Here is a 48,740-nt window from a genome sequence, read left to right as displayed (position 1 = left end):
GCCCGGTCCCATTCCGAACCCGGAAGCTAAGGCCACCTGCGCCGATGGTACTGCACTCGACAGGGTGTGGGAGAGTAGGACACCGCCGGAACATCCTTCACGATAGGGGACCCAGACTCTGGGTCCCCTATCGTCGTTTGGGCACCTTTTGGTCCCATTACGTTGCCGCATCTCTGCCCCAGGCTCGGCACGTGCTTGAATGCAGGGGGCCTGAAGAGCAAATTTCTTGGAACCTAGAAAGGGATCACCGTGTCGGAGCAGAACGACGGTCGGAAGTCCTTCCGACGCGGCGAGGGATCCGATCGCCCCTCCCACGGTGGCTCGAGCGGCGGTTCCGGCGAAAAGCGCGGCTTCCGCCGCAACGACTCCGGCGACCGCCCCACCAACTCCAGCCGCGGCGACTCCGCCGGCGGCCAGCGCAGCGGTTCCAGCGATCGCGGCAACTACAACCGCGGCAGCGACGACCGCGGCGGCTTCAGACGCAACAACGATTCCGGCGACCGCGGCGGCTCCGGCCGCAGCGACGACCGCGGCGGTTTCAAGCGCAACAACGACTCGGGCGACCGCGGCGGCTTCCGGCGCGACGACAACTCCGGCGACCGGGGCGGCTTCAACCGCAGTGGCTCGGGCGATCGCGGCGGTTTCAAGCGCAACAACGATTCCGGCGACCGCGGTGGTTTCAACCGCAGTGGTTCCGGTGACCGAGGCGCCAGCCGTGGCGATGACCGCGGCGGCTTCAAACGTGACAGCGGTTCGGATGACCGTGGCGGCTTCAACCGCGGCGGCGACGATCGCGGCGGCTTCAAGCGAAGCAATGATTCCGGCGATCGCGGTGGTTTCAACCGCAGTGGCTCGGGCGACCGAGGTGGCTCGGGCCGTAGCGACGATCGCGGCGGCTTCAACCGCAGCGGCGGCTCCTCCGATCGTGGCGGTTTCAAGCGCGACGGAGCCTCCAGCGACCGCGGTGGCTTCAAGCGGAACAATGATTCCGGTGATCGTGGTGGCTACAGCCGTGGCGGTTCCTCCGACGATCGCGGCGGTTTCAAACGGAACAATGATTCCGGTGATCGTGGCGGTTACAACCGTGGCGGTTCCTCCGACGACCGTGGCGGTTTCAAGCGCAACAACGACTCGGGCGACCGTGGTGGTTTCAATCGCAGCGGTGGTTCCTCCGACCGTGGCGGCTACAACCGTGGTGGTGACGACCGCCCCGGCTTCAAGCGCGAAGGTTCCTCCGACCGCGGTGGTTTCAAGCGCGACAGCGATTCCGGTGGTCGTGGCGGCTACGGCCGTGGCGGTTCCTCCGACGACCGTGGCGGTTTCAGGCGCAACAACGACTCGGGCGACCGTGGCGGTTTCAGGCGCAACAACGATTCAGATGAGCGTGGCGGATTCAAGCGCGACGGCAATTCGTCCGATCGTGGCGGTTTCAAGCGCAGCGACTCGGGTGAGCATGGCGGTTTCAACCGCGGCGGCGGCTCTGGTGACCGCGGCGGGTTCAAGCGCGGCGGTGACCGCGAGGACCGCTTCGGTGACGACCGTCGTCGTGGCGGGGAAGGCAGCCGCGTCGGTGAGGGTGGCCGCAATCTGGACCGTCGGCCGCCCCGCCCGGAAGAGCCGGATCTGCCGGACGACGTGCAGGCCTCCGATCTCGAGATGGCGGTTCGCCGCGACCTGCTGACCCTGGACAAGGGCAATGCGGAGACCGTGGCCCGCCACCTGGTGATGGCCGCCCGCCTGATCGACGACGACCCGGCTCTCGCCCTGGCTCACGCCCGCGCGGCCCGGCAGCGCGCCGGCCGTATCGCCGTGGTCCGCGAAACCGCCGGCGTCACCGCCTACCACGCGGGTGAATGGGCCGAAGCCCTCTCCGAACTCCGCACCGCCCGCCGCATGTCCGGCGGCTCCGGCCTGCTGGCCGTCATGGCCGACTGCGAACGCGGCCTCGGCCGCCCGGAACGCGCCATCGAACTGGGCCGCAGCGACGAGGCCCGCGAGCTCACCGGCGACGAGGCCATCGAACTCCGCATCGTCGTCGCCGGCGCCCGCATGGACCTGGGCGAGTTCGACCAGGCCGTCGTCACCCTGCAAACCCCCGACCTGGACCCCGCCAAAACCGGCTCCTCCTACGCCCGCCTCTTCTACGCCTACGCCGATGCCTTAGTAGCCGCCGGCCGCACCGACGAGGGCCTCACCTGGTTCCTCAACGCCGCCTCCGCCGACCTCGACGACGAAACCGACGCCGAAGACCGCGCCCAAGAACTCACCGGCGACCTGTAACCCCAACCCCACCAAACGACCTGCTTGGCACTGACAAGCAGGTCGTTTGCTGTCTGAACACGATCAAAAGTCCAGGTTGACAGTCACTCGCCGTCCTCGGGGAACGCTGCCCAGTCAGATCTCCTCGACAAAGAGGTCGGCGGCATGGGTGATGGTTGCTGCCCGCCGCACCCAGCTCCTCAATCTCTCGAGATCGGTGCAGGCCCGGATTCGCGTGCGGGCGTCATCCGGAACTGCGATGCCACGTTCATCGAGGATGAGGAAGATGGTGTTGCCCAGCTCCTGGACGGCGCCCTGTTCGCGCAATAGGTTCGAGGTCTCCGAGCGAAAGAACGACAGGTCGATCGACATGAGTTTCCTCCAGAGCTGAGTGGCTTTCGAGTCGCGGCCGAGAGCCAGTTCGGTCAGTTCGGCGAAGATGTTGTGTTCGGCGATTTCGCCGGTGTCCCGGAGAGCGGCGGCGAACGTCCTCAGTATCTCATCGACGTCGGGTTCTGTGGCGTGGGTGATTGCGGACAATGCAGCTAGGGGGATGTCGGACGCCGCAGTGGCAACATCGGTTACACGGGGCACATTGTGGGGGCCGAGGACGAGTGGGCGGACGGCCAGGCTGGGCCAGAGGGGCATACCGACGTGGAGTGGGCCTTCTACCCAGGCGGCGGTTGTCTTGTCCTGGCAGATGACCAGTAGGACGATCGGCAGTTGGTATTTCGAGTGCAGGTAGGCGAGGTAGTAGGCCCAGGCTGCTGGTTTGTGGTTGTTCTGTCTTCGTTGGGCTTCGACGAGTAGTAGGAAGGGGCCGTGGCTGGAGCCGATGCGGAGGATGGTGTCGGCTCGGCGTTCGATGGGCGCCGGTTCGGTCAGATCTGTTGAGAGCAAAGCAACTTCGTGGGGGTCGGGGAAGGGGAGGCCCAGGGTGCGGAAGGCTCGGGCGAAGGTGCCTGGGTCGTGCTGGAAGAGGCGGTGCATTGCCTCGTGCTGAGGACTGACCATAGTGGTTAAAGTAATCAGGGATGCGAAAGTTTGTTCGGGCTGGGCGAGATTGGGCGGTCGGGGGCGGTGAGTTGGCGGACACGCTCACCGGGGTGTCGGGCAACTCGCTGGCGAGCTGGGCGGGTGAATAGGAACGGTGCTGGGGGAGTGGGGGTTTGGGGGTGGGGGTCGAATTCGGGTTGCGCGCTGGTGAATTCGTGGCCAAGCTGGGGTGACACGGGTCGTAGAATCGCAGGCGAGGGGTGGTCTCATGATCAGGCGAATGCGGTCGTTGAGTGCGATGCTGCTGGTTGCCATGGCGGCTGCGGTGGCGGGGTGTGATTCGGGGCCGCCGGCGAGTACCGGGGTCACGGTGGGGCCGGTGCAGCCGATGCCGCCGAGGGCCGCGGAGATCACCAGTGCGCCGAATCAGCGCGGCGATGAATCCTGTGACGCGACAGTGAGTTTGCGGCCGGGTGCGTTGCCGCCGCGCGGGGCGATGCCGGCCGGGAGTTCGATGGCGCGGATCGTGGCGAACGGGCGGGTGCGGGTCGGGGTGGCGCAGGACGGGTATCTGTTCGGGTTCCGGAATCCGCGCACGGGGGCGCTGGAGGGGTTCGATATCGATATCGCCAAGGAACTCGCGCGGGATCTGTTCGGCGATGAGTCGAAGATCGATCTGGTGCCGCTGAGTTCGGCGGAGCGGATTCCGGCGTTGCGCGGCGACCGGGTGGATCTGGTGGTGAATTCCTTCTCCACCACCTGCGAGCGGGACAAGGAGATCGACTTCTCCACGGTCTACTACGTGTCCGAGCAGAAGGTTCTGGTGGTCGCGAATTCCGGAATCCGGTCCGCGACGGATCTGGCGGGCAAGCGGGTGTGCAGCGTCACCGGCACCACCTCGCTCGAGCCGCTGTTCGAGTTGCCGAACCGGCCGACGGTGATCGGTATGCAGACCTGGACCGACTGTCTGGTCGCCTTGCAGCAGGGCGCCGCCGAGGCGATCAGCACGGACGCGCCGATCCTGCACGGCCTGGCGTTGCAGGACAACAACCTGGCGGTGGTCGGCCCGCCGATGGCGTTCGACTCCTACGCCATCGGAATCCCCGACGGCAAAACCGATCTGGTCCGTTTCGTCAACGCCAGCCTGGACCGGATGCGTTCCGACGGCACCTGGCAGGCGCTGTATCAGAAGCATCTGAGCCGCCTCGGTCCGTCACCGGGCCCGCCGGCCCCGAAGTACCGGGACTGAAAGCCGCTGGCTCCGCCCAGGTTTCAGGGCTCGCTCGCAACCGGCGGACATGTCGTGAATTTTGTGTCGGCAGGCTGGCGTAGGGTTCTTGCCGAGGTATTTCGGCTTACTACGCCAGACACAGAGCGAGAGTGGTGTGACGCGGTTACGAGATCGCTATGAGGCCTTACTGCTGGACCTGGACGGCACGCTGTACCGGGGTCCGGTAGTGATCGAGGGCGCTCCGGAGGCCCTGGCCGAGGCGGCGCGAGAGCAGCGCCTGGTCTACGTCACCAACAACGCCAGCCGGGCGCCGGAGACGGTGGCCGAGCACTTGGCGGAGCTGGGTTTCCCGGCCACCACCGAGGACGTGGCGACCAGCGCGCAGGCCGCCGCCCGCCTGCTGGCCGAGCGGCTGGACCAGGGCGCGACCGTGCTGGTGGTGGGTTCCGACGACCTGGCCGCCGAGGTCAACGCGGTCGGCCTGCAACCGATCCGCCGCTTCAACGGCAATGCGCCCGCCGCTGTGGTGCAAGGACATTCGCCGCAGACCGGCTGGCCGGACCTGGCCGAGGCCGCCTACGCGCTGAGCGCGCAAGCGCTGTGGATCGCCGCGAACACCGACAAGACCCTGCCGAACGAGCGCGGCCTGGCCCCGGGCAACGGCTCGATGGTGGCCGCCCTGCGCACGGCGTCCGGCCGGGAGCCGATCGTTGCGGGCAAACCGTTCGCCCCGCTCATGGAAGACGCGCTGAACCGGGCCGGCACCCGCAGCGCCCTCGTGGTCGGCGACCGTTTGGACACCGACATCGAAGGCGCCAACACCGTCGGCCTGGATTCCCTGCTGGTCCTGACCGGCGTGAGCACCCTCGACGAATTGCGCGATGCGCCCGCGGAACTGATCCCGACTTTCGTCGCCGATTCCCTGGACGCCCTGAACCATCCGCCCGTCGATTTCGAGCCCGGCGGCGACCTGGCCGAGCGCCTGCGACGCCATCCCGGCCGCGCGGTGACGGTGCGCGCGTCCCCTACCGATATCCGATAGCGTTGTCCTCACGATGACTACTCCGCTTCCCACCCGATTGGATCAGCAATGACCGCGCCCGGCTTCGAGGGGCCTCGTCCCGGCATCCCGCTGCCGGGGCAGCATCTCGCCGCGCAGGGCCGCCCGGAAGCCGCCGACCCGGCGCGGATCACGGCCGAGGTCGACAGCCTGCTGGCGGAGCTCGAGGTCCGTTCCGACGCCTACGACTCGGCCGCGACCAGCGCCGAGTCCGGTGTCGACATCACCCGCCGGGCCCGCATCCTGGAGCAGGCGCACGAGGTGCTGGTGCAGGCCCTTGCCACGGTGGACAAGATCTGAGGTGGCCAGGCGCGCGCGGGTGGACGCCGAACTGGTTCGCCGCGGGTTGGCGCGATCGCGGGAGCACGCGGTCGAGCTGATCGGCGCGGGCCGCGTCCTGATCAATGGTGCGGTGGCGACGAAACCGGCGACCCAGGTCGATCCGGCCGCTCCGCTGCTGGTGCGGGCGGAGCCCGATGAGGTGTCGTGGGCGTCGCGCGGCGCGCACAAGCTGATCGGCGCGCTGGCGGCGTTCGGCCCGAGTTCGGCGCCGGCGGGAACCGACGGGGTGCGCGAACCCAGCGTGACGGTGGCGGGTAAGCGCTGTCTCGACGCGGGTGCGTCGACCGGTGGATTCACCGACGTGCTGCTCTCCGAAGGGGCGAAAGAGGTCGCGGCGGTCGACGTCGGCTACGGCCAGCTGATCTGGCGCTTGCAGAACGACGACCGGGTCCAGGTCTTCGACCGAACCAACGTCCGCGGCGTCACCCCGGAATCCATCGGCGGCCCAGTCGAATTGGTGGTCGGTGACCTGTCGTTCATCTCCCTGGCCCTGGTGCTGCCCGCGCTGGCGGCCTGCGCCGCCCCCGGCGCGGACCTGCTGCCGATGGTCAAACCGCAGTTCGAGGTCGGCAAGGAGCGCCTCGGCGCGGGCGGTGTGGTGCGCGACCCCGCGTTGCGCGCCGAAACCGTGCGCGAGGTCGCCGCGGCCGCCGCCGCACTGGGGTTGCGTACGCTCGGCGTGGTGGCCAGCCCCCTGCCCGGTCCGTCGGGCAATGTCGAATATTTCCTGTGGCTGCGCAAGGATGGGCAGTTCAGCTATGACGCCGACGAGGTAGCCGCCTTGGTCGAGCGTGCGGTCGAGGAGGGTCCACAGTGAGCGCGGAGCCGACAGGCCGGGAGATCCTGCTGATCTCGCACCCCGGACGGGCCGAGATCATCGAAACCGCGCACCGGGTCGCGAAGATCTTCGCCGACGCGGGCATCGGTTTGCGGGTGCTGGCCGACGAGGCCGACAGCACGCGTTTCGAATGCGAGGATCCCGCCCGGGACGTGCTGGCCAGCGCGGAACCCGGCGGATACCCGGCCAAGGTGGTCGACCACTGCCCGGACGCGGCGGTCGGCTGCGAAATGGTGCTGGTGCTCGGCGGTGACGGCACCTTCCTGCGCGCCGCCGAACTCGCGCGGTCCGCGGCGGTGCCGGTGCTGGGAATCAACCTGGGCCGCATCGGATTCCTGACCGAGGCCGAGGCCGAGCACCTGGACGAGGCGCTGGCCCAGGTGGTGCGCGGCGACTACCGGATCGAACACCGCATGACCATCGATCTGGCGGTCCGGGTGAACGACGAGATCGTCGAGACCGGCTGGGCGCTCAACGAAGCCAGCATCGAGAACGCCTCCCGCATGGGCGTGCTCGAGGTGGTGCTCGAGGTCGACGGCCGCCCGGTGTCCTCGTTCGGCTGCGACGGGGTCCTCATCTCCACCCCGACCGGTTCGACCGCCTACGCCTTCTCCGCGGGCGGCCCGGTGGTGTGGCCGGAACTCGAAGCGCTGCTGGTGATTCCGAGCAACGCGCACGCCCTGTTCGCGCGTCCGCTGGTGACCAGCCCGGAGTCGCGGATCGCCGTCGAGTCGGTGGCCACGGGGCACGATGCGATAGTTTTCCTGGATGGCAGGCGCACCATGGCCTTGCCGCGCGGGGGCCGGGTGGAAGCGGTCCGCGGCGCCGAACCGGTGCGGTGGGTGCGGCTGGATTCCGCGCCCTTCGCGGACCGGATGGTGCGCAAGTTCCAATTGCCCGTGACCGGCTGGCGCGGCCGACGGCGAACGGAGAGCACGCATGCTGACCGAGATCAGGATTGATGGCTTAGGTGTCATATCCACTGCCACAGCGCAATTCCATGAGGGCCTGACCGTCCTCACCGGTGAGACCGGCGCCGGTAAGACCATGGTGGTCACCAGCCTGCACCTGCTCAGCGGGGCGCGGGCCGACGCGGGCCGGGTCCGGCTGGGCGCGGCCCGCGCGGTGGTGGAGGGCCGGTTCACCGTCGAGGATGTCAACGACGCCGCCCGCGCCGAGGTCGGCGAGGTGCTGGAAGCCGCCGCGGCGCAAGCCGACGACGACGGCAGTGTCATCGCGATCCGCACGGTCGGCAGCGACGGGCGTTCCCGCGCGCACCTGGGCGGTCGCAGCGTGCCCGCCTCGGTGCTCGCCGATTTCACCGCGCCGCTGCTCACGGTGCACGGCCAGAACGATCAGCTCCGTTTGCAGCGCCCCGAACAGCAGCTCGCCGCACTGGACCAGTTCGCCGGCGACACCATCGGCCCGCTGCTGCGCAAATACGGGGTGGCCCGGCGTTCCTGGCTGGACGCGCGGTCGGAGCTGCTGGAACGGACCGCGCGCAGCCGCGAGCTCGCGCTCGAAGCCGATCGGTTGCAGTACGCGCTCAACGAAATCGACGCCGTCGCACCCGAACCCGGTGAGGACAAGCGCATCCTCGACGAGGTGCGCCGCCTCAGCGACCTGGATTCGCTGCGCGAGGCCGCCGCCACCTCCCATGACGCGCTGGCCGGTCCGGCCGAGGCGCCGGAGGACAATTCGGGTGCGCTGGCCGCCCTCGGCCTGGCCCGGGCCCGCATCGAATCCTCCGACGACCCGAAGCTGATCGCGCTCGCGCCGCGCCTGGAAGACGCCATCGCGGTCGTCGTCGACGTGACCACCGAACTGAGCAGCTACCTCTCGGACCTGCCCTCGGATCCGGGCGCGCTCGATTCGCTGCTCACCCGCCAGGCCGAATTGAAGGGCCTGACCCGCAAATACGCCTCCGACGTCGACGGCGTGATCGCCTGGGCCGAGGACGCCCGCACCCGCCTCGGCTCGCTGGACGTCTCCGAGGAAGCTCTCGCGAAGCTGTCCGCCGAGGTCGATATCGCGGCCGAGCGGGTCCGCGAGGCCGCGCGCAAGCTGACCACCGCGCGCACGAAGTCGGCGGGCAAACTGGCCGCGGCGGTCAGCGCCGAACTCGGCGGCTTGGCGATGGGCAAGGCGCGCTTGGAAGTCGAGGTGCGCCCGATTCCGGCGAGCCCGCAGGATTCCGCGCCGCTCACCGTCGCGGGCAAGGATCTGCACGCCGGTCCCGCCGGTGTGGACGAGGTGGAATTCCGGCTGTCCGCGCATTCGGGCGCGCAGTCGCTGCCGTTGAGCAAGAGCGCTTCCGGCGGTGAGCTCTCCCGGGTGATGCTGGCGCTGGAAGTGGTGCTCGCCAGCTCCGATCATGGCGCCACCATGGTCTTCGACGAGGTCGACGCCGGTGTCGGCGGTCGCGCGGCGGTGGAGATCGGCCGCCGGCTGGCCCGGCTGGCCCGGACCCATCAGGTCATCGTGGTGACGCACCTGCCGCAGGTCGCGGCTTTCGCCGACACGCACTTGGTCGTCGACAAGTCCGACGACGGAAAAGGCAAGGTGAACAGCGGTGTTCGCGCCCTGACCAAGGATGAGCGCGTGATCGAGCTGGCCCGCATGCTGGCCGGTCTCGACGACACCGAGACCGGCCGCGCCCACGCGGAGGAGCTGCTCGAGACCGCGAAGTCCGAGCGGGCCAACGCTTAGCGCAGGGCTTTCTTCGCGCCGCCGAGGAACTGGTTGATCAGCGTCTTCAGGCCGAGCTCGAGCACCTTGGCCGGCACCGGCAGGCTCGGCTCGGATTCCATCGTGTAGTTCACCACGGTGCTGTTGTTGTCCGCGTCGGCGAAGGTGATGGTGCCGACGTGCCGCTTCACCGGCGCACCCTTGATGATCTTGTATTCCATCCGCTCGTTCGGGACCAGCGCGGTGGTCTCCTCGGTGATCCCGAGCCCGCCGACGCCGATCAGGTACTGGGCGCCCACTCCCGAGGCGGCGCCCGGCTTCTTCAGCGTGAAGTTCACGACCGGCAGGTAGGGGCCGATGCCGTCGCGCTCGGTGAAGAACTTGTAGACGACGTCGCGCGGGGCGGCGATGACCGTCTCGACCGTGCTGGTAACCATGGCGCAATCTCCTGTTCGAACTGTCTGTGACGGAAGCATATAGGTATCGACGCACTCTCTCGTGACCTCGGGCACCCCGTGCCTTCTCGACTTTCGCCGGTCCGGCTCGCCGGTTATGCTCATGCCCGATTTCAAACTGCCTGGCGGCCTGCATTTTTGGCGGAAGATCGGAATTTGTCACAGTCATCGAATCCTGACGGCGAGGCGTATAAACCCGCCGTATCGGGCCCGCGATTGCCCTCTCGGACTCTGCTCCTCTGTCTCGGCGTGAGCGCCGTGGTGGTAGCCGGCGCCGTCTGGGCCGCGCCGGGCGATTTCCGCATCCCGTTGCTGGTCGGTGCCGTGCTCGCGGCGCTGCTGGTGTGCGCCAGCGTGACGGCGGCGGTGTACTTCCGGGAGGAGGCGCTGCGCACCCGCCGGGCGGCGGCGACCTCCAATACCGACGCCGCCGCGATCATCGCCGCGGCGAACGAGGCCACCACCAAGCAGGCCTGGGAGATCAAGAACAGCGAGAACCGCCGGGCCGCCGCCATGGCGGCCTTCGCCGGCGCCGCGGGCCGCATGCAGGCGATGACCACCTCGATGCTGGCCGAGCTGCGCGAAATGGAGCACCGCCACGCCGACCCCAAGGTGCTCGCGGACCTGCTCGAACTCGACCACCGCACCGCACAGGCCGGGCGGCTGGCCGACAGCATCGCGGTCCTCAGCGGCGCCCGCACCGGCCGCCGCTGGGCGAAACCGATTGCGATGGAATCGATTCTGCGTGGCGCGATGGGCCGCGTCGCGGGCTATCAGCGGGTCCGGATGCGCGCGGTCGCCGAGATCGCGGTCGCCGGGCACGCCGCCGAGGGCCTGATGCACACCCTGGCCGAACTGCTCGACAACGCCTGCAACTTCTCTCCGCCGACCACCGAGGTGCATGTCTACGCCGCCGAGGTGCCGGCGGGCGTGGTCCTCACCATCGAGGACTCCGGCCTGGTGATGAGCGAATCGGCGCTGCGCCGCGCCGAACAGGCGGTCTCCGGGCAGGGCCGGGACAACAACCGGGGCTCGGACCTGTCCTCGCTGACCGGTACCCGACTAGGGCTGGCCGTGGTCGGGCACCTGGCCCGCAAGCACGGCCTCACCGTCTCCTACCGGCCCTCGGCCATCGGCGGCACCGCCGTGGTCGTCGTGGTCCCGCGTGATCTGACCGCCCGCCTGGAACGCACCACCGCGCCGATGACGGCGCTCACCCCGCCGACCACCGGCCGCAATCGCCTCGTCGAAGCGCTGGAACCCGTTGCCGCGCAGACCGCACCGCAGCTCACCGCACCGGGCCCGCTGCCCGTGGGCACCGAAACCACCTCCGGGGTCGTCGATTCCGGGCTACCCAAGCGCCGTCGCGGCAGCACCCTGGCCGCGGTGCACCCCGAGGGTCTGCCCGACGCCCGGATGGAACCCACTCCGCCCCCGCCCGTATCGCGGCCCTCGGCGTTCGGCGCGTTCCAGCGCGCCGTGGCGCCGCGCGACACCACCCCGGACACCCTCTCGAACAGCAACGGCGCTGACGCTCTACCCCCTGTCCCTTCCGTTGCCGTGGAGAACGAACGATGACAACCACCGTGCCGTCCCAGCTGGGATGGCTCCTGGAACAACTGCTGACCCGTACCCCCGGAACCCGCCACGCCCTGCTGCTGTCCGGCGATGGCCTCAAGATCTGCCACACCCCCGAGCTCAGCGTCGACAGCGCCGATCAGCTGGCCGCCATCTCGGCCGGCATCCAGAGCCTCGCGCACGGCGCCTCCGTCGAATTCGGTAACGGCCGCGGCGGTGTGCGCCAGTCCATGACCGAGTTCTACGGCGGCATCCTGTTCGTCGTCGAGGCCGGGATGGGCGCGCATATCGCGGTCGTGGCCAGTGAGGACGCCGACGCCGGCCTGATCGGGCACAACATGCGGGAGCTGGTCGAACAGCTCGGCCACTATCTCGCGGCCAAGCCGCGGGTCGGATCGGCACGACAATGACCCGGCCCGGCCGTCCTGGGCGCGACGACGCTCCGGATCGGCTCTACACACTGACCGGCGGCCGCAGTAAACCGGATTCCGACAGCTTCGACCTGGTCACCTTGGTGGTCACCGAATCCGATCCGACCCCGGGCATGCAGTCCGAGCATGTCGCGATCCTGCGCATGTGCACCGCGCCGACCGCGGTGGTCGAGATCGCGGCGGAGCTGCGGCTGCCGGTCGGCATCGCCACCATCCTGCTCTCGGATCTGCTGGACATGGGCAAGATCACTGTGCGGCATCCGCAGTCCGTGCCCAGTTCGCCTGGCACGCCGTGGACTTCGCTGCCGGACGCCTCCACCCTCGAGAAGGTGCTCGTTGGACTTCGCAAGCTCTGACACCCGCCCGGTGCGGGCCGACGCGCCACTGCCCGCCAGTACCAGCCAAGGCTTGAAGGTCGTCATCGTCGGCGGTTTCGGGGTCGGCAAGACCACGCTGGTGCGCTCGGTCAGCGAGATCCGCCCGCTCGACACCGAGGCGACGATGACCCAGAGCAGCGTCGGCATCGACGATCTGAGCGCGGTGCGCGGAAAGTCCACCACCACGGTCGCTTTCGACTTCGGCCGGATCTCCATCGACGACGAGCATGTGCTCTACCTGTTCGGCGCGCCGGGGCAGGAACGGTTCTGGTTCCTGTGGGACCGGTTGTTCGCCGGTGCGCTCGGCGCGATCGTGCTGGTCGACCAGCGCCGCATCGCCGACTCCTGGTACGCCATCGACCGGCTGGAATCCACCGGGACGCCGTTCATCGTGGCGTGCAACAACTTCGGGGGCGGGCACCGGCTCGAAGACGTCCGCGACGCGCTGGATCTGGATCCGCGGGTGCCGCTGCTCGACTGCGACGCCCGCTCGCGCGAGTCGAGCAAGGAGGTGCTGATCGCCTTGGTCGAGCACCTCTACGCAGCTAGGGAGGAACACGTCGGATGACGCTGCCCAACAGTGGTGATATCGCCTTCACCGGTGACAGCATCCCCTCGGGTTGCCCGGTGCAACACGACTCCGGCGCGGTTCCGCTCAGTGGCCCGCGCTTCCATACCGATCCGCAGCAGCTCTATCGCGAGATGCGCCGCGAGCACGGCCCGATCGTGGCCGTCGAGTTGCCGGGCGGGTTCCCGGCCTGGCTGGTGGTCGGCTATCGCGAACTGCATCAGGTGACCAGCGATCCGGACCTGTTCCCGCGCGATGTCGGCCTGTGGAATCAGTGGCCCAACATTCCCGAGGACTGGCCGCTGCTACCGATGGTCGGGCATCCGATGCCCTCGATCTACTTCACCGCAGGGGCCGAGCATCGCCGGCACGTGTCGATGGTGGAACCGGCGCTGGAGTCGGTGGACCCGTTCGAATTGCGCCGCACCTGTGAGGAGATCGCCGATCGCCTGATCGACGGCTTCTGCGGGCGCGGCACGGCCGAGATCGTCACCGACTACGCCGAGCCGCTGCCGGTGCTGGTCCTCGCCCGGATCATGGGCTTTCCGGATGAGGAAGGCCCGGAGCTGGCCTGGGTCATGAAGACCTTCACCGACGGCGGCGCCGACGCCCAGCAGGCGCACCTGCGTTTCGCCGAGCTGTGCGGGAAGCTGATGGCCACCAAGAAGGGCATGCCGGGTCATGATCTGACCTCGCGGATGCTGGCCCATCCCGAGCCGTTCACCGACCAGGAATACGTCATGGACGTCATGGCGGTCACCGCGGCCGGGTATCTGCCGACCGCGGACTGGATCGGCAATTCGGTGCGGCTCATGCTCACCGACGACCGGTTCGCCGCCGCGCTGGGCGGTGGCCGGCGCAGTGTCGGGCAGGCCATGAACGAGGTGCTCTGGGAGGACACCCCGACCCAGATCCTGGCCGGCCGCTGGGCCGCGCGGGACACCCGGCTCGCCGACAAGATCATCCGCGCCGGTGATCTGCTGCTGCTGGGCCTGGGCGCGGCGAACGCCGATCCGCATGTGCGCCAGCATGTGTCGAGCACCGAACCGGCGCACTCCGGCAACAGCGCGCACTTCTCCTTCAGCTACGGCGAATATCGCTGCCCGTTCCCGGCGCAGCAGATCGCCGAGATCATCGCCCGGACCGGGATCGAAGTGCTGCTGGACCGGCTGCCCGATATCGATCTCTCCGTCCCCGCCCAGACCCTGGTGCGCCGGCCCTCCGCGTTCCTGCGCGGAATGACCTCGCTACCAGTTGTTTTCACCCCAGTTCGTGCAGTCGGAGGGACGCTGTAATGCAGGAATGTCCACATAGGGAGACCATCACCATCGATCCGATGGTGGGTGATCTCGTGGGGGAGACCGCGCGGCTGCGCGCGGCCGGACGGCTGACCAAGATCGATCTGCTCGGGGTTCCGGCCTGGACGGTGACCGAGCACGCGCTGGCCCGCCAGCTGCTCACCGATACCCGCCTGGTCAAGGACATCAACGCCTGGTCGCTGTGGTCCGCCGGCGCGGTCACCGACCAGTGGCCGCTGATCGGCATGATCCTGGTGGACCGTTCGATGTTCAGCGTCGACGGCTCCGAACACCGCCGGCTCCGCCTCAAGACCACCCAGGCGCTGAGCCGCAAGCGGCTCGAGGATCTGCGGCCCACCATCGAGAGCATCACCGCCGAACTGCTCGACGACCTGGCGAAAGCCGGCGCGGCGGGCGAGGTCGTCGATCTGAAGACGGTGTTCGCCTACCCGCTGCCGATGCGGGTCATCGGCAAGCTCATGGGCGTCGATCCGGCCGACGAGGCGCTGCTGCTGGGCTGGTACAAGAAGTTCTTCTCGGTGATGACCCCGCAGGACGAGCGCCTGCGGGTGATCGCCGACATGGACGTCTACTTCACGAACATGGTGAAGCAGAAGACGGCCACCCCGTCCGACGACCTGACCTCCGCGCTGATCCAGGCCACCGACGGCGGCGAACCGCTGACCGAGGAAGAGGTGATCGGCAACCTGAAAGCGCTGGTCGCCGCGGGCCACGAAACCACCGTCAGCCTGATCGTGAACGCGGTGCGCGCCCTGTCCGCCCACCCCGAGCAGCTGAGCGCGCTGCGCACCGGTGAGCGGGAGTGGACCGAGGCGGTGGAGGAGACGCTGCGCTACGACGGCCCGGTGAACCATCTGCTGATGCGGTTCGCCACCGAGGACATCACGGTCGGCGACATGGTGATCGAGAAGGGCGACGGTGTGGTGATGTCCTACCGCGCCATCGGCCGCGACACCGACCTGCACGGCGCCGACGCCGACGAGTTCGATCTGACCCGTCCGACCGCGGGCCGGAACATGTCCTTCGGGTACGGCCCGCACATCTGCCCGGGCGCCGCACTGGCCAGGATGGAAGCCGGGATCGCGTTGCCCGCCTTGTTCGGCCGCTTCCCGGAACTGCGCCTCGCAGTGCCCGACGGTGAGCTGGTAAACCTGCCGGTTATGACCCAGAACGACCTGGCGGCGTTCCCGATCCACCTGGGTAATTAAGGCGCGACCTGGGAGTATGGTCGGCGCGCCTCCACTAAAGGTTGAGGTTTTGTGACCATCATCGGCCCATGAAGATGTTGGCTCTGTTGTCGAAGAACACCGAAACGTTACCCGGTCTGACCGGTGTGGCCCGGGTGGATCGCAACACCCGGCGTCTGCTGCGACGGGTCGGTCCGGGCGATGTCGTCGTGCTCGACGAACTCGATCTGGACCGGCTCACCGCCGATCGGCTCGTCGCGGCCGGAGTCGTCGCGGTGATCAACACCTCGCCGTCGATCTCCGGCCGCTACCCCAATCTGGGCCCGGAAACCTTGGTGGCCAACGGAATTCTGCTGCTGGACACGGTCTGCCCCGATGCCTTCACCAGAGTCAAGGACGGCAGCAAGGTCCGCATCGACGAGGGCGTCGTCTACGCGGACAGATTGACCAAGAAGGAACCGGAAGTGCTGCTCGAGGGGGTGCGGCTGACCGACGCGGTCATCGTGGAGCGGATGGTGGACGCCCGCACCGGGCTCTCCGATCATCTGGAAGCGTTCGCGGGCAACGCCATCGAGTTCATTCGCACCGAGAGCCCGCTGCTGATCGACGGTGTGGGGATTCCGCAGTTGCAGCTGTCGATGAAGGACCGCCACGTCGTGGTGGTCGCCGACGGACCCGAGCACGCGGCTGATCTCAAGGCGCTCAAGCCGTTCATCAAGGAGTACGCGCCGGTCCTGGTCGGTGTCGGCGGGGGCGCGGACACCCTGGTGAAGCAGGGTTATCAGCCGGATCTGATCGTCGGCGATCCGGAGGAAATCAGTACCGCCACCCTGAAATCCGGCGCCGAGGTGATCCTGCCCGCCGACACCGACGGCCACGCCAAAGGCCTGGAGCGCATTCAGGATCTCGGTATCGGCGCCACCACCTTCCCGTCCTCGGGCGCACCCGCCGACCTGGCGCTGCTGCTGGCCGGACACCACGACGCCGCGCTGATCGTCATCGCCGGCGCGCCCACCTCGCTCGACGACTTCTTCGACGCCGGCCGCCGCGACAGCTGCCCCGCCACCTTCCTGACCCGGCTCAAGCTGGGCACCAAGCTGATGGACGCCAAGGCCGTGGCGACGCTGTATCGCAGCCGGATGTCCGGGGTCGGCATCTCGATGGTGGTGCTGGCCGCGCTGATCGCGATCATCGTGGTGCTGCTGGCCTCGAACTCGGCCGGCGAGGTCCTCGACTGGGTAAGCCTCACCTGGGACCGCGCGCTGCTCTGGGCTCGGGATACGGTCCACGGTCTGCTCTGATCGCCACGCTCTCGACCAGCATCGGAGGATCATGATTTCGGCTCGGCAGCACTTGATCTCGATCGTCGGCATTTTCCTGGCCCTCGCCATCGGCGTGGTGCTCGGTTCGCAGACCCTGGCCGCGGACATGCTCACCGGTCTGCGCTCGGACAAGACCGAGCTGCGTCAGCAGGTCGAGAGCCTGAGTGAACAGAACCGCAGGCAGACCGACGAACTCAACGCCGCCGACCGTTTCCTCGCCGGCTCGTCCGGGCGCATCCTCGCGGGCGCCCTGGCCGACCGCACCGTCGCGGTGTTCACCACGCCGGATGCCGATCCCGCCGACGTGGAGGCGATCGCACGCGGACTGGACACCGCGGGCGCCGCGGTCACCGGCCGCATCGCCCTGACCGACGCCTTCCTCGACGCCGCCGAAGGCGACCGTCTGCGTACCTCGGTCACCAACGTCATCCCGGCCGGCGCCCAACTGCGTACCGGCGCCGTCGATCAGGCCAGCCTGGCCGGCGACTTGCTCGGTCTGGTCCTGTTGCTCGACCCCGCCAACTCACAAGCCCGCAGCACCCCCGAAGAGCTCGCCCTGGTGCTGGAAACCCTGCGCGGCGGCGGCTTCCTCGCCTACGGCGACACCCCGAACCGCCCCGCTCAGCTCGCCCTCGTCATCACCGGCAACGGCGCGCGATCATCCGAGAACAGCCAGGGCGCCAACATCGCCCGCTTCGCCGGCGCCCTGCGCGCCCGCAGCTCGGGCACCGTCCTCGCCGGCCGCGCGGGCGCCGCCGAAGGCCCAGGCCCGATCGCCGAACTGCGCTCCGACTCGGTCCTGGCCACCACCGTCACCACCGTCGACCATTTGGACCGCGAGATCGGCCGCGTCACCACGGTGCTGGGCCTGTCCGAGCAACTCAACGGCGGCTCGGGCCGCTACGGCACCGGCACCAAAGCCACGTCCCTCACCTTCGCCGCCCTGCCCCGCTAGCCGGGCCCCGGCACTGCTGGGCAGGGCGTGAATAGGGCTGCGGCGCAGCGGCGATCGCGTGATACTCTGCGGATCCCGTGCGCCGCGTGGGCGTGACGCACGATGGGTTCGAGATCGAAGTAGGGGAACATGGTTCCGGCGGGTGGGGATGGTCGCGGTGCTGGTACCCGGTGAGGTTTTCGCCGGTTATCGCATTGTGCGGCAGCTCGGTGCGGGTGGGATGGGTGCGGTGTATCTGGCTCGCCATCCGGAGCTGACTCGGCCGGTGGCGTTGAAGGTGCTGACCGGGGACGGGGACGACGAGAGCCGGAAACGATTCCTCCGGGAAGCGAAACTGGCCGCGCGACTTCAGCATCCGAATGTGGTCGCGGTCATCGACCGGGGGCGTTTCGACGAGCGGCTGTGGATTGCGATGCAGTTCGTCGACGGTAGTGACGCCGCGGCGGCGCTGCGTCGCGGGCTGACCGCGGAGCGTGCCGTGCACATCGTCACGGAAGCGGCCAAGGGCCTGGACGCGGCCCACGACGCGGGCCTGCTGCATCGCGATGTGAAACCCGCGAACATCCTGGTTGCCCGCGCGGACGGCGAGCCGGATCGGGTGCTGGTCACCGACTTCGGGATCGCGCGGGCGGTGGAGCAGTCGACCGCGCTCACCGCCGAGGGCATGGTGCTGGCCACCCTCGCCTATGCCGCTCCCGAGCAGCTCGAGGCTGGGCCGATCGATCGTCGCGCCGATATCTACGCGCTCGGCGCCACGCTGTTTCATCTGCTGACCGGCTCGGTGCCGTTTCCGCGCGACGATCCGATGACCATCCTGCACGCCCATCTCAGCGAGCCCCCACCACAGCCGACGCTGCTGAACCCGGTGCTGCCCAAGGGATTCGACGCGGTGATCGCTCGCGCCATGGCCAAGGATCCGCGCGACCGCTACCCCAGCTGCGGTGCGCTGGCCGCCGCCGCGATCGCCGCGTTGCGCGGGGAACCCGAACCGGTGCTGCCGAATCCGCGCAGGCACCGGCGAATCCTGATGGCGGGCCTGGTGATCGGCCTCGTGGTCGCGCTGGCGGCGGTGCTGGGCCTGACCTTGCGGCCGTCCTCGGCGCCGGCATCGGCGGGTACCGCCAAGTCACCGGCATCGGCGCCGCGAGCCTCCGGCGAGGCCGGTCCCTGGGGTGTCTACGGCAGCATCGCCGATCGATTCCCGAACCTGCTGCCGTCATTCCCGCACGCCCTCGGCTACCAGGGAATGTACTGCCGGGCAGCCGATTCCAAGGACGCGACCACCAGCGTTCCCCTGAACGTCACACCCGCCACGCTGGCCACCATCCGCTGTGACGGCGACGGCGATCCGCTCGAGATGGTGGCCATCACCTGCACGGTGGATCGCTCGCCCCGGCCCGAGCCGAACTTCGTCTTCGGAACCCGGCGCGGGGAGCAGCGCTGGACCAAGGGAACCGAATCCGGCACCGCGACATGGGGCGACGGGCAGACCGCGCAGGGCTACCTGTATGGATTGATGGTCACCTTCGACAGCCCGGCCCTGAACTCCTGCTACCTCTACTCTTTCGGGAGCAACGAGCTCACGGGGGCGGAGCTATTCGAGAAATGGTGGGCCGATGCGCCGCTGTAATCGCTTGCTCCGGTCGCTGTCACCGCTGCTGGCTGCCGCAGTGCTCACCGGCTGCGCCGGAATCGTGCCGGGAACGCCGGAATCGGCTGCCCCCGATTTGGGCGCGCTCGACACCGGCGAGTGGGACACGACTCGACTGTCGGCGCCCGCCAACGGAAAAGACTCCTACGGCCGCATTCTCGAATCGGCGCGTCTGGCCGAGGCGGTGATCAACCCGATCGATATCGACGCGTCGCTGGTCTACCCGGTGACCGCGCTGGTGCCAACGCCCCTGGCCTCGGTCGGCATCCTCGCCGAAGTCGCGCGCCCGATCCTCACCGAATTCGGCATGGTCGCAGGGTATTCGGTGACTGCGGGCGATACCGACGGCGAACGCTCGACGATGAACAGCAAGTCCACGCTGATTCGTGTCACGGTGCTCAGCCTGCACGATCCCGCCGCCGCGGCCGCGGCGGCGCAGCGGATCGGTGCGGCCGATTTCGCCGCCGGAACCGGCAACGAAACCGTCGAGATCCCCGGGTACGAAGCGGCGCAGGGTCATTGGCGGCCCACAGTGCCGACCGTCGGCGTCTACATCGCGCACGGTTCTTTCGTGGTCGCGCTCTACCTCCGATTGCCCGAGCCGGATTCGGACGCGCTGGCCGAGCTGGCGGCGGCCACCCTCGACGCGCAGCTGCCGAAGCTGGACACCTTCACCCCCACCCGTGCCGATCAGCTCGCCACCCTGCCCTTGGATCCGGACGGCATGGTGGCGCGGATGGTGCCGATGCGCGCCGGGCAGTGGACCTACCCGTCGATCAGCCGCCGGGAGAACTACTTCCGTGAGGTGACAGTCGCCATCGGCGTGCGCTTCAACGGCGCGGTGGTTCTCGGCCCCGGCGGCGTGGATCACCAGCTGCGCGTCGAACAGAGCGATCGCACCAAGCCCGGCGAGTACGGCATCGATCGACTCGCGGAGACCGGGTTGGAGAGTCTCTACCGCTTCACCGACGCGCGTCGCGCCCGCTGGTACTACCGGGCCCTGGTGGACAACATCTCGAAGTCGGTGGCCGAATCCGCCGACGCCGAGCGCGCGCTGATCGCCGGACCCGCGGGCGTCCCGGACGCGTTCTGCTACCGCATCGAGTTCAACGGCACCGATCCCTACCACCGCTGCTACCTGCTCGACGGCCGATTCATGGCGACAGTGATCGGCCCCGACGAGACCTTCGTCCGCCGCCGTGCCGCCGCCCAGTACGCCCTGCTGGCCGGGGCTCGGTAAGCCGATGCGCGAGCTGAGGCCCGGGAGCGAGGTGGCCGGGTATCGGATCGGCCGCCGGCTGGGCGCGGGCGGCATGGGCGCGGTCTACCTGGCCCAGCATCCGCGCCTGCCACGCCACGACGCGCTGAAGGTGCTGGCCCGCGCTCGCAGCGCCGATCCCCGCTTCCGGGAACGGTTCCGGCGCGAAGCCAAGCTGGCCTCGCGCCTGGACCACCCCAATCTGGTCGCGATCTACGGCAGCGGCGAGGACGGCGAATTGCTGTGGATCGCCATGCAATTCGTCGACGGACAGGACGCGTCGGAGTTGGTGCGCGCCGGCGGCCTGCCCGCCGAGCGGGCGATCACGATCGCCACCGGGGCGGCGCGCGGCCTGGACGCGGCGCACGCCGCCGGGCTACTGCATCGCGACGTGAAACCGGCCAACATCCTGGTCGCGCACGCGGGCGAGCATGTTCTGGTCACCGATTTCGGTATCGCCAAGGAAGAGGTGGGCGGTACCGCGACGGGAATGATGCCCGCGACCCTGGCCTACGCGGCGCCCGAGCAGATCCGCGGCGGCACGGTGGACCGCCGCGCCGACGTCTATGGTCTCGGCGCGACCCTGTATCACCTGCTGACCGGCCAGGTGCCCTTCCGCCGCGAGACCACCGCCGCCATGCTGCACGCCCAACTGTCCGCGCCGCCACCGCGCCCGAGCCGCGCCGTGCCCACCCTGCCGGTCGCCCTGGACGCCGTGATCGCCCGCGCGATGGCCAAGGACCCGGCCGAGCGCTACGCCAGCTGCGGCGAGCTGGCCGAGGCGGCCGGGGCCGCCCTCGGCGGCCGCTCCTTCCGGCGCATCCGCCGCGTCCGGACCGCTGTCGCCGCCGCGGTCGGCGCGGCCACGGTGGTGGCGACGGTCGCCGCCTTCGGCCTCCCCGGCGACGCCGGCCCTCCGTCGCCACCGGCCACCGCCGCGCAACCTCCCGTATCGCCCTGGGGCAGCGCGGATTTCATCGTGTCGGCGTTTCCCGCAATGTTGCCCCCGGCTCCGACTGCCCGCAACTACCTGGACCTGACCTGCAAAACCGTCGACGACGCGGCGGTGCCCGCGGTGGTCTGCACCGGCGAGAACCCGGATGTCTGGTGGCTGATGGTGAAGTGCCGCACCGACCGCGCCGCCTACCCGCCGATCGCCACCGACGGCGAAACGCGGACCTGGACGCGCCCCTCGGGCTCGGGTAGCGCGGTGCTACGCACGGACCCGGACCAGTACCGCGGCCTGGTCGGCAAGCTCGATATCCGCTTCGACAGCCCGGACCGCAATTTCTGCGCACTGCAAGCCTTCGGCATGACCGGCGGCGCGGAGCTCTTCGATCAGTGGTGGCCGGCGACACCGATCTGAGGCCGCTAGGGCACCGGCACCAACGCGACTTCGCTGACTTTCGCGGCCCTGCCGAGCTAGCGCGCGGCGGCGAAATCCGCCATATCCGCGGGCCGGGTGAAGGTTTCGGCGAAGGCGTCGGCAAGTCCGGTGTCGTTCTGTGCGGCCAGCATCAGCTCCTGCACGGGCGGGGGTGGGTCGAGCACGGCCATGGTCCAGCGGGCCGCCGGATGGGCCACCGCACTCAGCCACGGCTGTGCCGCCGCCGACATCCAGGCGCGGTCGAATCGAGCAGGAGAATCCAGAATCGCCGCGCTGTATCGGTCGGCACAGAAGGCAGCACTGTTGGCTCCCTGAGCGCCGCCGGGATCCATCCGGCACACGACGTCACCGCCGCCGAGGACGAGGGCGCCGGATGGCAATTCGGCGACCGGCTCCCGCATGGCTGGGAGTACGGCACCCACCAGCGTGGCGCCACCGTCCGTCAATTCGGCGTTGCGATACCGATCGGCGACTGCGGCGGGCAGGTATCGCCGCAAGAGATCGCGGGCCAGCAGCAGCCGATCGGTGGGGCCGGTATCGGTGAAGATGTCGAGCGCGCCACCGGGTAGCCCCTCGAACAGCAGTATCTCGCACCGCCTTTCCTGTCCCGGCGGACCTGTCAATCCCGGGTAGGAGATGATTTCACCGAGGCCCGGCAGAGCTGTATAGGTCCCGAAGCCATCGTCGGCAGGTTCGACTTCGTCCAGGTACAGCACCGACAATCGGCGCAACGGATCGGTCGGCATCGTCCACTTCGGGTCGATCGGAAAATGAGCGGCGAGCTCGCGCGATGCGCGGGTAACCACGGTCAGGTCGTATCCGGAGGTTCGCCGATCTAGTTGTGGCACGGATAGTTCGGCGATTTCCAGGTCGCCGTCGGCCGCCGCGAACTCGGTCAGCCACCGGGCGAACACAGTTCGCTGGTCGACGCTCTGAGCTGGTGCGCTGAAACGTCCCGCCCACCCGGACAGCACGACACGATCGACGACCAGATTGAATCGGATGCCGTCGATCCGCGGCGCGATTCCGTGCCAGAAACCCAGCCCCGCGTGCGATTCGATCGCCAATGTGGGCGCGAACTTCACCTGTGTGCTCGTCACCGCGCCGGCCAGCACCGCGGCCGCGTCCCGGTCGGTCACCAACCGGACGGGTATCCCGTTGGCCTGCAACCGCAAAGCAAGTGGGAGTCCGCACTCACCGGCACCAACTACCTGAATTCGACTCATGCGCCCAGAATCAATCGATAGGTAGGTCGCCCGCATCGGGTACCGCCGCGAAAGTTACCTAAGGGGCGGCGGTATTCGATTGCTGATGCTGGTAATCGACTGGCTGGCTACCATGCTCACGTGGCCGGGCGAGATCCATCGAGCGTCGAATCGCCGTCGGTTGCCGCCGACGACTTCGTAGGGCGCGACCGGGAGTTGGACACGATCTCGCGGTTGCTGCTGGATTCGGCGCGGCTGATCACGCTGATCGGCCCGGGCGGTATCGGCAAGACTCGTGTCGCGATCGAGGCCGTGCGCCGGTTCTACAAGGCTCGCCGGGTGCCAGTCCACTGGGTTCGGCTGGCCCGGCTCTCCAGCAGGGCCGACGCCGCGGCGATCGAGGACGAGGTCGCGCAAGCAATTGTCGACGCCGATTTCTCCGATCGATCGGTGTGGACGGCGCTGGTCGATACTCTTACCCACGCCGACGCCGCCGGCAGCAGGTCGCAGACGATCCTGGTCATGGACAATTGCGAGCACGTCCTGGAGGGCGCGGGGCAGGTGATCGCCGGACTTCTCGACGCCGTGCCGAAACTCACGGTGCTGGCTACCAGCCGGGAAGTGGTCGGCTGGGTCGACGAGCGACTGGTGCCGATCGGTTCATTGCCCCGGGAGCAGGCGCTCACCCTGTTCCGCAATCGGGTGGAGCTGACCGGACGCACCATCGCGGATGATCAACTCGCACTGGCTGATTCGATCTGCCGGCACGTGCACGATCATCCGCTCTACATCCGGCTGGCCGCCGCGCGCCTGCTGCGGCAACCGCTGCCGATGGTGCTCCGCGATCTCAGTGGCGAAGTCGACGATCGGCGGCTGCGGTGGTCGCGCGGGCCGCGCGTCGGCGGCGAACGCAGGCATCAGGGCATCCGTGATGTCATCGCCTGGTCCTACGAACTGTGCACCGACCAGGAACGTCTGCTGTTCGATCGGATGTCGGTCTTCGCCGCGGGCTATGACGTGAATCCCGACGACGAAACGTATTCCTCCGACTTCGATGCCGGCGCGGAACTGGACGCGATCGAGGGTGTTTGTGCTGATCTCGACAGCGTTTCCGGCGATTCGCGAATCAGCATCGCCAGAGCAGACGTCGAGGGCTTGCTCGAGCGTTTGGTGGACCAGTCCCTGGTTTCGGTGCATCTGACCGCCGACACAGTCCGCTATTCGCTGCTGGAAAGCTTCCGGGTATTCGCGCAGCATCGGCTACACGAGCGTGCGGCCGGCGCCGAATGTGAGCGGCTGGCCGCCCGGCATCGGCGCTACTACGCCGACAAGATCGTCCAGGCCGGCGCCGATTGGTTCAGCCCGGCCGAACAGGATCGCCTGGATTGGGCGCGGGGCGCCTGGAACAACCTGCTCTGCGCCATCGATGGCAGTCTCCTCGCACCCGCGGAATCGGTGACCGGGCTGGAAATCGCGGTGGGCATGATCGCGTTGCGTGTTCCCTTCACCAAGGGATCGCTGCGCGAATCCCGGCGCTGGGCCGAGCGCACCCTCGCGGCGACTCGCGGCCTCGATCCGCAACCGGTCGAACTCCAGATCGCGGCGCTTGCCCTGATCGGCTGGATCAGTCTGTGCCAGGGGGACCACGACAATGCCGAACGGATGCTCGACGAGTGCGTGACGGCCTGTGTTTCCGAGCCGGCGGCACGAGACAGCTGGCGCCGGCATCCCGAGCGTGACCTCGGCCTGCCCGCGGCCGCCGAGTTCACCCGCGGCAGCGAACTGATGCTGGTGCAGCGGGACGCGCGCGCGATCACGGTGCTGGGGCGTGCCCGGCAGCGGTTCACCGCCGGCGGTGATCGCAGCGGGGCCGCGATGAGCGAGCTGTTCGAAGCGCTCGCCGCCGGCTTCCTGGGTACGGCCGAGCAGGCGATGGAGCTCGCCCGGCGCCACCTCGACAACGCCACCGCCGCACAGGCACGCTGGGCGATATCGTGGGCTGAATTGGCCTGGGCGATTGCCCTGACCAAACATGACGACCCCGGCGCGGCGCTCGCGGTCGGGCGCCGCGCGCTGACCGATCAGGTGGCGATGCGTGACCAGTGGGGCGCACTCTGGGCGGTGCACATCCGCATGTGGACGCTCGCGGCCTCGCACCCGGGAGCCGGCGAGGCCACCGAGATCGCGCTCCTCGGCGGCGGCGCCGCGACCTGGCGGGAACACCTGGGTGTGAACCTGGCGAACCTCGGCCCCTTCGGAACCGAAACCGACAATGCCCTCCGGATCGCCCGGGATGTGCTCGGGCAAACCCGGTTCGACGCCATGCGGCACGAGGGGTCCCTGCTGCGGCCGGAACACAACGAGGTCGCGCGGCTGGCACTGGGCACCTTGACGATGAACAAGCTCGGCGTGGATCATCCGGTCCGGCGCAGCCGCCCATCACTGTGGCAGCAACTCTCCGGTGCCGAGCAACAGGTGGCTACCTTCGCGGCGGCAGGCTGGACCAATTCGGCGATCGCGGCGGTGCGCGGCAGCTCGTTCAAAACCATCGACGCGCAGATGGTCTCGATCTTTCAGAAGCTGATGATCACCTCGCGGGTCGACATCATCGCGTTCGTACCGACGGATCGGATAGCCGACGTCACGAACGCGGCGGCGCGGCGGCCGAAGACCGCGCAGCCGCGTGGGCGAACGTGACGTTCGGCTCATCGGGTGCGGGAAGGTACCGAGGCATCCTGAGGTCAGCCGCCGGATGACCGTTGAGCGACTTGTGGGCAAACGCGCGTGGCGTTGGATCGCCAGGGGCAAACAGTGTTACCGTGAAGACCCGTGGGTCAAACACGGATTCAGGCGCGAACTGCCACGAAACACATCTTCGTCAGCGGTGGTGTCGCCTCCTCATTGGGCAAAGGCCTTACCGCTTCCAGCCTCGGTCAGCTGCTGACGGCGCGCGGTTTGCGCGTCACCATGCAGAAACTCGACCCTTACCTGAACGTCGATCCGGGCACCATGAATCCGTTCCAGCACGGAGAGGTGTTCGTGACCGAGGACGGCGCCGAGACCGATCTCGACGTCGGCCACTACGAGCGGTTCCTGGACCGCGATCTGTCCCAGGACGCCAATGTCACCACGGGGCAAATCTATTCGACGGTCATCGCCAAGGAACGCCGCGGCGAATACCTCGGTGACACCGTGCAGGTCATCCCGCACATCACCGACGCGATCAAAGCCCGCATCCTGGCGATGCAGGGCCCCGATTTGCAGGGCCACACCCCGGACGTGGTGATCACCGAGATCGGCGGCACCGTCGGCGATATCGAATCCCAGCCGTTCCTCGAGGCGGCGCGGCAGATCCGCCACGACGTGGGCCGCGACAACGTCTTCTTCCTGCACGTCTCGCTGGTGCCCTACCTCGCCCCCTCCGGCGAGCTCAAGACCAAGCCGACCCAGCACTCGGTGGCGATGCTGCGCAGTATCGGCATCCAGCCCGACGCGCTGATCCTGCGCTGCGACCGCGACGTGCCGCAGGCGCTCAAGTCGAAGATCGCGCTGATGTGTGACGTCGATGTCGACGCCTGCATCTCCACTCCGGACGCGCCGTCGATCTACGACATTCCCAAGGTGCTGCACCGCGAGGGCCTGGATGCCTATGTGGTGCGCCGCCTGGGTCTGCCGTTCCGCGACGTGGACTGGACGGTGTGGGGCGATCTGCTGGAGCGCGTGCACAACTCGCGCGAGTCGATCGAGATCGCCTTGGTCGGCAAGTACGTCGACCTGCCGGACGCGTACCTGTCGGTGACCGAGGCGCTGCGCGCGGGCGGGTTCGCGCACCGGGCAAAGGTGCAGATCCGCTGGGTCCCCTCCGACGAGTGCGAGACCGAAGCCGGCGCCATCGCCGCGCTGCGGGACGTGGACGCGGTGCTGATCCCCGGCGGGTTCGGCATCCGCGGCATCGAGGGCAAGGTCGGCGCGATCCGCTACGCCCGGACCCGCGGCATCCCGCTGCTGGGTCTGTGCCTGGGCCTGCAGTGCGTGGTCATCGAGGCCGCGCGTTCGGTCGGCCTGGACGACGCCAACTCCGCCGAGTTCGAGCCGGACACAAAGCATCCCGTCATCTCCACCATGGCCGACCAGAAGGCCGCCGTGGCCGGCGCCGCCGATCTCGGCGGCACCATGCGCCTGGGCGCGTACCCGGCGACCCTCACCAAGGGGTCGGTGGTGGCCAAGGCCTACGGCACCGAGGAAGTCTCCGAACGGCACCGGCATCGTTTCGAGGTGAACAACGCCTACCGCGACAAGATCGCCAAGAGCGGCTTGCGATTCAGCGGCACCTCGCCCGATGGACATCTGGTGGAGTTCGTGGAATACCCTGCGGATGTACATCCGTTCTTCGTCGCCACCCAGGCGCACCCGGAGCTGAAGAGCCGTCCGACCCGTCCGCATCCGCTGTTCGCGGCGCTGATCGCGGCGGCACTGGATTACAAGGCGGCCGAACGGCTTCCGGTGGACCTCAGCGGAACCGACGAACTCCCGGATGCGGACAAGTAATTCATGACTGACAGAGGGGGAGCGGTGCCGGGCAGCCACGATTTCGAGACGGTGTCCAGTAAGACCGTGTACAGCGGGGCCATCCTCGCCTTGCGGTTGGACCAGGTGGCCATGCCCGGCGGCGGCGTCGCCGAACGCGAAGTGATCGAGCATCACGCCGCGGTCGCCGTCCTCGCCCTCGATGACGACGACAACGTGGTGCTGATCAACCAGTACCGGCATCCGATCGGCCGGCGGCTGCTGGAACTGCCGGCCGGTCTGCTCGACGTCCCCGGCGAGGATCCGCTGGCGGCGGCCAAACGGGAGCTCGCCGAGGAGACCGCGCTGGCCGCCCGCGAATGGTCGGTGCTGGTCGACGTGGCGCTCTCGCCGGGATTCACCGACGAGGCGCTGCGGGTCTACCTGGCGCGCGGGCTCTACGCGACCGAGCGTCCCGAGCCGGAATTCGAAGAGGCCGACCTCGGCGTCACCGTCATGAAGGTGGATCAGGCGGTGCGGGCCGCGCTCGCGGGCGAGATCGTCAACGCCACGGCGGTCGCCGGCGTACTCGCGCTGGCGGCGGCGCGGGCCGGAAACCTGCCGCTGCGTCCGGCCGACGCGCCGTGGCCGGGCCAACCCACCGAATTCCTGCGGCGTAAAGCAGCACAGCAACCCGAAGCCTGACAGGATCCCAGGGTGCTCGCACGCGAGATCGACGCCTACCTCGACCATCTCGCGGTCGAACGCGGCGCGGCCCGCAACACCCTGGGCGCCTATCGCCGTGATCTGGGCCGCTATCGCGACTTCCTCACCGAGCGCGGGATCGACGGTCTGGATCGGGTAGCCGAAGCCGATGTCGCCGAATTCACCATGGCCTTGCGGGCAGGTGCGGAGAATCATCCGCCGCTGGCGGCGAGTTCGGTGGCCCGCGCGCTGATCGCGGTGCGCGGGCTGCATCGATTCGCCGCCGCGGAGGGTCTGACCACCACCGATGTGGCGCATGCGGTGAAACCGCCGGCGCCGGGCCGGCGGCTGCCGAAAGCGCTGCCCTACGACAAGGTGCTGGCTCTGCTGGAGGCCGCGGGCGGTGACGCCGGCAACGACGGCGGCCCCCGCGGACTGCGCGATCGCGCCTTGCTGGAGCTGCTGTATTCCACGGGCGCACGCATTTCCGAGGTCGTCGGACTCGATGTCGACGATCTCGATACCGGCGAACGCGCCGTCGTCCTGCACGGCAAGGGCGGTAAACAGCGCATGGTCCCGATCGGCCGCCCCGCGCTCGCCGCGGTCGACGCCTACCTCGTGCGGGGCCGCCCGCTGCTCGCCGCCGGCAGCAGCTTTGCCAAGAACGCCACCGCGGGCGCACTGTTCCTGAATGCCCGCGGCGGCCGCCTCTCCCGGCAAAGCGCCTGGCAGGTTCTGCAAACCGCGGCCGAACGCGCGCGCATCGGCGCCACCGTCTCCCCGCACACCCTGCGCCATTCCTTCGCAACACATCTGCTCGACGGCGGCGCGGATGTGCGTGTCGTCCAGGAACTTCTGGGCCACGCCTCGGTCACCACCACCCAGATCTACACCCTCGTCACCGTCAGCACGTTGCGCGAGGTCTGGGCCACCGCCCACCCCCGGGCCCGCTGATTGCCTTCGCGCACGCGGGCTTCCAGGCAACGATCTCCGGGTATCGTCTGTGCGAGTACGTACGTCGGCTCGCGTGTCCGAGCGCAAGTCTCGCGCTGTCAAGCGGTAGCGTCTAAACAGAGCTGGACCGTACGAAAGCGAGGTCGGGCCTGATGGGGTCTCGCTACGCTCGGCGAGGTCGATCATTTCGAGCGACCTGCAAGCAGTCGCTACGGCACTGGGCAAACGCGTAAGGAGCAGCGGACGTGACTACAGCAGGAGCGGCGGGACCGACTTCGGACGCTGCGGCGGAAACGCTGTGGGGCAACGGGGCGGCACCCGTTCCGGAGAGTGCGGAACTCGGGCCGACGGGCAGGCCGTTGCGTTTCGTGCCGGATCCGCAACCCCTCGCCGAGCACGGTAACGCGCTGATCGTCGCGATGTGCAATCAGAAGGGTGGCGTCGGAAAGACCACCTCCACCATCAATCTCGGCGCGTCGCTGGCCGAATACGGCCGCCGCGTGCTGCTGGTCGACCTGGATCCGCAGGGCGCGCTGTCCGCGGGTCTCGGTGTCGCCCATCACGATCTCGATCAGACGGTGCACAACCTGCTGATCGGCACGCGCACCTCCATCGACGACGTGCTGATGGAAACCCGCATCGAGAACCTGGATCTGCTGCCCAGCAATATCGACCTGTCCGCGGCGGAGATCCAGCTGGTCAACGAGGTCGGCCGGGAGCAGACCCTGGGCCGCGCGCTGGAACCCATCCGCGACCGCTACGACTACATCCTCATCGACTGCCAGCCGTCGCTGGGCCTGCTCACCGTGAACGCGCTGGCCTGTTCGGACGGCGTGATCATTCCGATGGAGTGCGAGTACTTCTCGCTGAGAGGACTCGCCCTGCTCAACGACACCGTGGAGAAGGTGCGCGATCGCCTGAACCCGAGGTTGAGCCTGTACGGCATCGTGGTCACCATGTTCGACGCGCGACTACTGCACTCACGGCAGGTCATGGCACGCGTCGTCGAGGTGTTCGGCGATCTGGTCTACGACACGGCGATCTCACGCACCGTCCGGTTCCCGGACGCCAGCGTGGCCGGCGAACCCATCACCACCTGGGCGCCGAAATCCGGTGGCGCGGAAGCGTATCGGGCGATGGCGAGGGAAGTCATCCACCGGTCCGGCCGGTGAACGGCACGCTCGACCCCGCTCCAGCCTTGCCCGAGCCCGAAACGCCGGAGAAGTCCGGATTCCATCTGACGCTCAGCAATTTCGAGGGTCCCTTCGATCTGCTGCTGACGCTGATCAGTTCGCGCAAGCTCGACGTCACCGAAGTCGCGCTGCACAAGGTGACCGACGAATTCATCGCCTACACGAAGGCTTTGACGGCCGGGATCGCCGGTGAAACCGGTCTGCGCGCGGACAAGATCCTGGATCAGACCACCGAATTCCTGGTCGTCGCGGCCACGCTGCTGGACCTGAAGGCAGCCCGGTTGCTGCCGGCGGGGGAGATGACCGACGCCGAAGACCTGGAACTGCTGGAGGCCCGCGACCTGCTGTTCGCGCGGCTGCTGCAATATCGCGCGTTCAAGCAGGTAGCCGAGCTGTTCGGCGAACTGGAAGCGATTGCGCTGCGGCGCTACCCGCGCTCGGTGAGCCTGGAGGAGCGGTTCGCCGGTCTGCTGCCCGAGGTTACGCTGGGAGTAGACGCGGCCGGGTTCGCCGAGATCGCCGCCGTCGCCTTCCGGCCCCGCCCGGTGCCCAAGGTCGGGCTCGACCATCTGCACGCGCACGCCATCTCGGTCGCCGACGAAGCGGCCTGGGTGCTGGACCGCCTCAAGGAACGCGGCGTGGGCGGTTGGACGACCTTCGCCGAGCTCGTCGCCGACTGCGAGCAGCCGGTGCAGATCGTGGCCCGCTTCCTGGCGCTGCTCGAGCTCTACCGGGGCAAGACGATCGAGTTCGATCAGCCCGATCCGCTGGGTCCGCTGGGGGTGAGCTGGCTCGGTGAGGTGGATCCGGACGCGCCGGAGCCGATTGTGACCATCGAGGAGGACTACGGGTGAGCGAGCCCAGCGGCGAGAACGAGCCGAGCGGTGCCGACCAGCCGCCCAGCGGGGGCCGGCCGACGGGTGCGGCCGACGCCGCCGGCCAGCCGAACGCGAGTATCGAGCCGGCCGGTCCGCCGACCGCCGAGACCGCGGCCGCCCGCATGATGGAGGCGGCTCGATTGGCCGAGCTCGCCCGTCTCGCGGCTATGCAGGCCCGTGCGACCGACCCCGCTGTCCCCACCACCGCCGAGCTGATCCGGCGCGACGCCGAGCTGCTGGCCGACGACGGGGTCACCCTCGTGGGGCTCGAGGTCGAGCCGGGACCGGCCGATTCGTCCCTGGGCTATCAGCCGCGCGGCACCGAGCCGGTTCCTGGCGTCTCGCAGCAGTCGCCGGAAGAGACGCTCGACACCCCCCGCATCCTCGACGAGGACGAATTCCGCTCCGCGCTGGAGGCGATGCTGCTCGTCGTCGACGCGCCCGCACCGGCAGAACAGCTGGCCGCGGCCCTGAACGACGAGACCGAACGCGTCGAGGACGCCCTGCGTGCGATGTCGGCCGAGCTCAGCGCCCGGCACAGTGGCATCGACCTGCGTTTCGTCGGGGATGGCTGGCGCTTCTATACTCGCAGCGAGTACGCACCCTATGTAGAACAAGTGCTGCTCGACGGCGCGCGAACAAAATTGACCCGCGCGGCGTTGGAAACATTGGCGGTGGTTGCCTACCGCCAGCCGGTGACCCGGACCAGGGTGAGTGCGGTCCGCGGCGTGAACGTCGACGGAGTGATGCGCACGCTGCTGGCTCGTGGCTTGATCGCCGAGGCCGGGGTCGATTCGGAAACGAACGGCACGCAGTACCGCACGACCGAGTTGTTCCTGGAGCGGATCGGGCTCGCGTCACTGTCGGACCTGCCGCCCCTGGCGCCCTTGCTTCCGGGCGTCGACCTGATCGATGAGATCAACGACAGTCTGGATACCGACCCCCGGTACACCAGGCTGAAAAAAACCGCCGAGGCAGATTTGGATCTCGGCACCGAGGACTAGGAAAAACATTGAATACGCCCGCTCGCCGAGATGGCACACCGGATCGTAGAAAAAGAACAGACCAGCCGCCCGCCCGCGGCTCGGCCCGCAGCACAGGTTCGCGCGGAGCCCGCGCGGCCCAGCGTGGCGCCGCAGCGGAGCGCGGTGGCTGGAGCGAAGACCGCGGTGGCGCCCATCGCGGAGCCCCCGCCGAGCGGAGTAGCTGGAGCGAGGAGCGCGGCGGCCGTCGCGGCAGCGCCCAGGGTGGCGCCGCTCAGCGTGGCACCGGATCGCGAGCTTCCTCGCGTGGTGAGTACACCACCCCCAGCGGAACTCCGTCGCGTGGCGGCTCGTCGCAGCGCGGAACATCATGGGGTGAGCGTGGAACTCCCGCGGCCCGTGGCGGCGCACCCGGTCGGGGCGGGGCCCCGGCAGCGCGTGGTGGTGCCCCCGCCCGTGGCGGCGCCGGACAGGGCGGACCGCGCAAGGCCGCACCCGCCGCCGCGAAGAAGACCGTCAAGCCGAAGCGGCCGACGCCGTCGGGGCCGTTGCTGAGCAACGCCAAGCCGGCCAAGCATCAGTATGTCGAGCCGACCGAGGTCTACGAGTCGCACACGAAACTGGCCGCCGGTGAGGGCGAGCGGTTGCAGAAGGTCCTGGCCAAGGCTGGTGTGGCCTCGCGCCGCGCCGCCGAGGAGATGATCGAGCAGGGCCGCATCGAGGTCGACGGCATGATCGTGCGCGAGCAGGGTCTGCGGATCGACCCGCAGAAGGCGGTCATCCGGGTCGACGGCACCCGCGTCATGGTGCGCGAGGAGCTGGTGCACATCGCGCTGAACAAGCCCAAGGGCTGGCAGTCGACGATGTCGGACGATCTGGGCCGGCCCTGCGTCGGCGATATCGTCGCCGAGCGGATCGCGGCCGGTCAGCGGCTGTTCCACGTCGGGCGGCTGGACGCCGACACCGAGGGCCTGCTGCTGCTCACCAACGACGGCGATCTCGCGCACCGGCTCATGCACCCGTCCTTCGAGGTCTCCAAGACCTACTTGGCCACGGTCAACGGCGAGGTGCACAAGGGCATCGCCAAGACCTTGAAGAACGGCATCGAGCTCGACGACGGCCCGGCCAAGGTCGACAAGTTCCAGGTGCTGGAGCTGGGCGAAGGCCGTTCGCTGGTGAAGCTGGAGCTGCACGAGGGGCGCAAGCACATCGTGCGCCGCCTGCTCGCCGCGGTCGGGCACCCGGTGATCCGCCTGGTGCGCACCAATATCGGACCCGTCGCCCTGGGCGACCAGCGGCCCGGCACCCTGAAGGTGCTCGGCCGCAACGAAGTCGGCAAATTGTATGAGGCGGTGTCGTTGTGAGCAGTGTGGAGACTTCCGTGGCGATTACGGAGAAGTTGATCGGCAGCGGCCCGCTGGTCGTTGCGATGGACGGTCCCTCGGGCACCGGCAAATCCAGCGTCTCGCGGCTGCTGGCCACCCGGCTGGGCGCGCGCTATCTCGACACCGGCGCCATGTACCGGGTCGCGACCCTGCGCGTGCTGCGCACGGGCGTCGACTTGGCGGACGCGGCCGCCATCGCCGTGGCGGTGAAGGAACTGCCGCTGCACATCGGCACCGATCCCAGCCGTGAGGTGATCGAGCTCGACGGCAGCGATGTCGCCTCGGAGATTCGCGGTGACGCGGTGACCAAGGCCGTCTCGGCCGTGTCCGCGGTGCCCGAGGTGCGGGAGCTGCTGGTCGCGCTGCAGCGCGACATCACCACCGCCGCGGGCCGAATCGTGTTGGAGGGCAGGGACATCGGCACCGTCGTGCTGCCCGGCGCCGACGCCAAGATCTATCTGACCGCGTCCGCCGAAGCGCGGGCGCAGCGACGCAACCAGCAGAACATTTCCGAGGGCCGCGGCGACGACTACGAGGCCGTGCTGGCCGACGTGCAGCGTCGCGACAACCTGGATTCCACGCGCAAGATCTCCCCGTTGCGCCCGGCCGAGGACGCGGTGCTGGTCGATACCAGCGAGCTGACCAAGGCCCAGGTCATCGACGAGTTGTATCAGGTTGTCGCGCAGCAGCTTTCGACGACAGGAGAGTCCCGGTGACCGAGGACGTACTAGCCGGTGACGGCGTCTGGAGTGACGAAACCGATTGGGACGCCATCGGTTTGGAAGGCGAGGAGGACGGCGAAGAGTATGTCGCCATGCCGACCCTGGCCGTCGTCGGACGCCCGAATGTCGGCAAATCCACGCTGGTGAACCGGATCCTGGGCCGGCGCGAAGCCGTCGTCGAGGACATCCCCGGCGTCACCCGTGACCGCATCTCCTATGAGGCGACCTGGTCCGGCCGCCGGTTCTTCGTGCAGGACACCGGCGGCTGGGAACCCGACGCCAAGGGATTGCAGCAGTCGGTGGCCCGGCAGGCCGGCGTGGCCATGGAGACCGCGGACGCGATCCTGCTCGTCGTCGACGCCACCGTCGGGGCCACGGCCACCGACGAGGCGGCGGTGAAGAAGCTGCGGCGCTCCAAGATTCCGGTCATCCTGGTCGCGAACAAGGTCGACGATCAGCGCGTCGAGGCCGAGGCCGCGGCGCTGTGGTCGCTGGGTCTCGGTGAGCCGCGCATGGTTTCGGCCGCGCACGGGCGCGGCACGGGCGATCTGCTCGACGATGTGCTGGCCGTGCTGCCGGAAACTCCGCGCGAAGGCACCGGCGGTCAGGGTCCGCGGCGCGTCGCCCTGGTCGGCAAGCCGAACGTCGGCAAGTCCAGCTTGCTCAACAAGCTGGCCGGTGACGAGCGGTCGGTGGTCCACGATGTCGCGGGCACCACCGTCGACCCGGTCGACTCGCTGGTCGAATTGGGTGGCAAGGTCTGGAAGTTCGTCGACACCGCCGGTCTGCGCCGCAAGGTCTCCCATGCCAGCGGTATGGAGTTCTATGCTTCGCTGCGCACCAAGTCGGCGCTGGAGGCGTCCGAGGTCGCGATCATGCTGATCGACGCCTCGCAGCCGATGACCGAACAGGACCTGCGCGTCATCAGCATGGTCGCCGACTCCGGTCGCGCGCTCGTGCTGGCGTTCAACAAGTGGGACCTGGTCGACGAGGATCGCCGGTTGCAGCTGGAGAAGGAGATCGACCGGGAGCTGGTCCGCGTGCCGTGGGCCGGGCGGGTCAACATCTCCGCGCACACCGGCCGGGCCGTCCAGAAGCTGGTTCCCGCCATGGAAACCGCGCTGGAATCCTGGGACAAGCGTATTCCGACGGGCCGTTTGAACAACTGGCTCAAGGAAGTCATCGCGGCCACCCCGCCGCCGATGCGCGGCGGTCGCCTGCCCCGCGTCATGTTCGCCACCCAGGCTTCGACGCGCCCGCCGACCTTCGTCCTGTTCACCACCGGATTCCTGGAGGCCGGCTACCGCCGCTTCCTGGAACGCCGCCTGCGTGAAGAGTTCGGCTTCGACGGTTCTCCGGTCCGCATCTCGGTTCGCATCCGCGAAAAGCGAGACCGCAACAAGAAGTAACCACCGATGCCCGGCCCCGGGGCGCAATGGCGCGCCGCCGCCATGATGCGCCCCGGCCTCCTCTTGGTATCCGGCGCGATCGGCCGAGCGGACCTGCACGCCCACCACAGCGTGCAGGTCCTGCTCACCCGCACCACTCCGCTAGTGCTCGCCGACCGCACCGGCCACGAATCACCCTGCCGCGCAGCCGTAATCCCTGTCGGCGTTCCGCACCAGATCGTCCACGGAACCACCGACGGCATCCTGATGCTCTTCGACCCCGAATCATCAGCCGGAGCAGCCCTGAGCGCCGCACCCGCCGGCCACACGGTCGCCGATTGGATCGCCGCCGCCCACAAACTCGGCCTGACCCCGGCCAGCGCCTGGCTCTTCGGCGGCACGGATCCGGCAGCAGCAGAACAAGACTCGCTCGACGCAGCGTCGGCCAGAACGCGCGAAGTCGTGCGCAGCTGGGTCCGCAACGTGCGGCGACAGCCACAAAGCACCAGATGGCTACCCCACGCCACAGGGGCCCTGAGTGCAGTGGCGATGCCGGATACTGCCGCTGCACAACGGCATTCGGCGGGACGACCTGGAGTGGAAGCCAACGCCCCGGCGCTAGGCGAAGCCTTGCCGCCGGACCGAGCGGCAGTGCCGGACCGAGCGGCAGTGCCGGACCGAGCGGCAGTGCCGGACCGAGCGGCAGTGCCGGACCGAGCGGCAGTGCCGGACCGAGCCGCAGCACCGGACCGAGCCGCAGCACCGGACCGAGTCGTTCCGCCGGATCGGGCTGTGCCGCCGGATCGGGTTGTGCCGCCGGATCGGGCTGTGCCGCCGGAACGAGATGCGGTCTCGGAACGAGATGCGGTGCCGGATCGGGCTGCGGTGCCGGATCGGGCTGCGGTGCCGGATCGAGCCGTGCCGCCGGAACGAGCCGTGCCGCCGGGCCGAGCTGCGGTGTCGGATCGGGCTGGCGCGCCGGACGAGGCCGGCGTCCAGCGCCATCCGGCCGTGGCACAGCTGCTCGCTATGCTGCCCGACATGTTGGATGCGGGCCCGATTCGCTCCCGCGATTTAGCGCGCGCCGTGCATCTGTCGGAAAGCCGACTGGCCCATGTTTTTTCGGCTGAGCTCGGCCTCCCGGTGCGTCCCTACATTCGGTGGTTACGCCTACAACGGGCCGTGGAGCTGTTCGCCACCGGTCAGTCGTTGACGGCTGTCGCCCACGGCGCGGGTTTCTCCGACAGTGCCCACTTGAATCGCGTGTGCCGCCGCATGTTCGGTGCTCGCCCCTCGGACTATGCCGCCATCCACTGGGTTGACGATCTGCCCGGACTCGTCCCATAGCCGCGTGATCGGAGCGGGCCGTGGAATGGTGGCCACCGATCGTTCGCTGATGGTCGTCGCCTGTGGCGGGGAGATTCCTGATGGTGCCTGCCTGAATCGCGTGTGCAGCCGCATGTTCGGCGCGCAGATCGGTAGCCGGTATGGAGGCAGCAGGTTTGTTCAAGTACGCCGATGGGTGGGTGTTCGATGCTGGGTGGGCAAATCAACGAGTTCTTGGAGGAATCGTGGCTCCTATGCCGCCCACCGTCCGTGCCGCTTTTCAAGCTGAATTGGAATCGGCCAGCGCCGCAACTGATCTCGACGTGATGTGGCGTGCGCTCGAACGGGCTCACATCCTTTCGCAGGGCTGGCCGTGGCCGCATACCCGGTCGCACTGGCACATGTTGCGCGTGGCTTTGCGCTGCCGGGACCGGCGCGAAGCGCTCGGACAGGTCGTCCGCCTGGCCGGCGCGGGCGTTGCTTCGTCGCTCGGTCGCGTTCCGGTCGGCAACACCGGTCGTTCCACCGTCGGAATCATGACTCCGATGCCGATCCCGGACGACCTCGCCCAGATTCTGGCTACGGGCCGCGCCGAGACCGCCAACCGCTGACGTCATAGCCCAAACCCGCTCGGTCGCAGCCGAGCAAAGCCTGCCTGCGCAGGCGCGAGAGCCGAGCGGTGACTGCGGTAGTCGAATTGCTGACGACACGCCGAGGGAGACGGCAATATCGCTACGCGCGAGTAGAGGGAAGGGGTGGAGGGGGTGTCTCAGGTGGGTGGCTGGCGATCTGGCGGCGGTTGCCATCAGAATGGGGGCGGGTGACGGCGGTGTCGCTCGAGGAGGGTGGACGATGGTTGAGACGGCGCAGGAGCGGCGGGCGCGCCGGGTCGCGGAGTTGTATGCCGAGTATCCCGAGATTCGGGCGGCTCGGCCGGACAAGGGGGCGGCGCTGCGCGAGATGCGGTTGCCGGAGATCATCGCGGCGTTGTGTGCGGCGTATGGGGAGCGCCCGGCGTTGGGGCAGCGGGTGGTCGAGTGGGGTGCGGCGGGGCGGCGGTTGTTGCCCGAGTTCGAGACGATCACCTATGGGGAGATGGGTGCGCGGGTCGATGCGGTGACGGCGGCTTGGCACGCGGCCGGGATCCGGGCCGGGGATTTCATTGCGATGGTGGGATTTACCAGCATCGATTACACGATTCTGGACCTGGCGTGTGTGCGGCTCGGTGCGGTGGCGGTGCCATTGCAGGCGAATGCGCCGGTCGCGCAGCTGGCTTCGATCTTGGCCGAGACCGAGCCGCGGGTGGTGGCGGCGAGCGCGGATCTGCTCGCGCATGCGGTGGACTGCGTGCTCGCCGCCGCGCAGCCGGAGCTTTTCCACGTGTTCGATCTCCATCCGCGGGATGAAAAGCAGCTCAGCGCTGTCGAATCCGCCCGCTCGCGGCTGGCGGCGCGGGTCGAAGCCTTGGATTCGGTCATCGAACGGGGCCGGGAGCTCCCGGCCGCACCGGTATGCGAGGCAGACGACGACACCCTGACCTTGCTGATCTACACCTCCGGCAGCACCGGAACGCCCAAGGGCGCCATGTACACCGAGCCGCTGGTCCGCAAGATCTGGCTGGCCCAGCCGCCGGTCGCGGCGATCAACCTGAACTTCATGCCGATGAGTCACGTCGCTGGGCGGATGACCTTGCACGGCTTACTGGCCCGGGGCGGCACCGCCTATTTCTCGGCGCAGAGCGACATGTCGACACTGTTCGAGGACATCGCGCTGGTTCGCCCGACCGAGCTGTTCTTCGTTCCGCGCGTGTGCGACATGGTGTTTCAGCGGTTCCTGGGCGAGGTGGACCGGCGGCTAGTGCCGGGCGCCGACCGCGCCGCCGTCGAGGAGCAGGTGAAAACCGAACTGCGCGAACAGTTCCTCGGCGGTCGCGTGATGACCGCGATCTGCGGGAGCGCGCCGCTGGCGGCGGAGATGAAGACGTTCATCGAATCGGTGATCGATCTGGAACTGCACGACGGATACGGGTCCACCGAGGCGGGCGGCGGTCTGGTGATCGACAACCGGGTGCGCCGCCCACCGGTCCTCGACTACAAGCTGGTCGACGTGCCCGAGCTCGGATACTTCCGCACCGATCGCCCGCATCCGCGCGGCGAGCTGCTGCTCAAGACGACCGCCATGATTCCCGGCTACTTCAAGCGCCCCGACATCACCGCCGAGGTTTTCGACGAGGACGGCTTCTACCGGACCGGCGATATCGTCGCCGAACTCGGTCCGGACGAGCTGGTCTGCGTGGACCGCCGCAACAACGTCTTGAAGCTCTCGCAGGGCGAATTCGTGACGGTCGCGAAGCTGGAGGCGGTGTTCTCGACGAGCCCGCTGGTCCGCCAGATCTTCGTTTACGGCAGCAGCGAGCGTGCCTACCTGCTGGCGGTAATCGTCCCGACCGCGGATGCCCTGCGCGCGCCGGATCCGAAAGCCGCACTCGCGGAATCCCTTCAGGAGCTGGCCCGCGACGCGGAGCTGAACTCCTACGAGATTCCCCGCGACTTCCTGATCGAGACCGAACCGTTCACCACCGCCAACGGACTGCTGTCCGGCATCGGGAAACTGCTGCGGCCCAAGCTGAAAGAGCACTACGGGCACCGACTCGAGCAGCTCTACACCGATCTCGCGGCCGCCCAGACCAACGAACTGATCGCCCTGCGGCATTCGGCGGCCGATCAGCCGGTGCTGGACACCCTCGGCCGCGCCGTACGCGCGTTGCTCGGCTGTGCCGACACCGATCTACGCCCCGACGCGCACTTCACCGATCTCGGCGGCGATTCGCTGTCGGCGCTGTCGCTGTCGAATCTGCTGCACGAGATCTTCGACGTCGAGGTACCGGTGGGTGTGCTCACCAGTCCGGCGACCGATTTACGGCAGATTGCCGATTACATTGTGGCCGAGCGGAATTCCGGAGTCCGACGGGCAACGTTCAGTGTCGTGCACACTCGTGACGACGAGGTCCGGGTGGACGAACTCGTCCTCGAACGTTTCCTCGACACCAGCACCCTCACCCCGGCTCCGCGCGCCGCCGAAACCCGCACCGTGCTGCTCACCGGCGCGAACGGCTATCTCGGCCGCTTCCTGTGCCTGGACTGGCTACGGCGGCTGAAAGCGACTGGGGGAACGCTGATCTGCCTGATTCGAGGATCCGACGCGGCGGACGCAAGACGACGCCTGACCGCGGCCTTCGACTCCGGCGACCCCGACCTGCTCGACGAGTTCGAGCAACTCGCCACGCACCTCGAGGTCGTCCCGGGCGATGTCGGCGAGCCGAATCTCGGTGTGGATCAAGCGACTTGGACCCGCCTGGCCGGCACCGTCGATCTCATCGTGCACTCCGCCGCCCTGGTCAACCACGTGCTCCCGTATCGGCAACTGTTCGGCCCCAACGTCGTCGGCACCGCCGAGATCATCCGCCTGGCCCTCAGCACGCGCGTCAAATCGGTCGACTTCCTGTCCACCGTCGCGGTGGCCGCCCAGATCGATCCGGCCGACTTCGACGAGGACGCCGACATCCGCCTGATCAGCCCGGCCCGCCGTCTCGACAGCGCCTACGCGGGCGGCTACGGCACCAGCAAATGGGCCGGCGAAGTCCTCCTGCGCGAGGCCCACGACCGGTTCGGTCTCCCGGTGTCGGTCTTCCGCTCGGACATGATCCTGGCCCACAGCCACTACGCGGGCCAGCTCAACCTGCCGGACATGTTCACCCGGCTGATCTTCAGCGTCCTGGCCACCGGCCTGGCCCCGCACTCCTTCTACACGACCACCGCGGACGGCGCCCGCCGCCGCGCCCACTACGACGGCCTACCCGCCGACTTCACCGCCGCCGCGATCACCACCCTCGGCGGCCGCCCGACCGGCTTCCACACCTACGACGTCCTCAACCCGCACGACGACGACATCTCCCTGGACACCTTCGTCGACTGGCTGATCGATTCCGGCCAAGAAATCCAGCGAATCGACGACTACCAGGACTGGCTCGCCCGCTTCGAGAACGCCCTGCGCGCCCTCCCGGAGAAACAGCGCCACCAGTCCCTGCTCCCACTCCTGCACGCCTTCAAACGCCCAGGTAGACCCCTCGCCGGCGCCGCACTGCCGACCAAACGCTTCCACGCCGCCGTGCAGGCCGCGGGCACCGATATCCCGCACCTGAACGCCGCCCTGATCGCCAAATATGTGTCCGATCTACACCTGCGAGGATTGCTGCCGGAACGTTAGCTCGGCCGATGCCGGGGTACTCGCCTGCCGTAAAGGAGGTGTGACCATGCCCAAGCAATGGAGCAACAAGCGAGAACGGCAGTACGAGCACATCAAGGAGTCACAGGAGGACCGCGGCACCGGCACCAAGCGCGCCAAGGAGATCGCCGCGCGCACGGTGAACAAGAACCGTGCCCAATCCGGCGAATCCCGGACCGCCAGCCGCACCTCGACCCGCGACAAATCACCCCAGCAGCGCGGCGGCCAGCGTTCCGGCACCAACCGCCCCAAGGGCCCGACCCGTGACCAGCTCTACAACGAAGCCAAGAAGCGCAACATCAAGGGCCGTTCCTCGATGACCAAGGGAGAACTCGCCGACGCCCTCGGCAAATAGGCCGACCAGGGAGGTTCGTTGAACGCAGTGACCGAGCGACTCGCCGCCCTCGCCGCCGACAGCGCCCTGACCATCGCCGTCGCGGAATCACTGACCGCGGGAAATCTGGCCGCCGCTCTCGGCGCCGCGCCGGGTTCCGCCGACTGGTTCCGCGGCGGCATCGTCGCGTACTCCCGCACCGTCAAACACGACCTGCTGAAGGTTCCGCCGGGTCCGGTGGTCTGTGAACCGGCCGCCAAGGCCATGGCCGACGGCGCCCGCACCCTGCTCGATGCCACCCTCGCGGTGGCCGTCACCGGCGCCGGCGGCCCGGATCCGCAGGACGGCGAGCCCGCGGGCTCGGTCTGGTTCGCCGTCGCCACCCCGGACGAAACAACAGCCGTCCACCAGCATTTCGACGGCACACCCGAGGAAGTCCTCGACCAGACCATCAGCGTTGCCCTCGATCTTCTGCTAGCCGCGGCCACGGCCCGATAGCCGGCGGGTGGACACAGCGGCGAGCGCTCGTACGCTGGATCGGGTGATGTCTACAGCACAGATGGTGGCGTTGGGTGGCGTGACGCTGGTGGCGGCCATGTCGCCGGGGCCGGATTTCGTCATTGTGACGCGGAGTGCGGCGTTGTCGGGACGGCGGGCCGGGATGGCCTGTGCCGCCGGGATCGCGGCGGGCGTTTTCGTGTGGTCGGTGGTGAGCGCGGTCGGGGTGGCTGGGCTGCTGGCGGCCTCGGCAGTGGCGTTCACGGTCGTGAAACTGGTCGGCGCGGCGTATTTGATGCTGCTGGGGATTCGGGCGCTGCTGGCGGCCCGGCGCGGGGAGTACGAGGTCGACGCGGCGGCGGGCGCTGCGGGCCCGAGCGCGTGGGCGGCGTTCCGGCAGGGCCTGCTGACCAATCTGCTGAATCCGAAAGTGGCGGTGTTCTTTCTGGCGTTGCTGCCGCAGTTCATGCCGACCGCGCCGTCGGCGCTGGACACCCTCACGCTCGGCGCCATCGCGGCCGTCGTGGGGCTGGTGTGGTTCGTCATGCTGGCGAATGTCGTGAACGCGGTCCGGGGCGTGCTGGCGCGGCCCGCGGTGCGCCGGGCCATCGATACCGTCATGGGCGCGATGCTGGTCGCGTTCGGCATCCGGGTGGCCGCGCAGGCCTCCTGACATCGCCGTTCCTGAAACACCGGCTGTTCACCGGTCCGGCGGTTCGGCCGTCGCGGCCGGTAACGTCGAGGCCCGTTCGAGGCATTCCCGCGGTACACGTCGTCTGCTGAAGGAGTTCCGTGCGCACATCCGGGCGTTTGATCGATCTCGACCGCCGCAGTTTCCTGATCGGGCTCGGGTTGCTGCCCGCGCTCGCCGCCTGCGAGCGGACCGAAACGCCGAAACGTCTCGCCGACCCCGATATGGCGGGCTCGAATCCGCATGTCGAACCACAGGACGACCTCTATCGATACGTCAACGGCCGCTGGCTCGACGAGTACCAGCTGCCGCCGGACAAGGTCTCCTACGGCACCTTCGCCGAGGTGTCCGACCGCACCGAGGGTCAGTTGCGTGCGCTGATCGACGATATCCGGAACCCGAAGGCGGGCAGCGAGAGTCAGCAGGTGCGCGACCTCTACGACGCCGTCCTGGATACCCGCGCCATCGACGAGCAGGGCATGACGCCGCTGGCCGATCTCTTCGCGCGCATCGACGCCGCCGGCACGAAAGCCGAACTGGCCCAGGTGATGGGCGCGCTGCCGATGGACGGGTTGATCGGGCTGGCCGTCGTGCCCGACCCGAAGGACTCCGCCGCCTACACGCCGACGATCGCCCAATCCGGGATCGGGCTCGACGAGGAGTACTACCGCAAACCCGAAGCCGCCGAAAAGCTCGCCGCCTACCGCACGTTCCTCGAACGGATCTCCGCCGGAGCGGGTTTCGCCGACCCGGTCGCGCTGGCACACCGGGTGCTGGACCTGGAAACCCGGATCGCCGCGCTGTTCTGGGACAACGTGCGCGAGCGCGACCCGAATGCCACCTACAACCCGACCAGCTGGGACGAATTGACCCGGACCGCAACGGGTTTCGAGTGGGACCGGTGGCTGGCAGGCCTGACCGACCGGCCCAGGGAGCTCTTCGCGCGCGTGGTGGTGCGCGAACCGTCGTTCGTGACCGGCGCCGCGCAGCTCTGGCAGGAGGTCGATATCGCCACGTGGCGTGACTATTTGAAGCTCGGTCTGGTCCGCACCTTCGCGCAATACCTGCCGACCCCGATCGCGGACGCCCGCTTCGACTTCTGGGGCAAGGCGATGGATGGCTTGCGGCAGCAACCGGAGCGCTGGAAGACCGCGCTCGAAGCAGTCAACGAATACCTCGGTGATCAGCTCGGAAAAGCCTACGTGGCCGGCTACTTCCCAGCCGAGGCCAAACAGCGGGTGCAGGACATGGTGGCCGACCTGCTGGCGGCCTACCGCATCGATTTCGAGAAATCGACCTGGATGTCACCGGCCACCCGGGCCGCTGCCGTGGTGAAACTGAACAAGATCACCACCAAGCTCGGCTACCCCGACAAGTGGCCGGACTACTCGGGTTTGACCATCACTCGCGGCAAGCTCATCGAATCCCTGCGCGCCGCAATCACTTTCCGCGCCAAGCGGATGTTCGACCGGCTCGGCAAGCCGGTCGACAAAGCCGAATGGGAGATGCCGCCGCAAACGGTCAACGCCTACTACAACCCGAGCGCCAACGAAATCGTCTTCCCCGCGGCTATTCTGCAGCCGCCGTTCTTCGACAAGGACGCCACACCCGCGGTGAACTACGGCGCCGGCGGTGCGGTGATCGGCCACGAGATCGGGCACGGCTTCGACGATCAGGGCTCGCGCTACGACGGCGACGGGAACCTGCACGACTGGTGGACGCCGGAGGACCGCGCCGCCTTCGACGCCAAGACCCAACAGCTCATCGCGCAATACGACGCGCTGGTGCCGGCGGGCCTGCCCCCGACTCAGCACGTCAACGGCGCGCTCACGGTCGGCGAGAACCTCGCCGACCTGCACGGCCTGCAAATCGCCGTGGCCGCCATCCGTTTGGCTGCCGGGCGGGACGGCTCCGACCCGGCCTTGCGCACCATCTTCGAATCCTGGGGCCGCACCTGGCGCACCAAAACCACGACCCAGGCCCTGGAGGCACAGCTGGCCAGCGACCCGCACGCACCCGCCGAGTTCCGCTGCAATCAAACCGTGCGCAACCTCGCCGACTTCTACGAGACCTTCGGGGTCAAGGAAGGCGACAAGATGTGGTTGCCGACAGGCGAGCGGGTCACCCTGTAGATCGGTCAGCCGATGGTGGCGGTCAGGGGCAGTGCGGTCACCGAGGTGCCGAGGTGGATAGTGAATTCTCCCGGTTCGGTGGCCCAGCCCGTGTCGGTCCAATGCTCGAAGGCGCGTTGCGGCAGTTCGACGGAGACCGTGCGGGACTCGCCGGGTCCGACTGTGACACCGGCGAATCCGGCGAGCCAGCGCACCGGGCGGTCGACGGCGCTCTGCTCCCGGGACAGGTAGGCCTGCACGACCTGCTTGCCCGCGCGGTCACCGGTGTTGGTGAGGGTGACGGTCGCGGTGCGCCCGGAGACGGTGAGATCGCTCAGAGTCCAGCTGGTGTAGCCGAGTCCGTGCCCGAACGGATAGGCAGGTGCCACAGCGTCTTTCAGCCAGGCTCGATATCCGATGTGAATGCCCTCGGAGTAGGGGAGCGCACCCACGCTGTCCGGCGTGGTGTTCCGGACCGGCACATCGCCGAGGGTTTTCGGCCAGGTGGTGGGTAGACGGCCACCGGGTTCGGTTGCGCCGGTGAGCACATCGGCCAGCGCGGCGCCGAACTCCTGACCGGGGAACCAGGACAGCAGCACCGCGGCCACCTCGTCCCGCCACGGCAGTTCCACCGGCGCACCGGAATTCACCACCACGATGGTGCGCGGATTCACGGCGGCGACGGCGGCGACCAGCTCGTCCTGGCGGCCCGGCAGCCGCAGATCCGTGCGGTCGAAACCTTCGGATTCGATCTGCTCGGCGGTGCCGACCACGATCACCGCGACATCGGAGGTTCGTGCCAGTTCGACCGCGGCGTCGAACTCCTCGCTAGCCGAACGCTGCGGGCGGGTGATGCCGAAGGTGAGTCCGAGGATGACGCCGAGCCCCGGAATCGCGGGCGGGGTGGCGACCGTGATCCGGACGTCTACCTCCTGCCCCGCGGCGAAGGTGCGGGTGACCGAGCGCTGCGGCGGGTACAGGATCGCGCCGACCGGATCGGTGCCCTCGAAGGTGATGGTTTCGTCGAGGACCAGCTCGCCGTCGAGCTCCAGGCGGGCCTGGCCGAGGGTGCCGACGCCGATCTGCCAGTCGCCCTGGACATCCGCGCGCAGCCGGGCGCGGACCTCGATGGCGCCGGCTTCGGCGGCCTTCTTGTCGCCGAACAGCATGAGGTTGCCCGCGGTGCGGTGCTGGGAATCGATGACGGTGTCACCGTCGAGGTAGCGCAGGGACAGGCCGGGGGTACCGGTTTCCGGGTCGGTTACCAGCTCCAGCGGTACCGGGATGAGCTGCTCCGCCAGCCGCACGCCTGGCGTATGCGTCACGGGCAGAACAGCTTCGAGGCCCTCGACCGGGGTGGCCGTGCGGGAGGGGATGACGGTGGCGCTGCCTCCGCCCATGAACCGCGGCAGCGCCGCGTTCGGGCCGAGCAAAGCCACGGTGGTCTCCGGCCGCAAGGGCAGCACGCCGTCGTTCTGTACCAGCACCATGCCTTCGGCGGCGGCCCGGCGCCCGAGGTCCCGCGCCTGCTCCGCGCTGAAATCCGGTGCGGGCGCGGGCTCGCCGTCCAGCGCGCCGACGCGCATCGCGAAACGCAGGATGCGGCGGACCTTCTCGTCGATCGCCGATTCCGGCACCTCGCCCGCCCGCACGGCTTCTTCCAGCGGCGCGCCCCACAGCATCGGCGGACCCGGCATCGCGAGATCGGTGCCCTTGGCCGCACCGGCGGTGGAGCGCACCGCGGTCCAGTCCGACACCACCACGCCGTCGAAACCCCAACTGCCCTTGAGTGGTTCGTCCAGCAGCACGTTCTCGGTCATGGTGACGCCGTTGACCGAGTTGTAGGCGTCCATGATCATCCACGCGCCGGCCCGCACACTCCGCTCGAACGGGTACAGGTACAGCTCGTGCAGGGTGCGGTCATCCGCCTGGATGTCGACGGTGAAGCGGTCGGTCTCGGAGTCGTTGGCCACGTAGTGTTTCGGGCACGCGCTCACTCCGTGTGCCTGCACCGCTTCGACATACGCGGACGCCATCTCGGCGGTCAGCACCGGGTCCTCGGAGAAGCATTCGAAATGTCTTCCGCCGAGCGGGGATCGGTGCAGATTGATGGTCGGGCCGAGCACCGCGTACACGCCCTTGCGCCGCGCTTCGTGCGCGATGAGCGCGCCGATCTCGCCGAGCAGTTCCGGGTTCCAGCTCGCCGCCACCGCGGTGCCCGAGGGCAGGCTCACCGACGGGTCGCGTTCGTCCCAGTGTTCGCCGCGCACGCCGGACGGGCCGTCGGACACCGGCATCTCCGCCAGTCCGATCGCCGGGTCGCCCGCGAGCCGGAACATGCCCGCGCCGGAGATCAACCGCAGTTTGCCGGGGAGATCGAGTTTCGCGAGGAGTTCTTCGATGCGGTCGTCCATGCTCATGTCCCGTCTCGAGATGGTTGGCAACTATCAGGCTACTGATGCGGTCCAGAAGTCCACGAGATCGGCGCACACCTGCTCGGGCACGTCTTCATTGGGCAGGTGACCGACGCCTGGGTACCGCACCTGGCGCGCGCCCAGTTGCTCGGCGAACCGTTCGTGCACCTCGGGCGCCCACAGGTCGTTGGTGTCGCCATAGGCCACGAGTAGCGGCACGCCGGCCGCGGCCAGCTGGGCCGGATCGCTCAGTGGCGGCACCTCCATCGTCCGCAGAATCCCCAGGATGTTGGCCTTCTTGGTGGCCAGGATCCGGTTGTGCAGGAAATCGAGCCGCTCCGGTGCGGGGGTGTGACCGGCCGCGAACATGGCGGTGCTCATCTGCTGCCAGATGAACTCCTGTCCGCCTGTCTCGACCGCCTGAGCGACCAGGCTCGGCGGCGGGAAGTTGATGTCCTGCACCGAGGACGGGCCCGAGGCCAGCAGCGTGAAACTGCGGAACCGCTCCGGCTTCGCGACCACCGCGACCCGGCCGACGTACCCGCCGAAGGAGTGACCGACCAGGTGCACGGGCTCGTCCCCGGCCACCTGCTCGACGACCCGCAGCAGGTCGCCGGAGAAGTCGTCCATGGTGTAGCCCTCGACCTCGTCGGGGCCGTCCGACTGCCACTGGCCGCGCTGGTCGTAGGCGACGGCCCGGTATCCGGATTCCGCCAGCAGGGGGAGCAGGGCTTGGAAGTCTTCCTTCGATCCGGTGAACCCGGGCACCAGCACCGCGGTGCCGCGCGGCGGCGCGCCCAGCGGTGGCGCGACCTCCCACGCGGCCAGGTTTCCGTACCCGCCGTCGAGGCGGAACGGAACGATTTCGGTGCTGTGCTGGCTCATGACCCCGAGTCTGCCAGCGCATTCTCTGCAAACCGAGTGATCACTCGGTAATGTTATCGACTCGAGATAATTAGTGGCGGGACCGAGACGGCCGCCTACGGCTACTACTCTCGGCCGAGGACGATCGGAAAGGAGCACCATGGCGGAACGCCAACGCAGTCCGCGCGGCGCGGCGCGCCGGGAGCTGATCCTCGACGTGGCCCTGAAATCCTTCGCCGAGAACGGTTTCCACGGCTCCTCGATCGCCGATATCGCCGCCTTGTGCGGGTTGTCCCAGCCCGGGCTGCTGCATCATTTCCCGACGAAAGCCGCCCTGCTCGCCGCCGTCCTGGAGTACCGCGACCGCATCGATGCCCAGCGTCTCGAATGGGGTGAT

Annotated in this window: 40 protein-coding genes, 1 rRNA gene and 1 pseudogene (1 of these 42 only partly in view); 37 read left to right on the top strand and 5 right to left on the bottom strand. The window is 68.6% G+C overall.

Going from position 1 to position 48,740, the window contains the following annotated elements; translation table 11 throughout:
* Positions 1 to 91: ribosomal RNA gene (rrf, locus tag AB0M14_RS29620) — 5S ribosomal RNA — on the top strand; the annotation flags it as partial.
* 1,166 nt (positions 92 to 1,257) lie between these two features.
* Positions 1,258 to 2,280 (top strand): annotated as a pseudogene (locus tag AB0M14_RS29615) (hypothetical protein); the annotation flags it as partial.
* 114 nt (positions 2,281 to 2,394) lie between these two features.
* Here the strand turns inward: AB0M14_RS29615 and AB0M14_RS29610 are convergent.
* A complete protein-coding gene (locus AB0M14_RS29610) occupies positions 2,395 to 3,273 on the bottom strand; it encodes a hypothetical protein (RefSeq protein ID WP_365000476.1) in 879 nt (292 codons plus the stop codon).
* 262 nt (positions 3,274 to 3,535) lie between these two features.
* Between AB0M14_RS29610 and AB0M14_RS29605 the strand changes: the two genes are divergently transcribed.
* From AB0M14_RS29605 to recN, 6 genes are all read left to right on the top strand, one after another.
* Entirely contained in the window at positions 3,536 to 4,504 is a 969-nt protein-coding gene (locus AB0M14_RS29605; protein ID WP_365000475.1) for a glutamate ABC transporter substrate-binding protein, read from the top strand.
* Positions 4,505 to 4,640: 136 nt separating this feature from the next.
* The gene (locus AB0M14_RS29600; protein ID WP_365000473.1) at positions 4,641 to 5,528 is read left to right on the top strand and encodes an HAD-IIA family hydrolase; all 888 of its coding nucleotides are present in this window, start codon (positions 4,641 to 4,643) and stop codon (positions 5,526 to 5,528) included.
* Between the two features lie 48 nt (positions 5,529 to 5,576).
* A complete protein-coding gene (locus tag AB0M14_RS29595; protein WP_365000471.1) occupies positions 5,577 to 5,846 on the top strand; it encodes a hypothetical protein in 270 nt (89 codons plus the stop codon).
* Between the two features lies 1 nt (position 5,847).
* On the top strand, positions 5,848 to 6,705 hold the full coding sequence (locus AB0M14_RS29590; protein WP_365000468.1) for a TlyA family RNA methyltransferase: 858 nt from the start codon (positions 5,848 to 5,850) through the stop codon (positions 6,703 to 6,705).
* Positions 6,702 to 7,688, top strand: a complete 987-nt coding sequence (locus AB0M14_RS29585; protein ID WP_365000466.1) for an NAD kinase — start codon at positions 6,702 to 6,704, stop codon at positions 7,686 to 7,688. Before AB0M14_RS29590 ends, AB0M14_RS29585 begins: the two co-directional genes overlap by 4 nt.
* The gene (gene recN, locus AB0M14_RS29580; RefSeq protein WP_365000464.1) at positions 7,666 to 9,435 is read left to right on the top strand and encodes a DNA repair protein RecN; all 1,770 of its coding nucleotides are present in this window, start codon (positions 7,666 to 7,668) and stop codon (positions 9,433 to 9,435) included. The genes AB0M14_RS29585 and recN overlap by 23 nt, the downstream gene beginning before the upstream one ends.
* Here the strand turns inward: recN and AB0M14_RS29575 are convergent.
* Complete coding sequence (locus AB0M14_RS29575) at positions 9,432 to 9,851, bottom strand: SRPBCC family protein (RefSeq protein ID WP_365000462.1); 420 nt, start codon at positions 9,849 to 9,851, stop codon at positions 9,432 to 9,434. The genes recN and AB0M14_RS29575 overlap by 4 nt on opposite strands.
* Before the next feature lie 267 nt (positions 9,852 to 10,118).
* Here AB0M14_RS29575 and AB0M14_RS29570 point away from each other — a divergent pair, with 267 nt between their 5' ends.
* The 11 genes from AB0M14_RS29570 (at position 10,119) to AB0M14_RS29520 (ending at position 21,881) form a co-directional block, all read left to right on the top strand.
* A complete protein-coding gene (locus AB0M14_RS29570) occupies positions 10,119 to 11,447 on the top strand; it encodes an ATP-binding protein (protein ID WP_365000460.1) in 1,329 nt (442 codons plus the stop codon).
* Complete coding sequence (locus tag AB0M14_RS29565; RefSeq protein ID WP_365000459.1) at positions 11,444 to 11,857, top strand: roadblock/LC7 domain-containing protein; 414 nt, start codon at positions 11,444 to 11,446, stop codon at positions 11,855 to 11,857. Before AB0M14_RS29570 ends, AB0M14_RS29565 begins: the two co-directional genes overlap by 4 nt.
* Positions 11,854 to 12,234 carry a DUF742 domain-containing protein gene (locus AB0M14_RS29560; protein WP_365000457.1) on the top strand — a complete coding sequence of 127 codons (381 nt, stop codon included), beginning with the start codon at positions 11,854 to 11,856 and terminating at the stop codon, positions 12,232 to 12,234. Before AB0M14_RS29565 ends, AB0M14_RS29560 begins: the two co-directional genes overlap by 4 nt.
* 28 nt (positions 12,235 to 12,262) lie before the next feature.
* A complete protein-coding gene (locus tag AB0M14_RS29555; protein WP_365000528.1) occupies positions 12,263 to 12,823 on the top strand; it encodes an ATP/GTP-binding protein in 561 nt (186 codons plus the stop codon).
* On the top strand, positions 12,820 to 14,118 hold the full coding sequence (locus AB0M14_RS29550) for a cytochrome P450 (protein ID WP_365000455.1): 1,299 nt from the start codon (positions 12,820 to 12,822) through the stop codon (positions 14,116 to 14,118). Before AB0M14_RS29555 ends, AB0M14_RS29550 begins: the two co-directional genes overlap by 4 nt.
* A gap of 41 nt (positions 14,119 to 14,159) precedes the next feature.
* On the top strand, positions 14,160 to 15,350 hold the full coding sequence (locus AB0M14_RS29545; protein ID WP_365000453.1) for a cytochrome P450: 1,191 nt from the start codon (positions 14,160 to 14,162) through the stop codon (positions 15,348 to 15,350).
* A 68-nt stretch (positions 15,351 to 15,418) separates the two neighbouring features.
* The gene (gene steA / locus AB0M14_RS29540) at positions 15,419 to 16,630 is read left to right on the top strand and encodes a putative cytokinetic ring protein SteA (protein WP_365000451.1); all 1,212 of its coding nucleotides are present in this window, start codon (positions 15,419 to 15,421) and stop codon (positions 16,628 to 16,630) included.
* Positions 16,631 to 16,661: 31 nt separating this feature from the next.
* Positions 16,662 to 17,606, top strand: coding sequence for a copper transporter (locus AB0M14_RS29535; RefSeq protein ID WP_365000449.1), 945 nt, complete (start codon positions 16,662 to 16,664; stop codon positions 17,604 to 17,606).
* 148 nt (positions 17,607 to 17,754) lie between these two features.
* A complete protein-coding gene (locus tag AB0M14_RS29530; protein WP_365000526.1) occupies positions 17,755 to 19,236 on the top strand; it encodes a serine/threonine-protein kinase in 1,482 nt (493 codons plus the stop codon).
* Positions 19,223 to 20,497 (top strand): hypothetical protein, encoded by a 1,275-nt coding sequence (locus AB0M14_RS29525; protein ID WP_365000447.1) that lies wholly within the window; start codon positions 19,223 to 19,225, stop codon positions 20,495 to 20,497. The genes AB0M14_RS29530 and AB0M14_RS29525 overlap by 14 nt, the downstream gene beginning before the upstream one ends.
* 4 nt (positions 20,498 to 20,501) lie before the next feature.
* A complete protein-coding gene (locus AB0M14_RS29520) occupies positions 20,502 to 21,881 on the top strand; it encodes a serine/threonine-protein kinase (protein ID WP_365000445.1) in 1,380 nt (459 codons plus the stop codon).
* Positions 21,882 to 21,937: 56 nt separating this feature from the next.
* Here the strand turns inward: AB0M14_RS29520 and AB0M14_RS29515 are convergent, their stop codons facing one another.
* Positions 21,938 to 23,128 (bottom strand): styrene monooxygenase/indole monooxygenase family protein, encoded by a 1,191-nt coding sequence (locus AB0M14_RS29515; RefSeq protein ID WP_365000443.1) that lies wholly within the window; start codon positions 23,126 to 23,128, stop codon positions 21,938 to 21,940.
* 120 nt (positions 23,129 to 23,248) lie between these two features.
* On the opposite strand from AB0M14_RS29515, the gene AB0M14_RS29510 reads away from it, so the two are divergent.
* From AB0M14_RS29510 to AB0M14_RS29430, 17 genes are all read left to right on the top strand, one after another.
* Positions 23,249 to 25,804, top strand: coding sequence for an AAA family ATPase (locus AB0M14_RS29510; protein WP_365000441.1), 2,556 nt, complete (start codon positions 23,249 to 23,251; stop codon positions 25,802 to 25,804).
* A 132-nt stretch (positions 25,805 to 25,936) separates the two neighbouring features.
* Positions 25,937 to 27,655 (top strand): CTP synthase, encoded by a 1,719-nt coding sequence (locus AB0M14_RS29505; RefSeq protein WP_365000439.1) that lies wholly within the window; start codon positions 25,937 to 25,939, stop codon positions 27,653 to 27,655.
* A gap of 3 nt (positions 27,656 to 27,658) precedes the next feature.
* The gene (locus AB0M14_RS29500) at positions 27,659 to 28,318 is read left to right on the top strand and encodes an NUDIX hydrolase (RefSeq protein ID WP_365000437.1); all 660 of its coding nucleotides are present in this window, start codon (positions 27,659 to 27,661) and stop codon (positions 28,316 to 28,318) included.
* Positions 28,319 to 28,330: 12 nt separating this feature from the next.
* A complete protein-coding gene (gene xerD / locus AB0M14_RS29495; protein WP_365000435.1) occupies positions 28,331 to 29,272 on the top strand; it encodes a site-specific tyrosine recombinase XerD in 942 nt (313 codons plus the stop codon).
* Between the two features lie 296 nt (positions 29,273 to 29,568).
* The gene (locus AB0M14_RS29490; RefSeq protein ID WP_365000524.1) at positions 29,569 to 30,444 is read left to right on the top strand and encodes a ParA family protein; all 876 of its coding nucleotides are present in this window, start codon (positions 29,569 to 29,571) and stop codon (positions 30,442 to 30,444) included.
* On the top strand, positions 30,441 to 31,319 hold the full coding sequence (locus AB0M14_RS29485) for a segregation/condensation protein A (RefSeq protein ID WP_365000433.1): 879 nt from the start codon (positions 30,441 to 30,443) through the stop codon (positions 31,317 to 31,319). Before AB0M14_RS29490 ends, AB0M14_RS29485 begins: the two co-directional genes overlap by 4 nt.
* A gap of 404 nt (positions 31,320 to 31,723) precedes the next feature.
* Entirely contained in the window at positions 31,724 to 32,347 is a 624-nt protein-coding gene (scpB, locus tag AB0M14_RS29480; RefSeq protein WP_365000522.1) for an SMC-Scp complex subunit ScpB, read from the top strand.
* A gap of 8 nt (positions 32,348 to 32,355) precedes the next feature.
* Positions 32,356 to 33,690: a pseudouridine synthase gene (locus AB0M14_RS29475; protein ID WP_365000431.1), complete on the top strand. Its 1,335-nt coding sequence runs from the start codon at positions 32,356 to 32,358 to the stop codon at positions 33,688 to 33,690.
* A gap of 65 nt (positions 33,691 to 33,755) precedes the next feature.
* Positions 33,756 to 34,427, top strand: coding sequence for a (d)CMP kinase (gene cmk, locus AB0M14_RS29470; protein ID WP_365000520.1), 672 nt, complete (start codon positions 33,756 to 33,758; stop codon positions 34,425 to 34,427).
* Positions 34,424 to 35,842, top strand: coding sequence for a ribosome biogenesis GTPase Der (gene der / locus AB0M14_RS29465; protein ID WP_365000429.1), 1,419 nt, complete (start codon positions 34,424 to 34,426; stop codon positions 35,840 to 35,842). The genes cmk and der overlap by 4 nt, the downstream gene beginning before the upstream one ends.
* A 6-nt stretch (positions 35,843 to 35,848) precedes the next feature.
* Complete coding sequence (locus AB0M14_RS29460; RefSeq protein ID WP_365000427.1) at positions 35,849 to 37,168, top strand: helix-turn-helix domain-containing protein; 1,320 nt, start codon at positions 35,849 to 35,851, stop codon at positions 37,166 to 37,168.
* 233 nt (positions 37,169 to 37,401) lie between these two features.
* Positions 37,402 to 37,758, top strand: coding sequence for a DUF3703 domain-containing protein (locus AB0M14_RS29455; protein WP_365000518.1), 357 nt, complete (start codon positions 37,402 to 37,404; stop codon positions 37,756 to 37,758).
* Positions 37,759 to 37,999: 241 nt separating this feature from the next.
* Positions 38,000 to 41,413 (top strand): carboxylic acid reductase, encoded by a 3,414-nt coding sequence (gene car, locus AB0M14_RS29450; protein WP_365000425.1) that lies wholly within the window; start codon positions 38,000 to 38,002, stop codon positions 41,411 to 41,413.
* A 46-nt stretch (positions 41,414 to 41,459) separates the two neighbouring features.
* Entirely contained in the window at positions 41,460 to 41,786 is a 327-nt protein-coding gene (locus AB0M14_RS29445; RefSeq protein ID WP_365000423.1) for a plasmid stabilization protein, read from the top strand.
* Positions 41,787 to 41,804: 18 nt separating this feature from the next.
* Positions 41,805 to 42,263 (top strand): CinA family protein, encoded by a 459-nt coding sequence (locus tag AB0M14_RS29440; RefSeq protein ID WP_365000422.1) that lies wholly within the window; start codon positions 41,805 to 41,807, stop codon positions 42,261 to 42,263.
* Positions 42,264 to 42,309: 46 nt separating this feature from the next.
* Entirely contained in the window at positions 42,310 to 42,936 is a 627-nt protein-coding gene (locus tag AB0M14_RS29435; protein ID WP_365000420.1) for a LysE family translocator, read from the top strand.
* A 119-nt stretch (positions 42,937 to 43,055) separates the two neighbouring features.
* Positions 43,056 to 45,086, top strand: a complete 2,031-nt coding sequence (locus AB0M14_RS29430) for a M13 family metallopeptidase (RefSeq protein WP_365000419.1) — start codon at positions 43,056 to 43,058, stop codon at positions 45,084 to 45,086.
* Positions 45,087 to 45,091: 5 nt separating this feature from the next.
* Here the strand turns inward: AB0M14_RS29430 and AB0M14_RS29425 are convergent, their stop codons facing one another.
* The gene (locus AB0M14_RS29425; protein WP_365000417.1) at positions 45,092 to 47,485 is read right to left on the bottom strand and encodes a glycoside hydrolase family 3 C-terminal domain-containing protein; all 2,394 of its coding nucleotides are present in this window, start codon (positions 47,483 to 47,485) and stop codon (positions 45,092 to 45,094) included.
* Positions 47,486 to 47,512: 27 nt separating this feature from the next.
* Positions 47,513 to 48,364: an alpha/beta hydrolase gene (locus AB0M14_RS29420; protein ID WP_365000416.1), complete on the bottom strand. Its 852-nt coding sequence runs from the start codon at positions 48,362 to 48,364 to the stop codon at positions 47,513 to 47,515.
* 139 nt (positions 48,365 to 48,503) lie between these two features.
* Here AB0M14_RS29420 and AB0M14_RS29415 point away from each other — a divergent pair, with 139 nt between their 5' ends.
* Positions 48,504 to 48,740, top strand: the start of a protein-coding gene (locus tag AB0M14_RS29415; protein WP_365000414.1) for a TetR/AcrR family transcriptional regulator. Its footprint extends 372 nt past the window's final position; the window shows 237 of its 609 coding nt (coding positions 1–237); it begins with the start codon at positions 48,504 to 48,506; its stop codon lies off the right edge, out of view.

Origin of the sequence: Nocardia sp. NPDC051832 (assembly GCF_040681285.1) — a bacterium.
GTDB lineage: Bacteria > Actinomycetota > Actinomycetes > Mycobacteriales > Mycobacteriaceae > Nocardia.
Note: the sequence above shows the minus strand (reverse complement) of the source record. Positions and strands in the feature narration are given on the sequence as shown.

Excerpts from the sequence above, each read along its gene's own strand:
- AB0M14_RS29435 (WP_365000420.1), top strand. The coding sequence starts at position 42,310 with ATGTCTACAGCACAGATGGTGGCGTTGGGTGGCGTGACGCTGGTGGCG.
- AB0M14_RS29545 (WP_365000453.1), top strand. The coding sequence starts at position 14,160 with ATGGTGGGTGATCTCGTGGGGGAGACCGCGCGGCTGCGCGCGGCCGGA.
- AB0M14_RS29525 (WP_365000447.1), top strand. The coding sequence starts at position 19,223 with ATGCGCCGCTGTAATCGCTTGCTCCGGTCGCTGTCACCGCTGCTGGCT.
- steA (WP_365000451.1), top strand. The coding sequence starts at position 15,419 with ATGAAGATGTTGGCTCTGTTGTCGAAGAACACCGAAACGTTACCCGGT.
- AB0M14_RS29605 (WP_365000475.1), top strand. The coding sequence starts at position 3,536 with ATGCGGTCGTTGAGTGCGATGCTGCTGGTTGCCATGGCGGCTGCGGTG.
- AB0M14_RS29565 (WP_365000459.1), top strand. The coding sequence starts at position 11,444 with ATGACAACCACCGTGCCGTCCCAGCTGGGATGGCTCCTGGAACAACTG.
- AB0M14_RS29425 (WP_365000417.1), bottom strand. The coding sequence starts at position 47,485 with ATGAGCATGGACGACCGCATCGAAGAACTCCTCGCGAAACTCGATCTC.
- AB0M14_RS29515 (WP_365000443.1), bottom strand. The coding sequence starts at position 23,128 with ATGAGTCGAATTCAGGTAGTTGGTGCCGGTGAGTGCGGACTCCCACTT.
- AB0M14_RS29610 (WP_365000476.1), bottom strand. The coding sequence starts at position 3,273 with ATGGTCAGTCCTCAGCACGAGGCAATGCACCGCCTCTTCCAGCACGAC.
- AB0M14_RS29560 (WP_365000457.1), top strand. The coding sequence starts at position 11,854 with ATGACCCGGCCCGGCCGTCCTGGGCGCGACGACGCTCCGGATCGGCTC.
- AB0M14_RS29500 (WP_365000437.1), top strand. The coding sequence starts at position 27,659 with ATGACTGACAGAGGGGGAGCGGTGCCGGGCAGCCACGATTTCGAGACG.
- AB0M14_RS29530 (WP_365000526.1), top strand. The coding sequence starts at position 17,755 with ATGGTCGCGGTGCTGGTACCCGGTGAGGTTTTCGCCGGTTATCGCATT.
- AB0M14_RS29420 (WP_365000416.1), bottom strand. The coding sequence starts at position 48,364 with ATGAGCCAGCACAGCACCGAAATCGTTCCGTTCCGCCTCGACGGCGGG.
- recN (WP_365000464.1), top strand. The coding sequence starts at position 7,666 with ATGCTGACCGAGATCAGGATTGATGGCTTAGGTGTCATATCCACTGCC.
- AB0M14_RS29550 (WP_365000455.1), top strand. The coding sequence starts at position 12,820 with ATGACGCTGCCCAACAGTGGTGATATCGCCTTCACCGGTGACAGCATC.
- car (WP_365000425.1), top strand. The coding sequence starts at position 38,000 with ATGGTTGAGACGGCGCAGGAGCGGCGGGCGCGCCGGGTCGCGGAGTTG.
- AB0M14_RS29455 (WP_365000518.1), top strand. The coding sequence starts at position 37,402 with ATGCCGCCCACCGTCCGTGCCGCTTTTCAAGCTGAATTGGAATCGGCC.
- AB0M14_RS29460 (WP_365000427.1), top strand. The coding sequence starts at position 35,849 with ATGCCCGGCCCCGGGGCGCAATGGCGCGCCGCCGCCATGATGCGCCCC.
- AB0M14_RS29575 (WP_365000462.1), bottom strand. The coding sequence starts at position 9,851 with ATGGTTACCAGCACGGTCGAGACGGTCATCGCCGCCCCGCGCGACGTC.
- AB0M14_RS29445 (WP_365000423.1), top strand. The coding sequence starts at position 41,460 with ATGCCCAAGCAATGGAGCAACAAGCGAGAACGGCAGTACGAGCACATC.
- AB0M14_RS29595 (WP_365000471.1), top strand. The coding sequence starts at position 5,577 with ATGACCGCGCCCGGCTTCGAGGGGCCTCGTCCCGGCATCCCGCTGCCG.
- cmk (WP_365000520.1), top strand. The coding sequence starts at position 33,756 with ATGGACGGTCCCTCGGGCACCGGCAAATCCAGCGTCTCGCGGCTGCTG.
- AB0M14_RS29520 (WP_365000445.1), top strand. The coding sequence starts at position 20,502 with ATGCGCGAGCTGAGGCCCGGGAGCGAGGTGGCCGGGTATCGGATCGGC.
- AB0M14_RS29535 (WP_365000449.1), top strand. The coding sequence starts at position 16,662 with ATGATTTCGGCTCGGCAGCACTTGATCTCGATCGTCGGCATTTTCCTG.